51 protein-coding genes, 1 tRNA gene and 4 pseudogenes (1 of these 56 only partly in view) are annotated in these 57,448 nt (G+C 59.7%); 28 read left to right on the top strand and 28 right to left on the bottom strand.

What is annotated here, in order from left to right; all coding sequences use genetic code 11:
- Window positions 1-126, bottom strand: the 5' end (the start) of a protein-coding gene (edd, locus tag ACZ89E_RS30150) for a phosphogluconate dehydratase (RefSeq protein ID WP_123409258.1). The gene continues 1,701 nt to the left of window position 1, outside the view; 126 of the gene's 1,827 nt are visible here — the first part of the coding sequence; its start codon is at window positions 124-126; its stop codon lies off the left edge, out of view.
- Between the two features lie 220 nt (window positions 127-346).
- Between edd and gap the strand changes: the two genes are divergently transcribed.
- From gap to ACZ89E_RS30100, 10 genes and pseudogenes are all read left to right on the top strand, one after another.
- Window positions 347-1,348 (top strand): type I glyceraldehyde-3-phosphate dehydrogenase, encoded by a 1,002-nt coding sequence (gene gap, locus ACZ89E_RS30145; RefSeq protein WP_054044940.1) that lies wholly within the window; start codon window positions 347-349, stop codon window positions 1,346-1,348.
- Between the two features lie 185 nt (window positions 1,349-1,533).
- Window positions 1,534-2,061 (top strand): RNA polymerase sigma factor, encoded by a 528-nt coding sequence (locus ACZ89E_RS30140; protein WP_149657860.1) that lies wholly within the window; start codon window positions 1,534-1,536, stop codon window positions 2,059-2,061.
- A 105-nt stretch (window positions 2,062-2,166) separates the two neighbouring features.
- Window positions 2,167-3,139: pseudogene (locus tag ACZ89E_RS30135) on the top strand (FecR family protein).
- Between the two features lie 179 nt (window positions 3,140-3,318).
- A complete protein-coding gene (locus ACZ89E_RS30130; protein WP_476256951.1) occupies window positions 3,319-5,883 on the top strand; it encodes a TonB-dependent receptor in 2,565 nt (854 codons plus the stop codon).
- 116 nt (window positions 5,884-5,999) lie between these two features.
- Entirely contained in the window at window positions 6,000-6,602 is a 603-nt protein-coding gene (locus tag ACZ89E_RS30125; protein ID WP_463258275.1) for a biliverdin-producing heme oxygenase, read from the top strand.
- Window positions 6,603-6,755: 153 nt separating this feature from the next.
- Entirely contained in the window at window positions 6,756-7,157 is a 402-nt protein-coding gene (locus ACZ89E_RS30120) for a YbaN family protein (RefSeq protein ID WP_476256950.1), read from the top strand.
- Between the two features lie 394 nt (window positions 7,158-7,551).
- A pseudogene (locus ACZ89E_RS30115) lies at window positions 7,552-8,832 on the top strand (methyl-accepting chemotaxis protein); the annotation flags it as partial.
- Between the two features lie 333 nt (window positions 8,833-9,165).
- A pseudogene (locus tag ACZ89E_RS30110) lies at window positions 9,166-9,690 on the top strand (methyl-accepting chemotaxis protein); the annotation flags it as partial.
- A gap of 162 nt (window positions 9,691-9,852) precedes the next feature.
- Window positions 9,853-10,884: an IS110 family RNA-guided transposase gene (locus ACZ89E_RS30105; RefSeq protein ID WP_463259842.1), complete on the top strand. Its 1,032-nt coding sequence runs from the start codon at window positions 9,853-9,855 to the stop codon at window positions 10,882-10,884.
- Between the two features lie 377 nt (window positions 10,885-11,261).
- Complete coding sequence (locus tag ACZ89E_RS30100) at window positions 11,262-12,587, top strand: CoA transferase (protein WP_476256949.1); 1,326 nt, start codon at window positions 11,262-11,264, stop codon at window positions 12,585-12,587.
- Window positions 12,588-12,762: 175 nt separating this feature from the next.
- Here the strand turns inward: ACZ89E_RS30100 and ACZ89E_RS30095 are convergent, their stop codons facing one another.
- Window positions 12,763-13,626, bottom strand: a complete 864-nt coding sequence (locus ACZ89E_RS30095) for a DNA-3-methyladenine glycosylase family protein (RefSeq protein ID WP_476256948.1) — start codon at window positions 13,624-13,626, stop codon at window positions 12,763-12,765.
- Window positions 13,623-15,050 (bottom strand): arginine-ornithine antiporter, encoded by a 1,428-nt coding sequence (gene arcD, locus ACZ89E_RS30090; RefSeq protein WP_149657869.1) that lies wholly within the window; start codon window positions 15,048-15,050, stop codon window positions 13,623-13,625. Before arcD (ACZ89E_RS30090) ends, ACZ89E_RS30095 begins: the two co-directional genes overlap by 4 nt.
- A gap of 412 nt (window positions 15,051-15,462) precedes the next feature.
- Here arcD (ACZ89E_RS30090) and arcD (ACZ89E_RS30085) point away from each other — a divergent pair, with 412 nt between their 5' ends.
- The 13 genes from arcD (ACZ89E_RS30085) to ACZ89E_RS30025 all read left to right on the top strand — a co-directional run bounded on the left by arcD (ACZ89E_RS30085) (window position 15,463) and on the right by ACZ89E_RS30025 (window position 31,277).
- A complete protein-coding gene (arcD, locus tag ACZ89E_RS30085) occupies window positions 15,463-16,890 on the top strand; it encodes an arginine-ornithine antiporter (protein ID WP_476256947.1) in 1,428 nt (475 codons plus the stop codon).
- Between the two features lie 26 nt (window positions 16,891-16,916).
- On the top strand, window positions 16,917-18,173 hold the full coding sequence (arcA, locus tag ACZ89E_RS30080; protein WP_149657871.1) for an arginine deiminase: 1,257 nt from the start codon (window positions 16,917-16,919) through the stop codon (window positions 18,171-18,173).
- Between the two features lie 71 nt (window positions 18,174-18,244).
- The gene (locus tag ACZ89E_RS30075; RefSeq protein ID WP_476256946.1) at window positions 18,245-19,255 is read left to right on the top strand and encodes an ornithine carbamoyltransferase; all 1,011 of its coding nucleotides are present in this window, start codon (window positions 18,245-18,247) and stop codon (window positions 19,253-19,255) included.
- A 152-nt stretch (window positions 19,256-19,407) separates the two neighbouring features.
- On the top strand, window positions 19,408-20,337 hold the full coding sequence (arcC, locus tag ACZ89E_RS30070) for a carbamate kinase (RefSeq protein ID WP_149657872.1): 930 nt from the start codon (window positions 19,408-19,410) through the stop codon (window positions 20,335-20,337).
- Between the two features lie 63 nt (window positions 20,338-20,400).
- Window positions 20,401-20,757 (top strand): DUF5064 family protein, encoded by a 357-nt coding sequence (locus ACZ89E_RS30065; protein WP_149657873.1) that lies wholly within the window; start codon window positions 20,401-20,403, stop codon window positions 20,755-20,757.
- Between the two features lie 207 nt (window positions 20,758-20,964).
- Window positions 20,965-22,473, top strand: coding sequence for a sigma-54-dependent transcriptional regulator (locus ACZ89E_RS30060; protein ID WP_476256945.1), 1,509 nt, complete (start codon window positions 20,965-20,967; stop codon window positions 22,471-22,473).
- 124 nt (window positions 22,474-22,597) lie between these two features.
- On the top strand, window positions 22,598-23,767 hold the full coding sequence (locus ACZ89E_RS30055; RefSeq protein ID WP_476255020.1) for an IS4 family transposase: 1,170 nt from the start codon (window positions 22,598-22,600) through the stop codon (window positions 23,765-23,767).
- Between the two features lie 433 nt (window positions 23,768-24,200).
- Complete coding sequence (gene gcvH, locus ACZ89E_RS30050) at window positions 24,201-24,584, top strand: glycine cleavage system protein GcvH (RefSeq protein WP_476256944.1); 384 nt, start codon at window positions 24,201-24,203, stop codon at window positions 24,582-24,584.
- A 9-nt stretch (window positions 24,585-24,593) separates the two neighbouring features.
- A complete protein-coding gene (gene gcvP / locus ACZ89E_RS30045) occupies window positions 24,594-27,446 on the top strand; it encodes an aminomethyl-transferring glycine dehydrogenase (protein ID WP_476256943.1) in 2,853 nt (950 codons plus the stop codon).
- Window positions 27,447-27,552: 106 nt separating this feature from the next.
- Complete coding sequence (locus ACZ89E_RS30040) at window positions 27,553-28,929, top strand: L-serine ammonia-lyase (protein WP_149657878.1); 1,377 nt, start codon at window positions 27,553-27,555, stop codon at window positions 28,927-28,929.
- A 33-nt stretch (window positions 28,930-28,962) separates the two neighbouring features.
- Window positions 28,963-30,087, top strand: coding sequence for a glycine cleavage system aminomethyltransferase GcvT (gene gcvT, locus ACZ89E_RS30035; RefSeq protein ID WP_476256942.1), 1,125 nt, complete (start codon window positions 28,963-28,965; stop codon window positions 30,085-30,087).
- 392 nt (window positions 30,088-30,479) lie between these two features.
- Window positions 30,480-30,692 carry a cold-shock protein gene (locus ACZ89E_RS30030; RefSeq protein ID WP_003175786.1) on the top strand — a complete coding sequence of 71 codons (213 nt, stop codon included), beginning with the start codon at window positions 30,480-30,482 and terminating at the stop codon, window positions 30,690-30,692.
- A 96-nt stretch (window positions 30,693-30,788) separates the two neighbouring features.
- Window positions 30,789-31,277, top strand: a complete 489-nt coding sequence (locus ACZ89E_RS30025) for an RDD family protein (protein WP_476256941.1) — start codon at window positions 30,789-30,791, stop codon at window positions 31,275-31,277.
- An 85-nt stretch (window positions 31,278-31,362) separates the two neighbouring features.
- Here the strand turns inward: ACZ89E_RS30025 and nadA are convergent, their stop codons facing one another.
- The 19 genes from nadA to ACZ89E_RS29930 form a co-directional block, all read right to left on the bottom strand.
- On the bottom strand, window positions 31,363-32,421 hold the full coding sequence (nadA, locus tag ACZ89E_RS30020; protein WP_149657881.1) for a quinolinate synthase NadA: 1,059 nt from the start codon (window positions 32,419-32,421) through the stop codon (window positions 31,363-31,365).
- A gap of 271 nt (window positions 32,422-32,692) precedes the next feature.
- Window positions 32,693-32,768 (bottom strand) — tRNA-Lys (locus tag ACZ89E_RS30015).
- Between the two features lie 63 nt (window positions 32,769-32,831).
- Entirely contained in the window at window positions 32,832-33,524 is a 693-nt protein-coding gene (gene queC / locus ACZ89E_RS30010; RefSeq protein WP_149657882.1) for a 7-cyano-7-deazaguanine synthase QueC, read from the bottom strand.
- A 1-nt stretch (window position 33,525) separates the two neighbouring features.
- The gene (gene queE / locus ACZ89E_RS30005; protein WP_149657883.1) at window positions 33,526-34,173 is read right to left on the bottom strand and encodes a 7-carboxy-7-deazaguanine synthase QueE; all 648 of its coding nucleotides are present in this window, start codon (window positions 34,171-34,173) and stop codon (window positions 33,526-33,528) included.
- Between the two features lie 166 nt (window positions 34,174-34,339).
- Window positions 34,340-35,182 carry a tol-pal system protein YbgF gene (gene ybgF, locus ACZ89E_RS30000; protein WP_149657884.1) on the bottom strand — a complete coding sequence of 281 codons (843 nt, stop codon included), beginning with the start codon at window positions 35,180-35,182 and terminating at the stop codon, window positions 34,340-34,342.
- 6 nt (window positions 35,183-35,188) lie between these two features.
- Window positions 35,189-35,686, bottom strand: coding sequence for a peptidoglycan-associated lipoprotein Pal (gene pal / locus ACZ89E_RS29995; protein ID WP_003178634.1), 498 nt, complete (start codon window positions 35,684-35,686; stop codon window positions 35,189-35,191).
- A gap of 52 nt (window positions 35,687-35,738) precedes the next feature.
- The gene (tolB, locus tag ACZ89E_RS29990) at window positions 35,739-37,007 is read right to left on the bottom strand and encodes a Tol-Pal system beta propeller repeat protein TolB (protein WP_476256940.1); all 1,269 of its coding nucleotides are present in this window, start codon (window positions 37,005-37,007) and stop codon (window positions 35,739-35,741) included.
- Window positions 37,008-37,036: 29 nt separating this feature from the next.
- Window positions 37,037-38,116, bottom strand: coding sequence for a cell envelope integrity protein TolA (gene tolA, locus ACZ89E_RS29985; RefSeq protein WP_149657886.1), 1,080 nt, complete (start codon window positions 38,114-38,116; stop codon window positions 37,037-37,039).
- Window positions 38,116-38,568, bottom strand: a complete 453-nt coding sequence (gene tolR, locus ACZ89E_RS29980; RefSeq protein WP_166656030.1) for a protein TolR — start codon at window positions 38,566-38,568, stop codon at window positions 38,116-38,118. The genes tolA and tolR overlap by 1 nt, the downstream gene beginning before the upstream one ends.
- 23 nt (window positions 38,569-38,591) lie before the next feature.
- The gene (gene tolQ / locus ACZ89E_RS29975; protein WP_054044990.1) at window positions 38,592-39,287 is read right to left on the bottom strand and encodes a protein TolQ; all 696 of its coding nucleotides are present in this window, start codon (window positions 39,285-39,287) and stop codon (window positions 38,592-38,594) included.
- Window positions 39,277-39,744, bottom strand: coding sequence for a tol-pal system-associated acyl-CoA thioesterase (ybgC, locus tag ACZ89E_RS29970; RefSeq protein ID WP_149657887.1), 468 nt, complete (start codon window positions 39,742-39,744; stop codon window positions 39,277-39,279). Before ybgC ends, tolQ begins: the two co-directional genes overlap by 11 nt.
- A gap of 138 nt (window positions 39,745-39,882) precedes the next feature.
- Entirely contained in the window at window positions 39,883-40,944 is a 1,062-nt protein-coding gene (gene ruvB / locus ACZ89E_RS29965) for a Holliday junction branch migration DNA helicase RuvB (protein WP_133838095.1), read from the bottom strand.
- Entirely contained in the window at window positions 40,945-41,562 is a 618-nt protein-coding gene (gene ruvA / locus ACZ89E_RS29960; RefSeq protein ID WP_149657888.1) for a Holliday junction branch migration protein RuvA, read from the bottom strand. It abuts the gene before it with no gap.
- A 114-nt stretch (window positions 41,563-41,676) separates the two neighbouring features.
- Complete coding sequence (gene ruvC, locus ACZ89E_RS29955) at window positions 41,677-42,201, bottom strand: crossover junction endodeoxyribonuclease RuvC (RefSeq protein ID WP_008147379.1); 525 nt, start codon at window positions 42,199-42,201, stop codon at window positions 41,677-41,679.
- Between the two features lie 149 nt (window positions 42,202-42,350).
- A complete protein-coding gene (locus tag ACZ89E_RS29950) occupies window positions 42,351-43,097 on the bottom strand; it encodes a YebC/PmpR family DNA-binding transcriptional regulator (RefSeq protein ID WP_149657889.1) in 747 nt (248 codons plus the stop codon).
- 120 nt (window positions 43,098-43,217) lie between these two features.
- Window positions 43,218-44,993, bottom strand: a complete 1,776-nt coding sequence (gene aspS / locus ACZ89E_RS29945; protein ID WP_149657890.1) for an aspartate--tRNA ligase — start codon at window positions 44,991-44,993, stop codon at window positions 43,218-43,220.
- A gap of 94 nt (window positions 44,994-45,087) precedes the next feature.
- Window positions 45,088-45,309, bottom strand: a complete 222-nt coding sequence (locus ACZ89E_RS29940) for an FmdB family zinc ribbon protein (protein ID WP_010457489.1) — start codon at window positions 45,307-45,309, stop codon at window positions 45,088-45,090.
- Window positions 45,310-45,461: 152 nt separating this feature from the next.
- A complete protein-coding gene (locus tag ACZ89E_RS29935) occupies window positions 45,462-45,776 on the bottom strand; it encodes a ribbon-helix-helix domain-containing protein (RefSeq protein WP_149657891.1) in 315 nt (104 codons plus the stop codon).
- Window positions 45,777-46,042: 266 nt separating this feature from the next.
- Complete coding sequence (locus tag ACZ89E_RS29930; RefSeq protein ID WP_149657892.1) at window positions 46,043-46,513, bottom strand: Dps family protein; 471 nt, start codon at window positions 46,511-46,513, stop codon at window positions 46,043-46,045.
- Between the two features lie 310 nt (window positions 46,514-46,823).
- On the opposite strand from ACZ89E_RS29930, the gene ACZ89E_RS29925 reads away from it, so the two are divergent.
- Window positions 46,824-47,426, top strand: a complete 603-nt coding sequence (locus tag ACZ89E_RS29925; protein ID WP_133838099.1) for a cold-shock protein — start codon at window positions 46,824-46,826, stop codon at window positions 47,424-47,426.
- A 74-nt stretch (window positions 47,427-47,500) separates the two neighbouring features.
- Here the strand turns inward: ACZ89E_RS29925 and ACZ89E_RS29920 are convergent, their stop codons facing one another.
- A complete protein-coding gene (locus ACZ89E_RS29920) occupies window positions 47,501-47,707 on the bottom strand; it encodes a SlyX family protein (RefSeq protein ID WP_149657893.1) in 207 nt (68 codons plus the stop codon).
- Window positions 47,708-47,710: 3 nt separating this feature from the next.
- Window positions 47,711-48,138: pseudogene (locus ACZ89E_RS29915) on the bottom strand (HIT domain-containing protein).
- A gap of 908 nt (window positions 48,139-49,046) precedes the next feature.
- Here ACZ89E_RS29915 and ACZ89E_RS29910 point away from each other — a divergent pair.
- Window positions 49,047-50,384: an OprD family porin gene (locus tag ACZ89E_RS29910; protein ID WP_476256939.1), complete on the top strand. Its 1,338-nt coding sequence runs from the start codon at window positions 49,047-49,049 to the stop codon at window positions 50,382-50,384.
- Between the two features lie 240 nt (window positions 50,385-50,624).
- On the opposite strand, the gene ACZ89E_RS29905 is transcribed toward ACZ89E_RS29910, so the two are convergent.
- Both ACZ89E_RS29905 and ACZ89E_RS29900 read right to left on the bottom strand, forming a co-directional pair.
- Window positions 50,625-51,467, bottom strand: a complete 843-nt coding sequence (locus ACZ89E_RS29905) for a mechanosensitive ion channel family protein (protein ID WP_149657895.1) — start codon at window positions 51,465-51,467, stop codon at window positions 50,625-50,627.
- Between the two features lie 138 nt (window positions 51,468-51,605).
- The gene (locus ACZ89E_RS29900) at window positions 51,606-52,091 is read right to left on the bottom strand and encodes a YajQ family cyclic di-GMP-binding protein (protein WP_133838103.1); all 486 of its coding nucleotides are present in this window, start codon (window positions 52,089-52,091) and stop codon (window positions 51,606-51,608) included.
- Window positions 52,092-52,231: 140 nt separating this feature from the next.
- On the opposite strand from ACZ89E_RS29900, the gene ACZ89E_RS29895 reads away from it, so the two are divergent.
- Genes ACZ89E_RS29895 through ACZ89E_RS29885 form a run of 3 tightly spaced genes read left to right on the top strand, consistent with a single transcriptional unit; the run spans window position 52,232 to window position 55,816 of the window.
- Window positions 52,232-53,149 (top strand): putative 2-dehydropantoate 2-reductase, encoded by a 918-nt coding sequence (locus tag ACZ89E_RS29895; RefSeq protein WP_476256938.1) that lies wholly within the window; start codon window positions 52,232-52,234, stop codon window positions 53,147-53,149.
- Between the two features lie 45 nt (window positions 53,150-53,194).
- The gene (locus ACZ89E_RS29890; protein ID WP_476256937.1) at window positions 53,195-55,231 is read left to right on the top strand and encodes a sensor histidine kinase; all 2,037 of its coding nucleotides are present in this window, start codon (window positions 53,195-53,197) and stop codon (window positions 55,229-55,231) included.
- 3 nt (window positions 55,232-55,234) lie between these two features.
- Window positions 55,235-55,816: a cob(I)yrinic acid a,c-diamide adenosyltransferase gene (locus ACZ89E_RS29885; protein ID WP_149657899.1), complete on the top strand. Its 582-nt coding sequence runs from the start codon at window positions 55,235-55,237 to the stop codon at window positions 55,814-55,816.
- Window positions 55,817-55,853: 37 nt separating this feature from the next.
- On the opposite strand, the gene ACZ89E_RS29880 is transcribed toward ACZ89E_RS29885, so the two are convergent.
- Together ACZ89E_RS29880 and ACZ89E_RS29875 are read right to left on the bottom strand one after the other, a co-directional pair.
- Window positions 55,854-56,798 (bottom strand): Nudix family hydrolase, encoded by a 945-nt coding sequence (locus tag ACZ89E_RS29880; RefSeq protein WP_149657900.1) that lies wholly within the window; start codon window positions 56,796-56,798, stop codon window positions 55,854-55,856.
- Window positions 56,795-57,427: a glutathione S-transferase family protein gene (locus ACZ89E_RS29875; RefSeq protein WP_476256936.1), complete on the bottom strand. Its 633-nt coding sequence runs from the start codon at window positions 57,425-57,427 to the stop codon at window positions 56,795-56,797. The genes ACZ89E_RS29880 and ACZ89E_RS29875 overlap by 4 nt, the downstream gene beginning before the upstream one ends.
- Between the last annotated feature and the right edge of the window lie 21 nt (window positions 57,428-57,448).

Genomic DNA, 57,448 nt, shown 5'->3' with positions numbered 1-57,448 from the left:
GCATTGCAGCTTGCCGCGCATCGGACCGTCAGTGGCGGCGCCGCGAATCAGCGCAAGGTAAGCCTCACGAGTAGCTCGGCTACGGGCGATAAGTCGTTCGGTGACCTCAAGGACGCGGGGATGCATGTGTAGAACTCCAGGCTAACGGATGTGGCGACCTGATTGTCTATGCTGATCAAGGGCCGTTGTCGATGGGGTGACGGGCGGCTTTCTTGATCGATCGGACCAGTTGATTCAGGTCACTCGTTGTAGATTGAACAAAATATTGCCATTAAAAAGGCTTGTTTTCTATTTTTATGCGAATAATCTTGTAATTCCAACAACAAATCGACGGCGACCCAGTTAAATGACTCTTCGAATCGCAATCAATGGTTTTGGCCGTATTGGCCGTAATGTCCTGCGCGCACTGTATACCCAAGGCTACCGCCAGGATTTGCAGATCGTCGCGATCAATGACCTGGGTGACAGCTCGATCAACGCTCATCTGCTCAAGTACGACACCGTTCACGGCACTTTCGACGCCGATGTCCAGCACGATAACGAAAGCCTGACCGTCAACGGCGACCGCATTTCGGTCAGCGCGATTCGCAACCCGGCCGAACTGCCATGGGCGGCCGAAAAAATCGACGTGGTCTTCGAATGCACCGGTCTGTTCACCGACCGGGCCAAAGCCGCCGCGCATATTACGGCCGGCGCACGCAAGGTGATCATCTCGGCCCCGGCCAAAGGCGCCGACGCCACCGTCGTTTATGGTGTTAACCACGACATTCTGCGCCAGTCGCACCAGATTATTTCCAACGCCTCGTGCACCACCAACTGCCTGGCCCCGGTGGCCCAGGTGCTGCACCGCGAGTTGGGCATCGAAAGCGGTCTGATGACCACGATCCATGCCTACACCAACGACCAGAACCTGACCGACGTCTACCACACCGACCCGTACCGCGCCCGTTCGGCCACCCAGAACATGATCCCGAGCAAGACCGGCGCCGCTGAAGCGGTCGGTCTGGTACTGCCGGAACTGGCGGGCAAGCTGACTGGCATGGCGGTGCGGGTTCCGGTGATCAACGTGTCGCTGGTGGACCTGACCGTGCAGCTCAAGCGCGAAGCGTCGGCCGATGAAGTGAATGCGCTGCTCAAAGAAGCCGCGCAGCACTCCAAGATCCTCGGCTACAACACCCTGCCGCTGGTCTCCAGCGACTTCAACCACAACCCGCTGTCGTCGATCTTTGACGCCAACCACACCAAGTCCAGCGGCAAGCTGCTCAAGGTTCTGGCCTGGTACGACAACGAATGGGGCTTCTCCAACCGCATGCTGGATAACTGCCTGGCGCTCTGCAACGCCGAGTAACCCCGCAATACCTGTAGGCGCGAGGCTTGCCCGCGAAGGCGGTGTGTCAGTGATCAACGTGCCTGACACACCGCTTTCGCGGGCAAGCCTCGCTCCTACAGTTTCTCTACGCCTACAAATCAACACTTGACCACCCAGGTGGATGATAAGCATTATCATTCGCTCGAAATGGATCAGGTCCTCCCGTGAGTCAATCGCGTTTCAATCACGTCTTCATCGCCCAGCGGGTTTCCCTGCTGCGCACGCTGGAGCGGATGGTCAACAATCACAGCACCGCCGAAGACCTGCTGCAGGAAACCTACCTGCGCGTGACCCGGGCGCTCAGTGAGCGGGCCATCGATCACCTCGAACCCTTCGTCTTCCAGACCGCCCGCAACCTGGCGCTGGATCATTTGCGTGCGCGGCGCATCCAGTCGCGGACCATGCTCGATGACGTTCCGCTGGACGTGGTGGAAAGCATCGCCGCCCCCGCCAGCAGCGCCGAGGACGCCGCCCATGCCGAACAATTGCTGGAGCGTTTGAACGTGAGCCTCGGTGAACTCAGCAACCGTCAGCAACAGATCTTTATCCTCAGCCGCTTGCATGGGCACAGCTACCTGGAGATTTCCGAGAAGCTCGGCGTGTCGTTGAGCACCGTGCAAAAGGAGCTGAAACTGATCATGGCGATCTGCATCGGTGTTGCAGAAAGGCACAGCAACAGCAGCAAGCTATAAGCTGCAAGCTGCAAGCGACAAGCTAAACTCCAAACCGAGCTTGCAGCTTGCGGCTTGAAGCTTGAAGCTTGAAACTTCTCCACCCGCTGTTTCCGAGGAAACCCCGTGACGGACACCCACCGCTCCTCAGCGCCTTCCCCGGCGCGGGACCCTGCAAACGCGATGGACCAGGCTTTGGACTGGTTGATCGTCATGGGCAGTCCGAGCGAAGAACAAACCCGACAATTCCACGATTGGCTCGCAGCCGATCCGTTGCATGCCGAAGCGTTCGCCAAGGCCCAAGCGATCTGGGACGGGCCGTTAGTCACCCAATGCGCGCAAACCCTCGCCGCTCAACCACCGAAAATCACCGTGCTGTCGCGCCTGCGTCCGCACTGGAAACCCCTGGCCACGGCGGCGGTGTTGATTCTTGGTCTGTTCAGTTTCAGCAACCTGCCGATGCGCCTGCAGGCCGATCACCTGACCGTGGTCGGCGAGCGCCAGCGTCTGCAACTGGAGGACGGTTCCAAAGTCCTGCTCAATACCAACTCGGCGTTTTCCAGCACCATCAACGATCAGCAGCGAGTGGCCCGTTTGTATCAGGGAGAGGCGTTTTTCGAGGTGCCGGCCAATCGCGGCCAGGCCCTGGAAATCGACGTCGGCCCGGTCAAGGCCAGCGTGCGCGATACCGCGTTTGCCGTGCGTTACCTCGACGGCGTGGCGCAGGTTCGGGTGCAACGCGGCGATGTGGATTTGCGCGCCACCCGTGACGATGCACGGGTGCGGCTTACCGCTGGCGAAAGCATCCGCATCGGTCCCAACGGTTTCGACCGCCCGGCCAAACTCGATGCCGCCACCGACCTGGCGTGGATCCAGGGCCGCCTGGTGTTCGAGAACTGCCCGATGAGCCAGGTGCTGGCGGAGCTGCGCCGCTACTACCCGGGCTGGATCATCAACAACAACGAACAGTTGGCCGACGTTGCCGACTGCCGTCACTGGCAATTACCGGCTCGACCAACCGTTGGACGTGGTGCGTTCCCTTGCTCACATCACCTCGGCCCGGCTTCAGGAATTTCCCGCGCTGGTGATCTTGAACTAGGGGGCGTTCTCAATTAGTTTCCCCGCGGTGGGGAAACTAATTGAGAACGCCCCCTAGATGAGAATTATTTTTACTCGATAGCTGAAGCTCGTTCGTCTCGTTATAGCCAATGCAATTGATTCGCATCTAAAAATGCCAATCTGCACCTATAAAGATTCGTGCGACACGGAGCGCTATCGATGTCCTCTCGCCATACCCGCCAGTCCTCTTCACCTTCCCGCGTGCTGTCGCTGTTGACCGCCGCCATCCTCATGGCCGGCGCCGCGCCGCTGATGGCAGCCACTGCCGCCGAGCAGCCAAGCCGCAACATGGGTGATTATTCGTTCGCCATTGCACAGCAGTCGCTGGTCTCGGCCCTGAATGCCTTTACCAGCGTGACCGGCTGGCAGGTCGGTTTGCCGGCCGAACTGGCTGAAGGTGTGTCTTCGCCGGGTGTGCGCGGTTCCTTGCCGCCGGACAAAGCCCTGGATCGCCTGTTGGTGGGGACCAACCTGGGCTATCGCAAACTGGGCAATAACAACATCGTGCTGGAGAAACGCAGCAGCAGCGGCGCCCTCAACCTGCAACAGGTGACCATCAGCGCCACCCGCCAGGAACAGAGCATCGACAGCGTGCCAGCCACCGTCACCGTGCAGACCCGCGAAGAACTGGACCGCAACAACGTCAACACCATCAAGGATCTGGTGCGCTACGAACCGGGTGTTTCCGTAGGCGGTGCCGGCCAGCGCGCCGGGCTGACCGGCTACAACATCCGTGGCATCGACGGCGACCGCGTGCTGACGCAAGTCGACGGCGTGCAAGTGCCCGACAGTTTCTTCAACGGCCCGTACGCCCAGACCAACCGCAACTACGTCGACCCGGAGATCGTCAAACGCGTCGAAATCCTTCGAGGCCCGGCGTCGGTGCTCTACGGCAGCAACGCCATCGGCGGCGCCGTCAGCTACTACACCCTCGACCCGGACGACATCATCAAGCCCGGCAAGGATGTCGGTGCCCGTTTGAAAACCGGCTACAGCTCGGCCGATGACAGTTGGCTGACCTCCGGCACCGTCGCCGGCCGCACCGGCGACTTCGACGGCTTGCTGCACCTGAGCCAGCGCAATGGCCATGAAACCGAGTCCTACGGCGAACACGGCGGCACCGGCCTGAACCGCACCGAGGCCAACCCCGAAGACGTGCGCACCACCAACGTGCTGGCCAAGCTCGGTTGGAACTACGCCGACGACGCACGCCTGGGCCTGACCTACGAGAAATACAAAGATGACCGCGACACCAATCAGCTGAGCGCCGTCGGTGGTCCGTTCAACGCTGGACGCGGTTTTGGTTTCTACAAATCCCGCACCGGCAACGACACGGTCAGCCGCGAACGCTTCGGCCTGGAGCACAGCTTTGGCCTGGATAGCGCTTTGGTTGACAACATCAAGTGGTCGCTGAACTACCAGATCGCCAAGACCGACCAGAGCACCGAAGAAATCTACGCGCCATCGCGCACCGTGCTGCGTGAACGCAACACCAACTACAAGGATCGCCAATGGGTGTTCGATGCCCAGGCTGACAAGTCCTTCGCCATTGCCGACACCGATCACACCGTCACTTACGGCACCACCATCAAGCAGGACAAAGTCACCGGCCTGCGTACCGGCACCGGCACCTGCCTGACCGTGGCCGGCGCCTGCCGGGTGATCGGTGCGCCAAGCGCCGCCGATACCCTGAAACCGGCCAGCGACTTCCCGGACCCGACCATCAACAGCTACAGCCTGTTCGCCCAGGATCAGATCAGCTGGGGCAACTGGACCTTCCTGCCGGGCGCGCGTTACGACTACACGCAACTCAAACCGCACATCACCGACGAGTTCCTGGCCACCGCCGACCAGAGCGGCAACGGCGTGGTCAGCGACAAGACCAAAACCTGGCATCGTCTGTCGCCGAAATTCGGCACCACCTACAGCTTCAACGATAACTACACCTGGTACGGCCAGTACGCTGAAGGCTTCCGCACGCCGACTGCCAAGGCTCTCTATGGTCGCTTCGAAAACCTGGCCGGTGGTTATCAGGTCGCGCCGAATCCGGACCTCGACCCGGAAAAGAGCAAGAGCTATGAAACCGGCCTGCGTGGCCAGTTCGAAGCGGGCAGCTTCGATGTGGCGGTGTTCTACAACAAATACCGCGACTTCATCGACGAGAATGCGATCACTCCGGGCTACACCGAGACCACGTTCCAGAGCAACAACATCAAGCACGCCACCATCAAGGGCCTGGAGCTCAAGGGTCGCCTGAACCTCGACACCTTCGGCGCCCCGACCGGCCTCTACAGCCAAGGCTCGGCGTCATACCTGTATGGCCGCAACGATGACAACGGCCAGCCGCTGAACAGCATCAACCCGCTGACCGGCGTGTTTGGCCTCGGTTACGACCGGGACAACTACGGCGCGCTGTTGAGCTGGACGCTGGTCAAGCGCAAGGACCGCGTCGACAGCACCAGTTTCAAGACCCCGGACGGCACCAGCACCCAGTTCAAGACCCCGGGTTATGGCGTGCTCGACCTGGCCGGTTTCTACAAGGTCACGGACGACGTGACGGTCAACGCCGGCCTGTACAACCTGACCGACAAGAAATACTGGCAGTGGGATGACGTGCGCGGCTACGACAGCGTCGGCGAAGCCTCGGTCACGCAACCGGCCAACCTCGATCGCCTGACCCAGCCGGGTCGCAACTTCGCGATCAACCTGGTCTGGGATATCTGACCCTGAACACCTCGCTGCGACACATTTGTTAAAGCGTCGCGGTGAGGTTTTTTTACGCTCGGGCATCTTCTTGTTCGTCTCGTTACCAAGCGCCTCTTTTTTCTCAAGGACTCCTCATGACCTCCCCGGACACTGCTCAACGCCCCGCCCTGCGTTCGCAACGTTTGAACCAGATCACCCACGAGCCGCACACCAAGCTCGATGCCTTGGTCAAGGCCCACGCGCCGTTCGAAACCCAGGCCAACTTCGCCCGGTTCGTGGTGGCGCAGTATTTGTTCCAGTCGGAACTGGTGTCGCTATACAACGACGCCGAGCTGACCGCCATCGTCCCGGACCTGCCGGCACGCTGCCGTGCTGACGCAGCCAAGGCTGACCTGACGGATCTGGACACTGAAGTTCCGGCGCCGGTGGCTGGCGCGGTGAAAAACCCAAGCAAAGCTGCAGCCCTGGGTTGGTTGTTCGTTTCTGAAGGCTCGAAACTGGGCGCAGCGTTTTTGATCAAGCGCGCCGTTGGCCTGGGCTTGAGCGAAACCTTCGGCGCCCGTCACCTGGGTGAGCCGGCCGGTGGTCGCGCGCAGGGCTGGAAAAGCTTCGTCAAAACCCTCGACTCGCTGGAATTCAGTGCGCAGGAAGAAGTTGAAATCGAGCAAGCGGCGGTCGATGCGTTCAACCGCTTCACCGTGCTGCTGGAACAGGCCTACACCCCGGAACTCGCCTGATAACACACCCCTTGTAGGAGCGAGCGGTGCGGCGATCCGACTTGCCCGCGAAGGCGGTGTGTCAGTCGACATCAATAGCGCCTGATACACCGCTTTCGCGGGCAAGTCGGATCGCCGCACCGCTCGCTCCTAAAAGGTATAAACGTCGACCTTATGACCCGCAATCACCCCGCCTCCTCCAAACTCACCCGATTCCTGTTCGGCCTGCTGGCCTACGTCAGCCTGGGCATCGGCCTGATCGCGATTGTCGTGCCGGGCCTGCCGACCACCGAGTTCATCCTCCTCGCCGCCTGGGCCGCGACCAAAAGTTCGCCGCGCCTGAGTGCCTGGCTGGAAAACCATCGGCTGTTCGGGCCGATCCTGTGCAACTGGCGCAACGGCAAAATCATCGCCCGCCGGGCCAAGGTCAGCGCCACGGTCAGCATGTTGCTATGCGCGGTGTTGATGCTGGTGATGCTGGAGCATGGCTGGCCGATTTACCTGGCGATTGCCGGTATGAGTCTGGGCAATCTGTGGATCTGGTCGCGACCGGAATCCACACCGCAACCTTCCTGACCCACACCAAGCCCCTGTTGTGACACTTATTGTGGCGAGGGGGCTTGCCCCCGTTGGGCTGCGAAGCGGCCCCAAAACCCGCCAGCTCATTATTTCTGTTGTACCGAGTTGCCGGATTGGCGACTGCTTCGCAGTCGAGCGGGAGCAAGCTCCCTCGCCACAGTTAGCGCCCTCACCACCAAGCTCCCTCACCATAAATCACCGGAAATCTCCTGAATCCCAGCCCATTTCAGGGGATTGTCCTGCGCAAACGTTCACCTGATACCGTTCGTCTGCTTGTCCCTCATGCAAGCCCGGCCCACGCCGATGTGCATTAAATGGCGCTGAATGGACTTGGCAAGCGGGACCACTCCCGTCTCTTGGCCAACACCTCATCCATTTGCGAGTTCGCCCTATGTTCGACTCTCTGTCCATCCGCCTGAAAATCGTCCTGTTATCCGGTCTGTGCCTGCTCGGCGTCGTCGCGCTGATCGTCGGCATGAACTTCTACCAGACCAACCAGAACGACGAGCTGGTCAACGCCTCCAGCAGCAAAATGCTCACCGGCAGTGTGCAGAACCTGCTGCAGGCCAAAGCCGCCGAGCAAGCGGCGCGGGTACAGAAGACCTTCGGTGAAAGTCTGACGGTGGTCACGGCCCTGGCCGATCAGATCAAGGACATGCGCACCATGGCTGCCAGGCGTTCACTGGACGCCGGCGCCCTGCGCGAAGAGTTGAACCAGAGCCTGAAAACCGCTTTCGAGCGCAACAGCAAGGTGCTGGGGATCTGGCTGGCGTTCGAGCCTAATGGCCTGGACGGCAAGGACAGCGAGTTCGCCAATGACGCGGCGCGCCAGTCCAACGAATCCGGGCGTTTCGCCAGTTACTGGAGCCGCGCGGGCGGGGCCGGGCTCAATACGATCATGGTCGAAGACGACATGACCAAAACCACCCTGAGCCTCAGCGGCACGCCGTACAACAGCTGGTACACCTGCCCTCGCGACAACAAGCGCACGTGCTTGCTGGACCCGTATGCCGACACCGTCGGTGGCAAGGAAATGCTGATGACCACCATTTCCGTGCCGCTGCTGGTGGACGGCAAGGCCATCGGCGTGGTCGGCGTGGACATTGCCCTCGACGCGCTGCAAGCAGCAGCCGTGGATTCCCAGCGTGACCTGTTCAACGGCGCCGGCCATATGCTGATCGTCTCCGGCAGCGGTGTGCTCGCCGGTTACAGCGTCGACGCCGGCAAAGTCGGTAAAAGCATCGGCGACACCCTGGGCGCCGACGGCAAGGAAGTCCTGCAATTGCTCGGCAGCGGCACGCCGAAGATTCTCGAACAAGGTGAGCTGATCCGCGCGGTGTACCCGGTCAGCCCGATCAGCGATTCGAAAGCCTGGGGCGTGGTGATCGACTTGCCCAAACAAGTGCTGCTGGCCGACTCGGTGAAGCTGCAAGCGGTGCTCGATGACGCGCAACAAAGCGGCACCATCAAGGCCTTGCTGGTGGCCATCGCGGCCGGCCTGGTCGGTTTGCTGCTGATCTGGCTCACCGCGTCCGGCGTGACCCGGCCGATCAACAGCGTGGCCGAAATGCTCAAGGCCATTGCCAGCGGCGACGGCGACCTGACCCAACGCCTGCACTACAGCAAGAAAGACGAACTCGGTGAACTGGTGAGCTGGTTCAACCGTTTCCTCGACAAACTGCAACCGACCATCGCCCAGATCAAACAAAGCATTACCGACGCCCGTGGCACCGCCGACCAGTCTTCGGAAATCGCCCGCCAGACCAGCGAAGGCATGCAGGTGCAATTCCGCGAAATCGACCAGGTCGCCACCGCGTCCAACGAAATGAGCGCCACCGCCCACGACGTGGCCAACAGCGCGTCGAACGCCGCGAACGCGGCCAAGGGTGCCGACCAGTCGGCGCGCGATGGCATGCAGATCATCGAGCGCAGTACCCGGGACATCAATCTGCTGGCCGACGAAGTCAGCAAGGCAGTGACCGAAGTCGAAGCCCTCGCGGTGAACAGCGAGCAGATCGGTTCGGTGCTGGAAGTGATCCGCAGCATCGCCGAACAGACCAACCTGCTGGCCCTCAACGCCGCGATTGAAGCGGCCCGCGCCGGGGAAAGCGGCCGTGGTTTTGCGGTGGTGGCCGATGAGGTGCGCAACCTCGCCAAGCGCACTCAGGATTCGGTGGAAGAAATCCGCCTCGTCATTGAACGCATCCAGACCGCGACTCGCGGTGTGGTCGCGACCATGCATTCGAGCCAGACCCAGGCCCACAGCAACGCCGGGCAGATCCAGCAAGCCGTCCAGGCCCTGGGCAAGATCAGCGACGCGGTCACGGTGATCAGCGACATGAACCTGCAAATCGCCAGCGCCGCCGAACAGCAAAGCGCCGTGGCCGAAGAGGTCAACCGCAACGTCTCGGCGATTCGTACCGTCACTGAAACCCTGACCGGGCAGGCTACCGAATCGGCGCAGATCAGCAGCCAGCTCAATGCCCTGGCGACTCACCAGATGAAATTGATGGATCAGTTCCGGGTTTAAAACCCCCGCCCCCCTGCTTGATCGTTCCCACGCTCCGCGTGGGAATGCAGCCCGGGACGCTCCGCGTCCCAGAAGCAATGGGATGGACTCCTCCTCACTTCGGCATCTTGAGTGCCAGACTGAAAGTGCGAACCACAGTCAACGGTGAGAAGGAGTCCACACATGAAGCTTATGCGAATTGGGGTCGACCTGGCCAAGAACGTGTTTCAGATCCACGGCGTGGATTGTCATGAGCTACCCGTCTGGCGGCAGCGTTTATCGCGCGATCGCTGGCTGCAAACGGTGCTGGAAAAGATCGAACCCGGCTGTGAGATCGGCATGGAAAGTTGCGGTGGTGCGCACCATTGGGCGCGGCAACTACAAGCACGCGGATTTCGGGTGAAGCTGATCGCGCCGCAGTTCGTCAAACCGTACGTCAAGAGCAACAAGAACGACGCCAACGATGCCGAGGCGATCTGCGAAGCCATGAGCCGCCCCAGCATGCGCTTCGTCGCCGTCAAGACCATCGAACAACAGGATATTCAGGCGACGCATCGCATCCGGGCCGGCTTAATCGAACAGCGCACGGCCAAAGCCAATCAGATTCGTGGGCTGATCGCCGAGTACGGCCTCGTTGCGCCGAAGGAATTACTGATGCTGCGTCGCGCAATACCTTGCTGGCTGGAAGATGCAGATAACGGTTTGACGGCACGCTTTCGTCGTCTGCTGAATGGCTTGTGGGACGACCTACGCGCACTTGACGAGCGCGTGAGCGAACTCAATGGCGAGATATCTGCAATCGCGGCAAGTGAACCAACGGCCGTCCGCTTGCAGCAGTTACGCGGTGTAGGCCCAATGATCGCTACCGCGCTCATCGCCGCTATCGGTGATGCCCGCCAGTTTGCCAATGGCCGACAATTGGCGGCCTCACTAGGGCTGACACCCAGACAACACAGTTCTGGCGGAAAGGACCGATTACTTGGCATAAGCAAACGAGGAGATGCCTATTTGCGAACGTTGATGGTCCATGGTGCTCGATCAGCACTGCGCACGGCCAAATCCAAAGACGACCGGCTCAGCCAGTGGGCCGTCCGTTTGGCCGAGCGATCACATCCCAATGTGGCCGCTATCGCGCTGGCCAACAAAACTGCACGCATGGCTTGGGCAATGCTGCGCAATGACACTGATTACCAACCGGACAGGGCCGCAGCCTGACCCACAGACTTAAACGCCAACGAGTAAAAACTGCCTACCACGATTGCGAAGCAACCCTAACGATGGCAAACCGGTCGAACCGGCGTCGGCAAACCCCTCAAGCGTCCAAGTGCGCGAAGCACGTAGAAGCGATTGGGAGCCGGCGCGCGAATAGCCCATCATGGCCCTGCATCGAAACGATGCTGTATCCAGAGGCCGAATATACGTGTGCAGTCGGCACGGGCGCCAAAGCGAAGGAAGCTTCCCAACGAGGAGGAGTCCATATACGGACGCAGAGCGTCCATAGATGCATTCCCACGCAGAGCGTGGGAACGATCATCCTCTGGCCTGTCATCTAATTTGATCTATGATCGATCCCTCGTTCCGGAGGGCCTTCGATGACTGATTTACTCACGTCCATTCAAGCCGCACTCGGCTTGCCGCACACCCCGATCCCATTCACGTCGAGCGGCGCCCTGCCCTCGGCGTTTGCCGTCACCGACCTGGCTTGCGCCAGCATTGCCGCTGCCGGCCAGGCAGTCAGCGAATGGCTGCAGCAACACACCGGTCGCTTGCCCGGCCTTGAAGTCGACCGGCGTCTCGCCTCGTTCTGGTTCGCCACCTCGATCCGCCCCGTGGGCTGGAGCGTGCCGCCGCTGTGGGACCCGGTCGCCGGTGACTACGCGACGAAGGACGGCTGGATCCGCCTGCACACCAACGCCCCGCATCACCGCGCCGCCGCTGAAAACGTGCTCGGTACCTGTGCCGACCGCGCAGCGATGGCAAGTCAGGTGGCGAAGTGGGCCAAGACTGATCTGGAGCAGGCCGTGGTCGAGGCCGGTGGCTGCGCCGCCGAGATGCGCAGTTGGGCGCAATGGCAGGCTCATCCTCAGGGGATTGCGGTAAACGCCGAGCCGTTGATTCAGTTCAGCGCCAAGGGCAACGCCAAACCGTGGCAAGGCTCGGTGGCGCGACCGCTGGCCGGGATCAAGGTGCTGGATTTGACGCGTGTCCTCGCCGGCCCCGTCGCCAGCCGCTTCCTCGCCGGCCTCGGCGCCGACGTCTTGCGTATCGATCCGCCGACCTGGAATGAACCGGGCGTGGTGCCGGAAGTCACCCTCGGCAAACGCTGCGCGCGCCTGGATCTGCACGACAAGGCTGATCGCGCGGTGTTCGAAAGCCTGCTCAAGGACGCCGACATCCTGCTCCACGGCTACCGCGCCGATGCCCTGGAACGTCTGGGGTACGGGCTTGCCGAACGTCAACGCCTGGCCCCAGGCCTGATCGATGTCAGCCTCAACGCCTACGGCTGGAGCGGCCCGTGGCAGAACCGCCGGGGTTTCGACAGCCTGGTGCAGATGAGCAGCGGGATTGCCGAAGCCGGGATGCAGTGGAAGAAAGCGGACAAGCCGACGCCGTTGCCGGTGCAGGCGCTGGATCACGCGACCGGGTATTTGATGGCGGCAGCAGCGATCAAGTTGTTGGGACAGGGCGGATCGGCGCGGTTGTCGTTGGCGCGGACGGCGAAGTTGTTGATTGAGCAGGGCGCCGGGACGGATGAAGCGTTGCGGGCCGAGGATGAGCATGATCAGGGGCTGTTGGTCGAGCAGACACCTTGGGGGCCGGCGCATCGGTTGCATGTGCCACTGAAAATCACCGGGACGCCGTTGCAATGGGCCATTGCGGCCTCGGAATTGGGTTCCCATCGGGCGCAGTGGTGGTGACCTGATCGTTCCCACGCTCTGCGTGGGCATGCGGCCCGGGACGCTCCGCATCCCATTGGAACGCGGAGCGTCCCTTGAGGCATTCCCACGCAGGAGCGTGGGAACGATCATCACGCCGATCGCCTGTAGGAGCAAAGCTTGCTCGCGATGAGGCCCGTCCAGTCGCCACACCCCCTCAGTCAACCCGACTCAGCGATGTCCAAAGCACCTGCGCCGCATACCCCCGAAACGGCCGCCACACCTGCGCCCGCTGCAACAACTCCCGCGCCGTCACCGGCCCGCCTTCCAGCGCTGCCAACGCATTGATCAACCCCACATCGCCGCTTGGAAACCCATCCATATCCCGCAACTGCCGCAACGCAATGTACTGCGCCGTCCAGTCGCCAATCCCGTGCAACGCCAGTAACCGCGCCACGCCACCTTCGCGCCCCGGCTCAAACAACAACGGATCATCGAGCAACGCCTGGGCCACGCCAGACAGCGTCCGCCCACGGCTTTTCGGCAGGCCCAATCTCGCCAGGTCCGCCGCCGCCAACACCCCGGCCTCAGGAAACACATGGGTCAGTCCCGACAGCGGGGAACGCAACGGCGCGCCGTAGTGCGCCACCAGTTTCCCCGCCAACTTGATCGCTGCCACCACCGTAATCTGCTGCCCCAACACCGCGCGAATCGCCAACTCCAAGCCATCCCACGCCCCCGGCACCCGCAGCCCTGGACGCTCGGCCATCAAGCGCTTCATCAACGGATCTGTCGCCAAGTGCCGGTGAATCGAAGGCAGGTCCGCATCCAGATCAAACATCCGCCGCAACCGCGCCACGATCTCGGGCACGGCGGTGGAGTCAGGAAAATCCAGCGTCACCTCCAGCGCATCGGCGCCCGCCGGTTTGATCGAAAACGTGCCGTGCACACCGTTCAAACCGATGCTGCGCGAGTACACGCCATTGACCACCGTCTCCATCCCGGTAATCGCCCGCGCCGACAAAAACCCGAGCATCGCCGCCCAGTCATAGGGTGGCTGATACGCCAGCAACACCCTCACAACGCCAGCAACCCGCTGTACAACCCATACGCCGCCAGCCCCGCCACGCCGACAACACAGGTGAAGATCCCCTTCTCGACATGCGTAAACAAGGGCTGCCCCTGCTCACGTTTGGCCTTGGCAAACAGAATCACCCCTGGGGCATACAGCAGCGCTGACAACAGCAAATACTTGACCCCGCTGGCATACAACAACCACACCGCATAACTCAGGGCGATACCGCCGATCAGCAGGTCTTTGGTGCGCTCGGCCGAGGCGTGTTCGTAGGTTTCGCCGCGCCCGCTCAACAGCACCGCGTAGGCCGCCGACCACAGGTACGGCACCAGGATCATCGACGAGGCGAGGTAGATCAGGCTGGTGTAAGTCCCGGCAGAGACCAGCGTGATCAACAGGAAAATCTGGATCATCACGTTGGTCAGCCACAACGCATTGATCGGCACATGGTTGGCGTTTTCCTTGGTCAGGAACGCCGGCATGGTCTTGTCTTTCGCCGTGGCGAAGAGGATTTCGGCGCAGAGCAACGCCCACGACAACAAGGCCCCGAGCAGCGAAACCGCGAGGCCGATGCTGATCAGCAACGCGCCCCAGGGGCCGACGATATGTTCCAGCACCGCCGCCAGCGACGGGTTCTGCAGGGTGGCCAATTCGGGTTGGCTCATGATTCCCAGCGACAGCACATTCACCAGCACCAGCAGCGCCAGCACCCCGAGGAAGCCGATCACCGTGGCCCGGCCGACATCCGCACGCTTCTCGGCCCGGGCCGAGTAAACACTGGCGCCTTCGATGCCGATAAACACGAACACCGTCACCAGCATCATGTTGCGCACCTGGTCCATCACCCCGCCGAAGCTCGGGTTGCTCTGCCCCCAGATGTCCCGGGTGAAAATATCAGCCTTGAACGCTACGGCAGCAATGACGATGAACATGATCAGCGGCACGATTTTGGCCACGGCAGTCAGTTGATTGATGAACGCCGCCTCTTTGATACCGCGCATCACCAGAAAATGCACCGACCACAGCAACACCGAGGCGCAGCCAATGGCGATCGGCGTGTTGCCTTGGCCAAAGATCGGGAAAAAATAACCGAGGGTGCTGAACAGCAACACGAAGTAACCGACGCTGCCCATCCAGGCGCTGATCCAGTACCCCCACGCCGAGGAAAACCCCATGTAGTCGCCGAACCCGGCCTTGGCGTAGGCGTACACCCCGGAATCCAGTTCCGGTTTGCGATTGGCCAGGGTCTGGAACACGAACGCCAGGGTCAGCATGCCCACGGCGGTGATCGCCCAACCGATCAGGATCGCCCCGGCATCGGCCCGGGCTGCCATGTTTTGCGGCAGGGAAAAAATCCCGCCACCGATCATCGACCCCACCACCAGGGCGATCAACGCGCTCAGACGCAGCTTTTGTGTCGGTTGCGACATTCCTGAAACTCCGCTGGTCTCGATGTTTTAACTAAATAGATAAAGCGCAATAACGTTTAATAATTAACGCCCCTTGACGTCTTTTATTTATAACCGATCAATCTATGACATCGGCGTATAGCAGTTTTGTGCGTCAGTCGTAATAAATCAATTCTGTGCTGAAAACAGACGTCAAAAGTTGCTAATTCGTAAAAACGAACTAACTTCAAAAACTCAACGCGATACGCGTTATGCCTGCCCCGTCTCCGGAAGCCTCTGAACCGGGCTTTTCCAGCAATACAGTTATGCACGCGAAAAGTTCATAAGTCTTTCATTAACAATGGAATGTGCCCATGCACTGATCTATGTCAGCTGATTGAACAGTTAACAGATTTAATCTGTTGTCTCTCTTCTCCTGCATTGGAGTCATGCAATGTCTGCAACCCCCGGAAAACTAAGACTCGGCGCACTGGTCGCGCTGGTTGTCGGCTCAATGATTGGTGGCGGGATCTTCTCTTTGCCGCAAAACATGGCCGCCAGTGCCGACGTCGGCGCGGTGTTGATCGGTTGGGCGATTACGGCGGTGGGCATGCTGACCCTCGCGTTCGTCTTTCAAACCCTGGCCAATCGCAAGCCGAACCTGGACGGCGGGGTCTACGCCTACGCCAAGGCCGGTTTCGGCGACTACATGGGTTTCTCGTCGGCCTGGGGTTACTGGATCAGTGCCTGGCTGGGCAACGTCGGTTACTTCGTGTTGCTGTTCAGCACCCTCGGTTATTTCTTCCCGGTCTTCGGTGAAGGCAATACCGTTGCTGCGGTGATCGGCGCCTCGGCGCTGCTCTGGGCCGTGCACTTCCTGGTATTGCGCGGGATCAAAGAAGCGGCGTTCATCAACCTGGTGACCACCGTCGCCAAGGTCGTGCCGCTGCTGCTGTTTGTGCTGATTGCGGTCTTCGCCTTCAAACTGGACATCTTCACCGCCGACATCTGGGGCACGAAAAACACCAGCCTGGGCAGTGTGATGAACCAGGTGCGCAACATGATGCTGGTCACCGTCTGGGTGTTCATCGGCATCGAAGGCGCGAGCATCTTCTCGGCCCGGGCGGAAAAACGCAGCGACGTCGGCAAAGCCACCGTGATCGGCTTCATCACCGTGCTGTTGTTTCTGGTGCTGGTGAACGTGTTGTCGCTGGGGATCATGACCCAACCGGAACTGGCCAAGTTGCAGAACCCGTCGATGGCGGCGGTGCTGGAACACGTGGTCGGCCATTGGGGCGCGGTGCTGATCAGCGTCGGCCTGATTATCTCGTTGCTCGGTGCGCTGCTGTCGTGGGTGCTGCTGTGTGCGGAGATCATGTTCGCCGCCGCCAAAGACCACACCATGCCGGCGTTCCTGCGCAAGGAAAACGCCAACCACGTGCCGGTCAACGCGCTGTGGCTGACCAACGCGATGGTGCAGATATTCCTGATCATCACGCTGTTTTCGGCCAGCACTTACCTGTCGCTGATCTACCTCGCCACTTCGATGATCCTGGTGCCGTACCTGTGGTCGGCAGCCTATGCGCTGCTGCTGGCGGTGCGTGGCGAAACCTATGAAAAAGCCCTGGCCGAACGCAAGAAAGACCTGCTCATCGCGGGCATCGCGGTGATCTACGCGGTCTGGTTGCTGTACGCCGGCGGCATCAAATACCTGCTGCTCTCCGCGTTGCTCTACGCCCCCGGCGCGATCCTGTTCGCCAAGGCCAAGATCGAAGTGGGCAAACCGGTTTTCACCAACGTCGAGAAGCTGATTTTCGCCGCCGTCGTCATCGGCGCCCTGATCGCGGCTTACGGACTGTATGCCGGCTTCCTGACTCTGTAATCGTTCCAATCTGGAGGATCACTGTAATGACCACGGAAAAAGTGAAGTACGGCGTACATTCCGAAGCCGGCAAACTGCGCAAAGTCATGGTTTGCTCCCCAGGCCTGGCCCACCAGCGGCTGACCCCGAACAACTGCGACGAACTGCTGTTCGACGACGTGCTGTGGGTCGCCCAGGCCAAGCGTGACCATTTCGATTTCGTCACCAAGATGCGTGAACGCAATGTCGACGTGCTGGAAATGCACAACCTGCTGACCGACATCGTCGCGATCCCGGAAGCGCTGGACTGGATTCTGGAACGCAAGATCACCGCCAACTCGGTCGGCCTCGGTCTGGTTAATGAAGTGGGTTCGTGGCTGCGTAGCCTGGAGCCGCGCAAGATCGCCGAGTTCCTGATCGGCGGCGTGTCTGCCGATGATCTGCCGAACAGTTTCGGTGGCAAGACCATCGAAATGTTCCGCGACTTCCTCGGCCACTCCAGCTTCATTCTGCCGCCGCTGCCCAACACCCAGTTCACCCGCGACACCACCTGCTGGATCTTCGGTGGCGTGACCCTGAACCCGATGTACTGGCCGGCGCGCCGCCAGGAAACCCTGCTGGCCAGCGCCATCTACAAATTCCACCCCGAGTTCACCAACGCCGACTTCCAGGTCTGGTACGGCGACCCGGATCAGGAACACGGCAACGCCACGCTCGAAGGCGGCGACGTGATGCCGCTCGGCAACGGCGTGGTCTTGATCGGCATGGGCGAACGCTCGTCTCGCCAGGCCATCGGCCAACTGGCGCTGAACCTGTTCAAGCACAACGCCGTGGAGCGGGTGATCGTTGCCGGCCTGCCGAAGTCCCGCGCAGCGATGCACCTGGACACCGTGTTCAGCTTCTGCGACCGCGACCTCGTGACCATCTTCCCGGAAGTGGTCAACCAGATCGTCGCCTTCACCCTGCGCCCTGACGACAGCAAACCGGGCGGCATCGACATCCGCCGCGAAGAAACCAACTTCCTCGACACCGTGGCCGCTGCCCTCAATCTCAAGACACTGCGCGTGGTGGAAACCGGCGGCAACAGCTTCGCCGCCGAGCGCGAGCAATGGGATGACGGCAACAACGTGGTGGCCCTGGAGCCCGGCGTGGTGATCGGTTACGACCGCAACACCTACACCAACACCTTGCTGCGCAAGGCTGGCGTGGAAGTCATCACCATCAGCGCCGGCGAACTCGGACGCGGCCGTGGCGGCGGCCACTGCATGACCTGCCCGATCATTCGCGACCCTATCGACTATTAATTCGTATGGCCTGCTTCGCGCTTATAAAGCGTGGAGCCGGCGGATAACCGAAACCCAAGGAGATCCAAGTCATGGCTTTTAACATGCGCAACCGCAGCCTGCTGAGCTTGATGCACCACACCACTCGCGAGCTCAACTACCTGATCGACCTGTCCCGTGACCTCAAACGCGCCAAGTACACCGGCACCGAACGAGCGCACCTCAAAGGCAAGAACATCGCGCTGATCTTCGAAAAAACCTCGACCCGCACCCGTTGCGCGTTCGAAGTCGCGGCCCATGACCAAGGCGCCCACGTCACCTACATCGACCCGGTGTCGTCGCAGATCGGCCATAAAGAAAGCATGAGAGACACCGCCCGCGTGCTGGGGCGGATGTTCGACGCCATCGAGTACCGTGGTTTCGAACAGGAAATCGTCGAAGAGCTGGCCAAGTTTGCCGGCGTGCCGGTGTTCAACGGCCTGACCGCTGAATTCCACCCGACGCAAATGATCGCCGACACCCTGACCATGCGCGAGCACAGCGACAAGCCGCTGCATGAAATCAGCTACGCGTACCTTGGCGATGCGCGCTACAACATGGGCAACTCGTTGCTGATGATCGGCGCCAAACTGGGCATGGACGTGCGCATTGGTGCACCGAAAGCGCTGTGGCCGCATCAGGATTTCATCGACCAGTGCCAAGCCTTCGCTATCGAGAGCGGCGCACGCATCACCATCACCGAAGACCCGAAAGAAGCGGTCAAGGGCGTGGACTTCATCCACACCGACATCTGGGTGTCGATGGGTGAACCGGTGGAAGCGTGGGACGAGCGCATCGAGCAACTGCTGCCGTACCAGGTCAACACCGCGATGATGAAAGCCTCGGGCAACCCGCGCGTGAAGTTCATGCACTGCCTGCCGGCGTTCCACAACAGTGAAACCAAGGTCGGCAAGGACATCGCCGCACGTTATCCGCACCTGGCCAATGGCGTTGAGGTGACTGAAGAAGTCTTCGAATCGCCAGCCAACATCGCCTTCGAGCAAGCGGAAAACCGCATGCACACGATCAAGGCGATATTGGTGTCGGCGTTGGCGGATATCTAAGGACCGACGCGCTGCTCGTTCCCACGGTCCCCGTGGGAATGCAGCCCGGGACGCTCCGCGTCCCCTGTGACGCAGAGCGTCACCGGATGCATTCCCGCGCAGCGTGGGAACGATCATCGTGTTGCTCGCCCCCTCTTTGAAAGGACTGCATTATGCGTATCGTCGTTGCCCTGGGTGGTAACGCCCTGCTCCGCCGTGGTGAACCCATGACCGCGGACAATCAACGCGCCAACATCCGCGTCGCCACCGAACAGATCGCCAGAATCTACCCCGGCAACCAACTGGTCATCGCCCACGGCAATGGCCCGCAAGTCGGCCTGCTGTCGTTGCAAGCGGCGGCCTACACCTCGGTTTCGCCTTACCCGCTGGACGTGCTCGGTGCCGAAACCGAAGGCATGATCGGCTACATCATCGAACAGGAACTGGGCAACCTGCTGGACTTCGAAGTGCCGTTCGCCACCCTGCTGACCCAGGTTGAAGTCGACGCCAAGGACCCTGCGTTCCAGAACCCGACCAAACCCATCGGCCCGGTCTACGCGAAAGCCGAAGCGGAAAAACTCGCCGCCGAGAAAGGCTGGGCAATCGCCCCGGACGGCGACAAATATCGCCGTGTGGTGGCCAGCCCACGGCCGAAACGCATCTTCGAAATCCGCCCGATCAAGTGGTTGCTGGACAAGGGCAGCATCGTGATCTGCGCTGGCGGTGGCGGCATTCCGACGATGTACGGCGCCAGCGGCAAGCTTGAAGGCGTGGAAGCGGTGATCGACAAGGACCTGTGCTCGGCGCTGCTGGCCGAACAGCTGGAAAGTGATTTATTGGTGATCGCCACCGACGTCAACGCCGCGTTCATCGACTTCGGCAAACCGACCCAGAAAGCCATCGCCCAGGCCCACCCCGACGCCATGGAAAAACTCGGCTTCGCCGCCGGCTCCATGGGACCGAAGGTCCAGGCTGCCTGCGAGTTCGCCCGCCATACTGGCAAAGTCGCGGTCATCGGTTCACTCTCGGACATCGAAGCGATCGTCCAGGGCACAGCCGGCACCCGCATCAGCACGGCGACGCCCGGCATTACTTACCGCTGAAAAGAAACTCCGCGGCAGGCCCGGGGTCTGCCGTTCTCCAATGCCTTCGAAGGAGAGATGTTTATGGCTACGTTCGAACCCGGTCACTTGCATATCGAGCGCCACGCACTGAATGACGACGATGTCAGCTACAACCTGTGCATTGACTATGAAGTCACCCAGGATCCGGAAAAAGGCATGCAGTTCACCATGCACGGCAACATCCTGGGCAAGGACATGGAAGAGTCATTTTTCCTGCCCAAGGATCAGGCCTATAACTTTGCCAGCAACGTGACGAAAATCGCCGAGAAATACGGGGTTCCCAAGACCCACAGCGGCATTGGCTCGGTGCACAAGCATTACGATGCGATGTTTGAAGACGTGCGGGTGCAACTGGATATGAAATCCGGTGATCCGGTGAACCCCGAACACCTCGAATAACCCCCGAATCCTGTCGCTGATCGTTCCCACGCTCTGCGTGGGAATGCCGCAACGGACGCTCCGCGTTCGGCTCTGAAGGGACGCGGAGCGTCCCGGGCTGCATTCCTTTGCTGCGCGTGGGAACGATCATCCGCCCGGGATTTCACCTAACCCCCTCCGCCAAGGCATACTTGCCACCCTCCGCACGTCAGAACCAAAAACCGCCCCATGCGTATCCACGTCAGCTTCATCGACCGCGTCGGCATTACCCAGGAAGTCCTGGCCTTGCTCGGTGGGCGCAATCTCAATCTGGATGCGGTGGAAATGGTCCCGCCCAACGTCTACATCGACGCCCCGACCCTGAGTGCGGAAGTCCTCGACGAACTGCGCGATGCGTTGCTCAGCGTGCGCGGCGTGCAGGCGATGACGGTGGTCGACATCCTGCCCGGCCAACGCCGGCACTTGCAGCTCGACGCCTTGCTCGCGGCCATGACCGACCCGGTGCTGGCCCTCGACAGCGCCGGCAAGGTGCTGCTGGCCAACCCTGCGTTGATCGCCCTGTACGGTCGCGAACCGGCAGGAGAAAGCATCGCCGACTTGTTTGCCGATCCAGCCTTGCTCGATACCTTGCTGGAAAACGGCTTCCGCCTGCCGCTGCGGGAAATCACCGTCAACGGCCAGACCTTGCTGCTGGACGCCACGCCGATCACCGACGCCGGCGCCTTGCTGACCCTGTACCAACCGAACCGTATCGGCGAACGCCTGTCGGCCCTGCACCACGACCACGCCGAAGGTTTCGATGCGTTGCTCGGCGAATCCCCGGCCATCCGCACGCTCAAGGCTCGCGCTCAACGTGTGGCCGCCCTCGATGCGCCGCTGTTGATCCAGGGCGAAACCGGCACCGGCAAAGAACTGGTGGCCCGGGCCTGCCATGCCATCAGTGCGCGGCACAGTGCGCCGTTCCTGGCGTTGAACTGCGCGGCATTGCCGGAGAACCTCGCCGAAAGCGAACTGTTCGGCTACGCCCCCGGCGCTTTCACAGGCGCGCAACGGGGCGGTAAACCGGGGCTGATGGAACTGGCGAACCAGGGCACGGTGTTTCTCGATGAGATTGGCGAGATGTCGCCGTACTTGCAGGCGAAGTTGCTGCGATTCTTGAACGACGGCAGCTTCCGTCGGGTCGGCGGTGATCGCGAGGTGAAGGTCAACGTGCGCATCCTCAGCGCCACCCACCGCGACCTGGAAAAAATGGTCAGCGAAGGCACCTTCCGCGAAGACCTGTTCTACCGCCTCAACGTCCTCAACGTCGAAGTCCCGCCCCTGCGCGAACGCGGCCAGGACATTCTGCTGCTGGCCCGCTACTTCATGCAGCAGGCCTGCGCGCAGATCCAGCGCCCGGTCTGTCGCCTTGCGCCGGGCACCTATCCGGCGCTGCTGGGCAACCGCTGGCCGGGCAACGTGCGGCAATTGCAGAACGTGATCTTCCGCGCCGCGGCGATTTGCGAGAGCAGCCTGGTGGACATCGGCGACCTCGACATCGCCGGCACCTCGGTGGCGCGCCAAAGCGACAGCGAAGTGGATAGCCTCGAACAGGCCATGGAAGAGTTCGAGAAAACCCTGCTGGAAAAACTCTACGTCAGCTACCCCTCGACCCGGCAACTGGCGAGCAGACTGCAAACCTCCCACACCGCGATCGCCCACCGGTTGCGCAAGTACGGCATTCCCAACAAGCCCTGAGACTTGATCGTTCCCACGCTCTGCGTCACTAGTGTCCGGTAAAAAACGAAGGGGGAGCGTGCTCCCCCTGCTGTTGGCGGCTGTCAGTCATAATCGGAGTTTTCAGACTCGATTTTGACCACTCATGTTCACCAGTACCCGTTTAGCCCAGTTACTCAGTGCAATTCCGCGTCAGTTCTTCCGGCAATCTGCCGAAAGGCACCAGGCTGATCGCTACGTCAAACGCTGCACGTCCTGGCAATTGCTGGTAACGCTGATCAGCGGCCATGTAACCCAAGCCTTGAGCCTGCGGTCCTTGGCGACCTTCTCCGAAACTCTAGGCCCGCACAGCTACCATCTCAAAGCCGGCCCCATCGCTCGTTCGACCCTGTCAGACGCTTTGAACAAGCGCGACTACCGGCCATTTCAGGATCTTTGCGAGTTGTTGTTGCGCGGCATCAGCCGCCAGCAGCGTAAAGAAGTCGGTGCCATGGTCAGTCTGATTGATTCGACTTCAATCACCCTGCGCGGTCCTCACTTCGATGATTGGACGGCGGCGACGAAAACCCAAATTACCCAGGGCCTCAAAGTGCATGTGGGGTTGGATTTGGCGCAACTGGCCCCGGTGTACGTCAACATCACGCCGGCCAACGTCAACGACGTGAGCGACGCATTAAAAATGCCGATCGAGGCCGGTATGACGTATGTGTTCGACAAGGGTTACTGCGATTACAACTGGTGGCACCAGTTGCAAACCAAGGGGGCTTTTTTCGTCACTCGTTTGAAGAAAAACGCCAATACCAAAGTGCTGCGCGCGCACTCGCCCGCAACCGAGCAAAGCTCGGTCATGACCGACGAAGTCGTCCAATTTGGTAAAAAACGCTTGGCCGGAAAACGTCTGAATGACTACCGCGATACACCGCTAAGACGCGTCGTGGTTGAGCGCAAGAGCCATGCCACACCGTTAACGCTGGTGACCAACGACTTCACCAGAACAGCGGAGGAAATCGCCGCCCTGTACAAAGATCGCTGGAAGATCGAGCTGTTTTTCAAGTGGATCAAACAACATCTGAAACTCAAACGTTTCTATGCCTTTTCTGAAAACGCAGTGCGCCTGCAAATTTACAGCGCCTTGATCAGTTACTTGCTACTGCAAATTTTCCATCGGCGCTCGGGATTTACCGGTTCACTGTTCGAGTTCACAGTTCGCATAGCCCATGTCCTGCATGAGCGGCCCGCTGTCCCAGAGTTAAGAGATAGACGAAGGCAGGAGCGAGAAAAGCTGAAGGCTGCCCAAGGCAGCCTTCAGCTATGAAACGTGTTTACCGGACACTAGTGACGCTCTGCGTGGGAATGCAGCCCGGGACGCTCTGCGTCCCAAAGCGGACGCGGTGCGTCCATTGAGGCATTCCCACGCGGAGCATGGGAACGATCCAAGCTTCTAACCTGTTTAAAAGCGACCTTCATCTGTACTGAAAGCGCTACAGCGGAACGATATCGATACACCCTCCTTAGATCACCGCTGTGCAAGGCTTTGATCCCATTACGCTTTTTTCTTTGCTTTGAGCTGTAGCGATTTCGCTACAGACATTTCAATCACTCGTTCGTCAAAAACTCCCAACCCGTTGATATTTAAAGACTTAATAACCTTGGCCGCGTTCTTGCTTAGTAACCATCTATAAAGAAGGGCTTTAGCCCAAGCATTCAATCGCGTCCACCAGACGAGTCTGGCCCCCTTAGGAGTTTCCATGAGCGAGTTGCGTTTTACTGAAGATCACGAATGGCTGCGCACTGAAGCTGACGGCAGCGTCACAGTCGGCATCACCGCTTTCGCGCAGAACGCCTTGGGCGACGTGGTTTTCGTACAACTGCCTGAGCTGCAGTCCTACGACAAAGGCGCTGAAGCCGCCACCGTGGAATCGGTTAAAGCCGCCAGCGGCGTGTACATGCCCCTCAACGGTGAAGTGCTGGAAGTGAACCCGGCGCTCGACAGCAGCCCTGAACTGGTCAACGAAGATCCGCTGGGCGAAGGCTGGTTCTTCCGCTTCCGGCCAACCGACGCCTCGGCCGTTGCCAAATTGCTCGATCAGGACGCCTACGACCGTCTGATCAAAGCCAACGCCGAAGCCTGAGGAATCGACATGACTCAAGTAAATCTCAGCACCGCCAACGAATTCATCGCCCGCCACATCGGCCCGCGTGCCGGCGATGAGCAAGCCATGCTCAACAGCCTCGGTTTCAACTCTCTGGAAGCCCTGAGCGCCAGCGTCATCCCCGAAAGCATCAAAGGCACCAGCGTCCTCGGCCTGGACGATGGCCTGAGCGAAGCCGACGCCCTGGCGTTGATCAAAGGCATCGCCGCCAAGAACCAGCTGTTCAAGACCTACATCGGCCAGGGCTACTACGGCACCCACACGCCGTCGCCGATCCTGCGCAACCTGCTGGAAAACCCGGCCTGGTACACCGCTTACACCCCGTACCAACCGGAGATTTCCCAGGGCCGCCTCGAAGCGCTGCTGAACTTCCAGACCCTGATCAGCGACCTCACCGGCCTGCCGATCGCCAACGCTTCCCTGCTTGACGAAGCCACCGCCGCTGCCGAAGCCATGACCTTCTGCAAACGCCTGAGCAAGAACAAGGGCAGCCACGCGTTCTTCGCTTCCGTGCATTGCCACCCGCAAACCCTCGACGTGCTGCGCACCCGTGCCGAGCCGTTGGGCATCGACGTGGTGGTCGGCGACGAACTGGAACTGACCGACGTAACGCCGTTCTTCGGCGCGCTGCTGCAATACCCGGCGAGCAACGGTGATGTCTTCGACTACCGCGAACTGACCGAACGCTTCCATGCTGCCAACGCGTTGGTCGCCGTCGCGGCTGACCTGCTGGCCCTGACCGTACTGACGCCACCGGGCGAATTCGGTGCCGACGTGGCCATCGGCAGCGCCCAACGCTTCGGCGTGCCGCTGGGTTTTGGTGGCCCGCACGCGGCTTACTTCTCGACGAAAGATGCGTTCAAACGTGACATGCCGGGCCGTCTGGTCGGCGTCTCCGTGGACCGTTTCGGCAAGCCGGCCCTGCGCCTGGCCATGCAGACCCGCGAGCAACATATCCGTCGCGAGAAGGCTACGTCGAACATCTGCACCGCCCAGGTGCTGTTGGCCAACATCGCCAGCATGTACGCCGTTTACCACGGCCCCAAAGGCCTGACCCAGATTGCCAACCGCATTCATCACCTGACGGCGATTCTGGCCAAAGGCTTGAGCGCAATCGGTCTGACGGTTGAGCAAGCAAACTTCTTCGACACGCTGACTCTGAACACTGGCGCTAACACTGCCGCATTGCACGACAAGGCTCGCGCCCAGCAGATCAACCTGCGCGTCGTCGATGCTCAACGCCTGGGCCTGTCCCTCGACGAAACCACCTCGCAAGCCGACGTGGAAACCCTGTGGGCCCTGCTGTCCGACGGCAAAACCCTGCCGGACTTCGCCGCCCTCGCCGCCTCCGTTCAAAGCACCATCCCGGCCGCGCTGGTTCGCCAATCGCCGATCCTCAGCCACCCGGTGTTCAACCGTTACCACTCGGAAACCGAGCTGATGCGCTACCTGCGCAAACTCGCCGACAAGGACCTGGCCCTGGACCGCACCATGATCCCGCTGGGTTCGTGCACCATGAAACTCAACGCCGCCAGCGAAATGATCCCGGTGACCTGGGCTGAATTCGGGGCCCTGCACCCGTTCGCCCCAGCCGAACAAAGCGCCGGTTATCAGCAACTGACCGATGAACTGGAAGCGATGCTCTGCGCCGCCACCGGTTACGACTCGATCTCGCTGCAACCGAACGCCGGTTCACAAGGTGAATACGCTGGCCTGTTGGCGATCCGTGCCTATCACCAGAGCCGTGGCGAAGACCGTCGCGACATCTGCCTGATCCCGTCGTCCGCCCACGGCACCAACCCGGCCACCGCCAACATGGCCGGTATGCGCGTGGTTGTGACCGCGTGCGATGCCCGTGGCAACGTCGACATCGAAGACCTGCGCGCCAAGGCCATCGAGCACCGTGAACACCTCGCGGCATTGATGATCACCTACCCGTCGACCCACGGCGTGTTCGAAGAAGGCATCCGCGAAATCTGCGGCATCATTCATGACCACGGCGGCCAGGTGTACATCGACGGCGCGAACATGAACGCAATGGTCGGCCTCTGCGCGCCGGGCAAGTTCGGCGGCGACGTGTCGCACCTGAACCTGCACAAAACCTTCTGCATTCCCCACGGCGGTGGCGGCCCGGGTGTTGGTCCGATTGGCGTGAAATCGCACCTGACGCCGTTCCTGCCGGGTCACGGCACCATGGAGCGCAAGGAAGGCGCGGTCTGCGCGGCACCGTTCGGCAGCGCGAGCATTTTGCCGATCACCTGGATGTACATCCGGATGATGGGTGGCGCGGGTCTCAAGCGCGCTTCGCAACTGGCGATCCTGAATGCCAACTACATTTCCCGTCGCCTGGAAGAGCATTACCCAGTGCTGTACACCGGCAGCAACGGCCTGGTGGCGCACGAATGCATCCTCGACCTGCGTCCGCTGAAAGACAGCAGCGGCATCAGCGTCGATGACGTGGCCAAGCGCCTGATCGACTTCGGTTTCCACGCGCCGACCATGTCGTTCCCGGTGGCTGGCACGTTGATGATCGAGCCGACCGAAAGCGAATCCAAGGAAGAACTGGACCGCTTCTGCGACGCCATGATCCGCATCCGCGAAGAAATCCGCGCGGTGGAAAACGGCACGCTGGACAAGGAAGACAACCCGCTGAAAAACGCCCCGCACACCGCGGCGGAGATTGTTGGCGAGTGGACGCATCCGTACAGCCGTGAGCAAGCGGTGTACCCGGTTGCATCGTTGATCGACGGCAAATACTGGCCACCGGTCGGTCGCGTCGACAACGTGTTTGGCGATCGCAACCTGGTGTGCGCCTGCCCGTCGATCGAAAGCTACGCTTAAGAAAAGCAGCTTCAAGTCGCAAGCTTCAAGCTGCAAGAAAGAGCTGATCAGCTTCTAACTTGCCGCTTGTAGCTTGCTGCTTGCCGCTACTCCACTGGAGTTCACCATGTCATTAAGCGTGTTCGACCTGTTCAAGATTGGCATCGGCCCCTCCAGCTCCCACACCGTCGGCCCGATGCGTGCCGCTGCGCGTTTCGCCGAAGGTCTGCGCCGTGAAGGGCTGCTGGCCGCGACCACCTGCGTCAAAGTCGAGCTCTACGGCTCGCTCGGCGCCACGGGTAAAGGACACGGCAGCGACAAGGCTGTGCTGCTCGGCCTGGAAGGCGAACACCCGGACACCGTGAACACCGAAACCGTCGCTGCCCGCCTGCAAGAAATTCGCGGCAACGGTCGTTTGAACCTGCTCGGCGAACACAGCATTGCGTTCAACGAGAAAGAACACCTGGCGATGATCCGCAAACCATTGCCCTATCACCCCAATGGCATGATCTTTCGTGCCTTTGACGCCGCAGGCCTGCAAGTGCGCAGCCGCGAGTACTACTCGGTGGGTGGTGGATTCGTCGTCGATGAAGACGCCGCCGGCGCCGACCGTATCGTCGAAGACGCCACGCCCCTGACCTTCCCGTTCAAAAGCGCCAAGGATCTGCTCAGTCACTGCACCACCTACGGCTTGTCGATCAGCCAGGTGATGCTGACCAACGAAAGCGCCTGGCGCCCGGAAGCGGAAACCCGCGCCGGCCTGCTGAATATCTGGCAAGTGATGCAGGACTGCGTCGCTGCCGGTTGCCGCAACGAAGGCATCCTGCCCGGCGGCTTGAAGGTCAAGCGCCGGGCGGCGGCGTTGCATCGGCAATTGTGCAAGAACCCGGAATCGGCGCTGCGCGATCCGCTGTCGGTGCTGGACTGGGTCAACCTCTATGCGCTGGCGGTCAACGAAGAAAACGCCAATGGCGGGCGCGTGGTGACGGCGCCCACTAACGGTGCAGCGGGGATCGTCCCGGCGGTGTTGCATTACTACATGCGCTTCATCCCCGGCGCCAACGAAGACGGCGTGGTGCGGTTTCTGCTGACGGCTGCGGCCATTGGCATTCTCTATAAGGAAAACGCCTCGATCTCCGGCGCCGAAGTCGGCTGTCAGGGTGAAGTCGGCGTCGCTTGCTCGATGGCGGCCGGGGCGTTGTGCGAAGTCCTCGGCGGCAGCGTGCAACAAGTGGAAAACGCCGCTGAAATCGGCATGGAACACAACCTCGGCCTGACCTGCGACCCGATTGGCGGCCTCGTTCAGGTGCCGTGCATCGAGCGCAACGCCATGGGCTCGGTGAAAGCCATCAACGCGGTGCGCATGGCTTTGCGCGGTGACGGGCAACACTTCGTCTCGCTGGATAAGGTCATCCGCACCATGCGCCAGACCGGCGCCGACATGAAAAGCAAATACAAGGAAACCGCCCGTGGCGGTTTGGCGGTCAACATCATCGAGTGCTGATGCAGGCATCCGCACTATTTTCAGGAGCTGAATATGTCCACCGAACAATTGCTGAAAACCCCGCTGCACGCTTTGCACATCGAACTCGGCGCGCGCATGGTGCCGTTCGCCGGCTACGACATGCCGGTGCAATACCCGCTGGGCGTGATGAAAGAACACCAACACACCCGTGATCAGGCCGGGCTGTTCGATGTGTCGCACATGGGCCAGATCCGCCTGACCGGCGCCAATGCCGCCAAGGCCCTGGAAACCCTGGTGCCGGTGGACATCATCGACTTGCCGGTGGGCATGCAGCGTTACGCGATGTTCACCAACGAGACGGGCGGCATTCTTGACGACCTGATGGTTGCCAACCTGGGTAACGATGAACTGTTCCTGGTGGTCAACGCCGCTTGCAAGGATCAGGACCTGGCGCACTTGCGCAAGCATATTGGTGATCAGTGCACCATCGAGCCGTTGTTCGAAGAGCGCGCGTTGCTGGCCTTGCAAGGTCCGGCCGCCGTGACCGTACTTGCACGCTTGGCCCCTGAAGTGGCGAAGATGACCTTCATGCAGTTCGCCCGCGTGAAACTGCTGGGTGTGGATTGCTTTGTCAGCCGTTCGGGCTACACCGGCGAAGACGGTTTTGAAATCTCCGTGCCGGCCGCCAATGCCGAAGCCCTGGCTCGCGCCCTGCTGGCCGAATCAGAAGTCGCCGCCATCGGCCTCGGCGCGCGCGACTCGCTGCGCCTGGAAGCCGGCCTGTGCCTCTACGGCCATGACATGAACACCGAGACCACGCCGATCGAAGCCAGCCTGCTGTGGGCCATTTCCAAGCCACGGCGTGCCGATGGTGCGCGGGCCGGTGGCTTCCCGGGCGCTGAAACTGTATTCGCTCAACAGCAAGGCGGGGTCAGCCGCAAGCGCGTTGGTCTGCTGCCGCAGGAACGTACGCCAGTGCGCGAAGGCGCAGAGATCGTCAACGAAGCCGGCGAGATCATCGGCAGCGTCTGCAGCGGCGGCTTCGGACCGACCCTGGGTGGACCGCTGGCCATGGGTTACGTCGACAGCGCTTACATCGCGCTGGAAACACCGGTTTGGGCAATTGTTCGTGGGAAAAAGGTGCCTTTGCTTGTAAGCAAAATGCCATTTGTTCCACAACGCTACTACCGCGGTTGATTGACTGTTTCTATAAGTAACGCGGTTGCGTTAACAGTGCACTAATCTGTAACGCAACCGCCATAAAACAGTGCATGCTTTCGCTTATGAACTTGGCTTATAACGATCGAAAACAATTGAACACCTGTTTCGAATAAGCCGCACTAGTGGACCGACTAACAGCCACCAACCTGAGCAAAACCGGGCCCCTCACAGGGGCTTGTTTTTTATTGGCTAGTTGGCGTAGAGTTTGTTCACTGTGTTTGCATGGGTCGCTTGGAATCGTGACCTGGGCAGTAGCCTACAAGTTAGCTACATCCCGTTCGACGTCTTCTTACTCTCCTGCAACCAGCCCCAGTACTCTTTCATGAGAAAGAGACTGTCATTAATTTTTGCGTCAAAGGAAATAAGAAATGTCCCAACGTCAGAGCGGTACCGTCAAGTGGTTTAACGACGAGAAAGGTTTTGGTTTTATCACTCCTGAAAGCGGTCCGGATCTGTTCGTGCATTTCCGCGCCATCCAGGGCAACGGCTTCAAGAGCCTCAAAGAAGGCCAGAAAGTGACTTTCGTCGCTGTGCAAGGCCAGAAAGGCATGCAGGCTGACGAAGTACAAGCAGAAGCCTAACCTTCTGTAACGAAAAAGCCCCTGATGCTGACATCAGGGGCTTTTTTGTGCGCGTAAATCCGTAAAATGGCTTTCTTTTTTCACCCAGAGGCTGCCATGTCGAAACACCTGCTCAAACCCCAGGGCGACTTCCCCGCCGCCACGTTGGGTCGTCGCCTGGCAGCGATGTTCTATGACTTCCTGTTGTGCACCGCCCTGTTGATCGTCACCAGCGGCCTCTACAAGATGATCCAGATGGCGATCATCGGCGAAGACAAGATGCGCACCCTGACCGAAGCCGGCGCCCTGGACGGTGATCCCTTACTGTCGACGGTGCTGTTGTTCGTGCTGTTCGGCTTCTTTGCCAAGTTCTGGACCTGGTCCGGCCAGACCCTGGGCATGCAGGTGTGGTGCATCCGTGTGCAGAACGCCGATGGTTCATCCATCAGCTTGTGGCAGGCGTTGTTGCGGTTTGTGGTGTCGATTGCATCGTGGCTGTGTGTGGGCCTGGGGTTTCTCTGGCCGCTGTTTGATAAGCAGAAGCGCAGTTGGCATGACATGTATTCCGATACGCAGCTTGTACGCATTCCAAAGAAACAGAAGTAGCGCCCACAAAAAAGATCGCAGCCTTCGGCAACCCCTGTAGGAGCCGAAGGCTGCGATCTTTTGATCTTGCCCTTAGATATGACGCTTAAGCGTTCCCAGCCAACTTCATCCGCGCCGCCTGGGTAAAGTCCAGCATCCGCTTCAACGGCCGAATCGCCTGCGGAATCAACGCCGGATCGACAAAGATCTCGTTCGTCCCTTCCTTCAAGCTCTTGAGCGTGCGCTCAAGGGTGTTCATCGCCATCCACGGGCAATGCGCGCAACTGCGACACGCGGCACCGTTACCGGCCGTTGGGGCCTCGATGAAGACCTTGTCCGGGCACAGCTGCTGCATCTTGTAGAAAATGCCGCGGTCGGTGGCGACGATGAAGGTCTTGTTCGGCAGGCTCTGCGCCGCAGCGATCAGCTGACTGGTAGAACCGACCGCATCCGCCAGTTCGATTACCGCTGTCGGCGACTCTGGGTGCACCAGAATGGCCGCGTCCGGGTACAGCGCTTTCATGTCTTCGAGCTGCTTGGACTTGAACTCCTCGTGAACGATGCAGGCACCGTCCCACAGCAACATGTCCGCTCCGGTCTTACGCTGAATATAAGTGCCCAAATGTTTATCCGGGCCCCAGATGATGGTCTCGCCGTTATCCATCAGGCTTTCGACGATCTCCAGCGCGCAGCTTGAAGTCACCACCCAGTCCGCCCGGGCTTTGACCGCCGCCGAAGTGTTGGCATACACCACCACCGTGCGTTCCGGGTGCTGATCGCAGAACGCCGAGAACTCGTCCACCGGGCATCCCAGGTCCAGCGAGCAGGTCGCGTCCAGGGTCGGCATCAGCACGCGTTTTTCAGGGTTGAGGATCTTCGCGGTCTCGCCCATGAACTTCACCCCGGCGACCACCACGGTCTTGGCCGGGTGGGCATTGCCGAAGCGTGCCATTTCCAGGGAGTCGGAGACGCAGCCACCGGTTTCTTCGGCCAAGGCCTGAATCACCGGATCGCAATAGAAGTGAGCCACCAGCACCGCGTCCTGAGCCTTGAGCTCGGCAGCGATGGCAGAACGGTAATAGGCCTCTTCCTCGGCGGTCAGCGGCTTGGGCTGCTTGGCGTCGAGGTGAGCTTGAACCAGTAGGCGTTCGGAAATTTGCGTCATGATCGCAAGACCTGCGGGCGCTTTCGCGCGAAAGTCGAGTATACACCCGGCTCCGGACCCCTTACGGGTACCGCCGGGAGAGTGAGTATTCATCAGGCACAGCGTTGGAGCCGGGCAAGGCTACAGAATATCCCGTGGATGCAAAAGATGATTCTGACCTGCGTCACGCGGTGTAGCACCGCGTGGAGTCGAACTCAAATCGCAGGCAAAAAAAAATCCGGAAATCCTCACTTGCGTGGGCCTTCCAGACTTTTAAAACTGCTACAAAAAATGGTGGGTCGTGTGGGATTCGAACCTACGACCAATTGGTTAAAAGCCAACTGCTCTACCAACTGAGCTAACGACCCGCTGTGTGGTGGCGCGTATAATACTGATTTTTAAGGACTATTCAACACCTAATTTGAAATAAATCAAAAATAAGGTGTTGGGTCGCTGATTCCGGCTGCTGCGAAGCCTTCTGCACGCAGGCGGCAGCTGTCGCATTTGCCGCAGGCATAGCCTTTATCGTCGGCCTGATAGCAGGAAACCGTCAGCCCGTAATCGACGCCCAGCTTCACGCCGGCCTGGACGATCTGCGCCTTGCTCAGGTTTTGCAGCGGGGCCTGGATACGGAAACCGTTGCCTTCCACACCGGCCTTGGTCGCCAGATTGGCCATGCGCTCGAAGGACTCGATGAACTCGGGACGGCAGTCCGGGTAACCCGAATAGTCCACGGCGTTCACACCAATAAAGATGTCGCGCGCCCCGAGCACTTCAGCCCAGCCCAACGCCAGCGACAGAAAAACCGTGTTGCGCGCAGGCACGTACGTTACTGGGATACCTTCACCTGGCGTTTCTGGAATATCGATGCTGCTGTCGGTCAGTGCCGAGCCGCCCATACCGTTCAGGTTCAGACCGATCACCTTGTGCTCGATCACACCCAGGTCGCGAGCAACACGGGCAGCGGCGTGCAACTCAGCGTGGGAGCGTTGGCCGTAGTCGAAGCTCATGGTGTAGCAGGCGTAGCCTTCAGCCCGGGCCATGGCCACGACTGTTGCCGAGTCCAGGCCGCCGGACAGCAGGATCACCGCACGTTTCTCGGTAGTGTTCAGTTGTTCAGTCATATCAGCGCCCCGGCTCGTCATTCCAAAGATATTTATGCAGCTGCAATTGCAAACGCACTGGCAGATTGTCCGCCACCACCCAGTCAGCCAGGTCCCGCGCATTGAGGTCATGGTGACTTGGCGAGAACAGCACTTCGCCGGCTCGTCGGTCCAGACCGTACTGGATCAGCTTGGACACAGCCCAGTCGTAGTCCTCCCGCGAGCAGATGACAAACTTCACCTGGTCGTTGGGCGTCAGCAGTTCGATGTTCTCATAGCGGTTGCGGTGCGCTTCTTTCGAACCCGGAGTTTTCAGATCGACGACGCGACTGACCCGGGAATCTACCGCCGAGATGTCGAGCGCACCACTGGTTTCCAGAGACACTTCGTAACCGGCGTCGCACAACTGCTTGAGCAATGGGATGGCGTTGGGTTGCGCCAACGGCTCGCCGCCGGTGACACACACGTAACGCGGACGAAAACCGGCCACTTGCGCGAGGATGTCGTCGAGGGGGCGAATGGTCCCGCCGGTGAATGCGTAGGCGCTGTCGCAGTATTGGCAACGCAATGGGCAACCGGTCAGGCGCACAAAAACAGTGGGCAGCCCGGCAGTCCGCGTTTCACCCTGCAACGAGTAAAAAACTTCGGTAATTCTCAATGTGTCTTGCATAGTCGCCACGGGCGTAACAGCTAAACAGGCTGTCCGCCTCCGTCAGGCTCTTCAAGGAACCCCGCCAACGCGCGAATCCCAAAAAGCGTGTTTCAGAAAAAGGGCGTGAATTCTAACGAAAAAACCCGCAACGAGTGCGGGTTTCTTCAAAACGGCTCAAACAGGCTTACATGCGCTGCAGATCGCGTTGAGCCAGCTGTGCGGCGGAAGTGCCCGGATATTGCGACACCACCTGTTGCAAAATGCCTTTGACCTTGTCGGTATGACCCAGGCGGCGTTCTACATCAGCGAGCTTGTACAGCGAGTCAGGCACTTTGGCGTGCTTGGGGTACAGCTGCGAAACCTTGGCAAACGCCTGACCTGCACCTTGCAGATCGCCTTTGGCCAAATTGACTTCGCCCAACCAGTACTGGGCATTGCCCGCGTATTGGCTGTTCGGGTATTTGCGCAGGAAAGCGGCGAAAGCCTGGCTGGCCTTGTCGAAATCCTTGGCTTTGATCAGGTCGAAGGCCGCATCGTAATACAGTTTTTCCTTCGCCGGATCACCCGGTTCACTGCTGGCGGCAGGGGCTTGAGCGGCGGCCGCTCCTGCACCTGCGCCTGCAGCGGCTGCTGCGCCGGGGGCATTCAGAGTGCCACCGGTGGAAGAATTATCAGGAGTCGCGGCCGGTGCAGCGCCGGTTCCTATGCGCCGATCAAGATCCTGGTATCGCTCCAGGCTTTCTTGCTTCATGCGCGATACATCATTTTGCAGAACTTCGATCACACCCTGTTGGCGTGAGATCTGCTCCTGCATGGATTGCAGTTGGTTGAACAGCTCGCCCTGTGCCGAGACAGGGGCCGAAACCCCTCCCCCGGCATAGGCGCCGTTCGTACCGTAACCCGCAGGCGGATAACTGCTCCCGCTGTTAGAACCGGAGTTGTTATCGACCACAGGAACCGCAGCCCACACCGCAAGCGGTGCGAGACTGAGAGCCAAAACAGTTACAGCACGACGGCACGTTCGCATGACGAATTACTTACGCAGTTCGACGCGACGGTTTTGAGCCCAGGACTGCTCGTCGTTGCCGGTAGCAACTGGACGCTCTTCGCCGTAGGAAACCAGTTCCAGCTGAGCTGGGGAAACACCTTGCAGTACCAGGTAGCGCTGAACGGCTTTCGCACGACGCTCGCCCAGTGCCATGTTGTACTCACGAGTACCACGTTCGTCGGTGTTGCCTTCCAGAACAACGCGAGCGCCGTTTGCTTTCAGGTCTTTAGCGTGAACATCCAGAGCGCGCATGGCTTCTGGCTTCAGGTCCGAGCTGTCGTATTCGAAGTAGAAAGTGGTGATTGCGCGCAGAGCAGCTTCTTCGCTCAGGGAGCCGTCAACTGCACCAGTGTTAGCGCCGTAACCAGCGTTTGGATCAACAGCGCCTTCACCGGCATTGTCGCCGCCTTTGGACGAGCAACCTACAGCTACAGCCATGGCCAGAGCCAGCGCAGCAAATTTACCAAACTTCAGCATTTCCATCGTGAAACTCCTAATGAACCCCAGTGTGTTAAGTAAAACGTGTAGCGCCGCGTCAGTTCAGGTAAGGGGACCAGGAAGGTTCTCTGACTTCGCCTTGTGCGGTAGGAAGCGGGAGCCTTACGCGTCCATTAATGGACACGAGCATCAAGACTCCCCGGCCCTGCTGGCGGGTGGCGTAGATTACCATGGTGCCGTTGGGCGCAACAGTAGGCGACTCGTCCAGAGTGCTATCAGTGAGGATTTTTACGCTTCCGCGCTGCAAATCCTGGGCCGCCACCTTGAAATTAGTGAAGCCGTCCTGGCGGTGAATCATCACCAGGGTCTTTTCATCGGCCGAAAGTTTCGGGTTTGCGTTGTAGTTACCGATGAAAGTCACGCGTTCCGCACCGCCACCACCGATGCTGGTCTTGTAGATTTGCGGCTTGCCGCCACGGTCGGAGGTGAAGTAGATGGTCGAACCATCCTTGCCCCAGAACGGTTCGGTGTTGATGCCGGGACCGTTGGTGACACGAGTGATCTGACGCGAACCCAGGTTCATCACGTAGATGTCCGGGTTACCGTCTTTCGACAACACGAATGCCAGGCGATTGCCATCCGGCGACCAGGCTGGCGCGCCATTCAGGCCTTCGAAGTTGGTGATCTGCTCACGGCGGCCGGTGTCGATGTTCTGCATGAAGATGCGCGGACGCTTCTGCTCGAACGATACATAGGCGATGCGCTTGCCATCCGGTGCGAAACGCGGCGACAGGATTGGCTCGCGCGATTGCAGCAGGGTCACGGCGCGGGCACCGTCGTAGTCCGAACGTTGCAGTGTGTAGCGCGTGTTCTTCTCGGAGAAACGCTCGGCGGTCACGTACAACAGGCGAGTCGAGAACGCACCTTTAATACCGGTGAGCTTTTCGAACGACTGGTCAGCGATGTAGTGCGCCATGTCGCGCAGCTGATCAACCGTACCGGAGACACTGCCTTCCGATACTTTTTGCTCGGTCGCAACGTTGAACAGCGAGTATTGGACCTGCAAGCGACCGCCCGCCGGAACAATGTTGCCGACCATGATGAACTGGGCGTTTACCGCTTTCCAGTCACGGAAAATGATTTCGCTCGGCTGGGTCGGCTGGCTGATCATGTTCTGCTTTGGAATCGGCGAGTAGTAGCCCGAGTTGCGCAAGTCATTACCGATGATTTCGGCCATGTCATCCGGCAGCACGGTGCCGCCCTGGAAACCAAATGGCACTACGGCAATTGGAGTTGCCTGGGAGCTACCACTGCTGACCAGAATGTTTTTTTCATCTGCGCTCGCCAATCCTGCAAAGCAGAACATGACTACAAGCAGTCCTCGAAGAAGGTTTCTCACAAGGCTAGATCCTCAGGTGTGAATGTCATCTTGAATGAACGATAGGGTGCGAAATCACTTGCCTTCAGACCCTGCATTTCGGTCAAACGACCAATATTTTTTACTGCCGCTACCGCTGAACTGTCGAACGGCACATCACCACTGGAATGAGCTACCGAGACGCCGGAGATCGTTCCGTCAGGCAACATGTTGATCTGCAGGATCACCTTCATGCCCTTGCGGGCCGACGGCGGCTGCGCCCAACCTTCAGAAGCGCGTGAACGAATCAGGTCATCGAAGTTGCCGGCGACTTCGTCACCCTGCTCATCGGCCAACGCCTGCTGACGCTCCGGCTTGTCGGAAAGCAAATCTGCCAAGGCCTGAGCCTTTTTGTCTTCGACCGATTTACGTGCCGCATCCTGCGATTTCTTCTTCGCAGCATCGGCAGCAGCTTTCTTCTTGGCTTCGTCGGCGACTTTCTTCTTCGCCTCTTCAGCGTCAGCTTTCTTCTTGGCGTCGTCCGCGGCTTTCTTTTTCGCGTCTTCGACGATCTTTTTCTTCGCTTCTTCAGCGGCCGCTTTCTTGGCCTCTTCTTCCGCAGCCTTCTTGGCTTCTTCTTCAGATTTCTTCTTGGCTATATCAGCCAATTGTTTCTCTTCGGCCTTTTTGGCTTCGGCGGTCTTCTTGGCTTCGTCGGCTTTCTTGGCTTCATCAGCCTTTTTGGCTTCCTCAGACTTCTTGGACTCGTCGGCCTTCTTGGCTTCCTCGGCTTTTTGAGCCGCTTCTTCTTTCTTTTGTTCCGCAGCCTTCACCGCTTCCTGCTCGACCTTCTTCTGTTCCATCTGTTCGACTTCAGTCTGGCGCGCAGCAGATTTCTGCGCTTCACCCGCAATCTTCTGATTGGTCTGGGTGACAGCCCGACTTTTCGATTTCAGCTGGTACAAGGTCGCCTGGACAATCGGCTTGGCCGGCGGCAACTCAGGCGTCAGGGCAAAACTGACGAACAGCATGCCGAAAACCAGCACGTGCAAGCCAATCGCCCAGACACTAGGCCAGAAGTAGCTTTCCGAGGCTGTTGGCTCTCGTTGTTGCTGCATCAGGGCGCCTCGGTAATCAAGCCAACATTACCGACCCCGGCTTTCTGCAACCCGCCCATGGCACCCATAACGGACCCGTAGTCGACGGTCTTGTCACCACGGATGAACACCTGGGTACGCTTGCCACCTTCAGTGCCTACGCGAATGATCTTGGTCACGGCGTCGGTCATCTGCGGCAAGGTCATCGCCTTGTCCTGCTGCTTTTCGGTGTCGACTTCGCTGCCAAGGTTCCAGTAGTAGGTCTTGTCAGCCTTGATCGAAATGGTCAGGACCTGGGTGTTGTTGTCCTGCGGCAAGGCTTCGCTGGAAACCTTGGGCAGATCAACTTTCACGCCCTGATTGAGCATCGGCGCGGTCACCATGAAGATGACCAGCAGTACCAGCATCACGTCGATGTAAGGCACCACGTTCATCTCGGCGACCGGCTTGCGCTTTTTGCGAGCTCGAGCGATTAAAGCCATTGGAAATTACCTGCTTATTCTTCGCTGGTGTGCACTTTGCGGTGCAGGATCGCCTGGAATTCGTCGGCGAAGGTGTAGTAACGGCTCAGCAGGGTTTCGCTGCGGGCAGCAAAACGGTTGTAAGCGATAACGGCCGGGATGGCTGCGAACAGGCCGATGGCGGTAGCCACCAGTGCTTCGGCAATACCCGGGGCCACGGTGGCCAGGGTCGCTTGCTGGGCAGTTGCCAGGCCGCGGAAGGAGTTCATGATGCCCCAGACCGTACCAAACAGACCGATGTACGGGCTGACGGAACCGACAGTGGCGAGGAACGGCAAGCTCTGCTCGAGCTTTTCTTCTTCGCGGGAAATGGCGACCCGCATGGCACGGGCCACGCCTTCCATGACCGCTTCCGGGTCAACCCCTGGCTGCTGGCGCAGACGGGAGAATTCCTTGAAACCGGCACGGAAGATCTGCTCGACGCCCGAATCCGGGTCAGGGTTGCTGCCGGCCTGACGGTAGAGTTTGGACAGGTCGATACCCGACCAGAAGCGCTCTTCAAAGCTCTCCAGGGCACGTCGACCGGCGCGCAGCAAATTGCTGCGCTGAAAGATCATGATCCATGAGGTCACCGATGCGGCTACCAGAATCAGCATTACCAACTGCACCACGACGCTGGCATTGCTGACCAGGCTCCACATGGAGGAATGGTCGACGACGTTAGCTTCCACGCTTTATCTCCTGCTTTGAGTGTGTACCCGCGCCGCTCACGTCGGCAAAGGCCGCACGTAGAGCTTCGGGAATGGCCCGGGGTTTCAAACTGTTAGTGCGCACACAGGCCACCAAAAACTGCCCTTCGCAGAGCAGCACATTATCCGTAGCCCGCCTGACCTGCTGTTTAAAGCGCAGGCTGACACGGTTCAATTCGATTACTTCAGCGCTTACCAGCAGCTCGTCGTCCAGTCGCGCCGGCGCGTGGTAACGCGCTTCGCTGGAATGCACGACGAACAACAGGTCCTCCCCTGCCAGCTGGGATTGGGCAAAGCCCAGTTCCCGGAGCCGCTCGGTTCGAGCCCGTTCCATAAACTTGAGGTAATTAACGTAATACACGATGCCGCCCGCGTCGGTGTCCTCGTAATAAACGCGACAACGATGTGCGAACGGCTCAAGCCCGTTTTGCGCGCGCATACTCTAGTGCTTACTCCTCAGGTTGCCAATCCGGCGAGGCAACTGTTTTTGATTGTTTCTGCGGCTTTCCAGTGAAAGATTCGTCATGTGAGCCCCTAGGACCACACAAACCGTCAATCGATCAGCCCGCAAAGGTGATTAATCGTCTACTGCATCAAGGAACTCGTCTACCACGGGCATCTCGCCCAATCGTGACGGAATGTTTAAACCGAAGTGCAGGTACGCGTGCCGGGTGACTACCCGCCCCCGCGGGGTACGCATGATATAGCCCTGCTGAATCAGGTACGGCTCCAGCACGTCTTCAATGGTGTGGCGCTCTTCGCTGATAGCGGCGGCCAGGCTGTCCACCCCCACCGGGCCACCGTCGAACTTCTCGATCATGGTCAACAGCAAGCGTCGGTCCTGGTGATCGAAGCCACGCTCGTCGACATCCAGCAGGTTCAGGGCCAGGTCGGCGATCGGTTTGGTGATGTGGCCCTTGGCGCGGACTTCGGCGAAATCCCGCACCCGGCGCAACAGGCGGTTGGCGATCCGCGGCGTGCCACGGGCGCGGCGAGCGATTTCGAAGGCGCCCTCCGGGTCCAGCGGCAAGCCGAGGATGTTCGCCGAGCGCATGACAATCGTCGCCAAGTCGGCGGTGCTGTAGAACTCCAGGCGCTGCACAATCCCGAAACGGTCGCGCAACGGGTTGGTCAACATGCCGGCCCGGGTGGTGGCACCGACCAGGGTGAACGGCGGCAGATCCAGCTTGATCGACCGCGCAGCCGGGCCTTCGCCGATCATGATGTCGAGCTGGAAATCTTCCATGGCCGGGTACAGCACTTCTTCGACGATCGGCGACAGCCGATGGATTTCGTCGATGAACAGCACATCGTGCGGCTCAAGGTTGGTCAGCAATGCCGCCAAATCACCCGGACGCTCAAGGACCGGGCCCGAGGTGCTTTTGATCGACACGCCCATTTCCTGGGCGATGATGTTGGCCAGTGTGGTTTTACCCAGGCCCGGCGGACCGAAGATCAGCGTGTGATCCAGGGATTCGTTACGGCCACGGGCAGCCTGGATAAACAACTCCATTTGCTCGCGAACGGTCGGCTGGCCAATGTACTCGGCCAGGCTGAGGGGACGAATCGCGCGGTCCTGGACTTCCTCGCGGTCGCGAGGGCCAGGGGTGGCGGCAATCAGACGATCAGCTTCAATCACTTAAATCATTCCCTTCAGGGCACGGCGAATCAGGTCTTCACTGCTCAAGCCTTTCTCCTTGATCGAGGTAATCGCCTTGCTGGCTTCCTGCGGCTTGTAGCCCAGGGAGACGAGCGCGCTGATCGCATCACTCTCGGCGGTGACCGTCGAAGCTGGCGCATCCGGCCCACCCGGCTGGTTCGGCACCAGGGCGAACATCGCCGGCACGGTTTCCCAGGCCTTGAAGCGGTCCTTGAGTTCCACCAGCAGGCGTTCGGCAGTCTTCTTGCCCACGCCCGGCACCTTGGTCAGCGCCGAGGTGTCCTGGGACTGCACGCAACGCACCAGCTCATCGACTTCCAGGCTCGACATCAGGGCCAGGGCCAATTTCGGCCCGACACCATTGAGACGGATCAACTCGCGAAAAAAGTCTCGCTCACGCTTACTGGCGAAACCATAGAGTAACTGCGCGTCTTCGCGTACGACTAAATGGGTGTGCAAGGTCAGCGGTTCACCGACCGACGGCAAGCGGTACAGCGTGGTCATGGGCACTTCCAGCTCATACCCCAGGCCGTTTACATCCAGAATCAGGTGCGGCGGCTGCTTTTCAGCCAGGGTGCCGCGCAAGCGTCCAATCACGTTTCGAATCCTTGAGCGTTGGCCAGGCAGGTGCTGGCGACTGACAGGACAAGGGTTTTGCGCCGACGACACAGGCGCAAAACCCTCATCCCGTAAAAATGATTGCTGATGCTATCAGAGACGCAGGCGCCCGCCACGACTGCGTGCAGTTCCCAGGCCATGAGGCAGCAGGCTGGAACGGGTGTGCGCATGACAAATGGCGATGGCCAGGGCGTCCGAGGCATCGATTTGCGGCTTGCTGGTCAGTTTCAGCATGTGCATGACCATCATTTGCACCTGCTCTTTATTCGCCGCGCCGGTGCCAGTGACCGCTTGTTTGACCTGGGTCGCGGTGTACTCGGCGATTTCCAGGCTTTCTTCGGCGCCGGCGACAATGGCCGCGCCGCGAGCCTGGCCCAGCTTCAGCGCCGAGTCGGCGTTGCGGGCCATGAAGACTTTTTCGATGCCCATGGTGACAGGGCCGTAGGTCTGGATGACTTCGCGCACGCCGCGATAGACGATCTGCAGGCGTTCGTGCAACTCGCCGGAGCCGGTGCGGATGCACCCCGACGCCACGTACACGCAGCCGCGTCCGGTATCACGTACCACGCCATAACCGGTGATGCGCGAACCGGGGTCGATACCAAGAATTAAAGTCATAACGCCTGCGCAATGTGGTGCGATCGCTGAGGGGAACCGTAGGAGCTGCCGAAGGCTGCGATCTTTTGGCTCTTGAAAATCAAAAGATCGCAGCCTTCGGCAGCGCCTACAGTGTAGAGCGGGTGAAGGCCGCGATCTTGATAGATGCATCAACCCAGCTGTGCGGCAACCGACTCCGGAATGTCCGCGTTGGAGTAGACGTTCTGTACGTCATCCAGGTCTTCGAGCATGTCGATCAGCTTGAGGACCTTCTCGGCACCCTCCAGATCCAGTTCGGCACTGGTGGTCGGCAGCATAACGATTTCCGCGTCATCCCCTTTGAAACCAGCCGCTTCCAACGCGTTACGCACGGAGTAGAACCCGGCAAACGAAGTGAACACGTCAATCGAACCGTCTTCGTGGGCAACCACGTCATCGGCGTCGGCTTCCATGGCCGCTTCCATCAGCGCGTCTTCGTCAACGCCCGGCGCGAAGGAAATCTGGCCCTTGCGCTCGAACAGATACGCCACCGAACCGTCAGTACCGAGGTTGCCGCCGCATTTGCTGAACGCGTGGCGCACAGCGGCTGCGGTGCGGTTACGGTTGTCGGTCATGCACTCGACCATTACCGCCACGCCGCCCGGGCCGTAGCCTTCGTAGGTCAGTTCGACCATGTCGTCGGTGTCGGCAGCGCCAGCACCGCGAGCCACCGCGCGATCAATGATGTCGCGACTCATGTTCGCGCCAAGGGCCTTGTCCAGCGCCAGGCGCAGACGCGGGTTGGAACCTGGATCGCCACCACCCTGACGGGCCGCAACGGTCAGTTCACGAATCCACTTGGTGAAAATCTTGCCCTTCTTGGCATCCTGACGTTCTTTGCGGTGCTTGATGTTCGCCCACTTGGAATGACCCGCCATATCTCGCTCCGAATTCTCTTTGAAACATTGCCCGCTGCGCACGTTCGCGCCAGCCAGCAAGAAAAAATCTCGACCTATGAAAAAGGCGCATCCCATAAGGATGCGCCTTCAGGGTCAGCCTTACTCAGCCTTTGGCGTTTCGCGCAAACGAATGTGCAATTCGCGCAATGCCTTGGCATCTACAGCACCCGGAGCCTGCGTCATGACGTCAGCCGCGCTCTGGGTTTTCGGGAAAGCGATCACTTCACGGATCGACTGGGCGCCAGTCATCAGCATCACCAGACGGTCCAGGCCGAAGGCCAGACCACCGTGCGGCGGCGCGCCGTATTTCAGGGCGTCGAGCAGGAAGCCGAATTTCTCTTCCTGTTCCGCTTCATTGATACCCAGCAGGCGGAAAACGGTCTGCTGCATTTCCTTGCGGTGGATACGGATCGAACCGCCACCCAGTTCGGTGCCGTTCAGGACCATGTCGTAGGCACGGGACAGCGCGGTCGCCGGGTTGGCTTCCAGTTCTTCCGGGGTGCACTTCGGCGCGGTGAACGGGTGGTGCAAGGCGGTGAAGCTGCCGTCGTCGTTCTCTTCGAACATCGGGAAGTCGACGACCCACATTGGCGCCCACTTGCAGGTCAGCAGGTTCAGGTCGTTACCGACCTTGATCCGCAGCGCGCCCAGGGCTTCGCTGACGATCTTGGCTTTGTCGGCGCCGAAGAACACGATGTCGCCATCAACCGCGCCAACGCGATCGAGGATCACATTGAGGTTGGCTTCAGGGATGTTCTTGACGATTGGCGACTGCAGGCCTTCGACGCCTTTGGCGCGCTCGTTGACCTTGATGTACGCCAGCCCCTTGGCACCGTAGATGCCGACGAACTTGGTGTAGTCGTCGATCTGCTTGCGCGGCATGCTCGCAGCGCCTGGAACGCGCAGGGCGGCAATGCGGCATTTCGGGTCGTTGGCCGGGCCGCTGAACACCTTGAAGTCGACGTCTTTGAGTTGATCTTCAACGTCAACCAGTTCCAGCGGGTTACGCAGGTCCGGCTTGTCGGAACCGTAACGGCGCATGGCTTCTTCGAAGGTCATGTGCGGGAAGTCGCCGAATTCCAGATCCAGCACTTCCTTGAACAGGTTGCGGATCATTTGTTCGGTGATGGCCATGATCTCTTTTTCATCGAGGAAACTGGTCTCGATGTCGATCTGGGTGAATTCCGGCTGGCGGTCAGCCCGCAGGTCTTCGTCACGGAAGCACTTGGCGATCTGGTAGTAGCGGTCGAAGCCGGCAACCATCAGCAGTTGCTTGAACAGCTGTGGCGATTGCGGCAAGGCGAAGAAGGAACCGGCGTGGGTGCGGCTTGGCACCAGGTAGTCACGCGCGCCTTCCGGGGTGGCACGAGTCAGGATCGGCGTCTCGACGTCGAGGAAGCCGTTCTCGTCCAGGAAGCGACGGATGCTGGTGGTCATGCGCGAACGCAGGCGCAGCTTCTCGAGCATTTCCGGGCGACGCAGGTCGAGGAAGCGATAACGCAGGCGGGTTTCTTCGCCAACGTCGGAGAACTCGTTGAGCGGGAACGGCGGGGTTTCCGATTCGTTCAGCACTTCCAGCTCGTAGCCCAGCACTTCGATCATGCCCGACGCCATGTTGGCGTTGGTGGCACCGGCCGGACGCAGACGCACCTTGCCGGTGATCTTCACGACGTATTCACTGCGCACGCGATCGGCGGCAGCGAAGCTCTCGGCGCGGTCCGGATCGAATACCACCTGGGCCAGACCGTCACGATCACGGATATCGAGGAAAATCACCCCACCGTGGTCACGGCGACGGTGAACCCATCCGCAAAGGGTAATTTCCTGGCCTTCCAGGGCTTCGTTCAGTTGGCCGCAATAATGGCTGCGCATCATGGTAGTGGTTTCACTTCTCGTAATCGAAATTCGGTTGGAGGCCTTGCAGATGGTGCAAGAGCTCGCGCGTGTCGTTCAACTCAGGTCCAAGACCCTAGTCAGCTTTGTCGCCGCCGGCCAGATTCTTCTTGGAACCGGTCTTGAAGTCGGTTTCATACCAGCCGGTGCCACTGAGGCGGAAACCCGGCATGGACAGCATCTTCTTGAGCTCTGGCGCCTGGCACGCAGGGCAGTCGACCAGCGGTGCTGCGCTGATCTTTTGAATGGCTTCCAACTGATGACCACAGGAAGCACATTGATAGTCGTACATCGGCATGGGGGTTGTCTCGGCGATCAGATTGCTACCGCTTACACTGGGTTTTGCGGCAAAGAGCGGGATTATATCCATTAAATGCAGCCTGTGCAGCCGTAAGACTGCACAGGCCGACATACCACCCGCTGCGGCGTGAGCCACGGGAGGAACGTGCGTTACTTCAAGCTGTGTACAACGCAGACAACGCGCACCAGCCCGGTGAAATTCTTCACCCCGCCATGACGCAAATGCACCTCGCGATCCACGTGGGACAACAGTGCACTGACGGAGCAACCATTGAGCGTGGCCATCTCGCCCAGAATTTCCCAATAGACCTGCTCCAGCCGCAGGCAAGTCGCAAAACCGTTCAAGCGCACCGATCGGGATAACGGCCTGGCCAGCCCCATATCGAATTCCCTGACGAACGGATCAACCTTTATAGCCGGTTGCGCACCGGGCCTCCACTCGCTTCGACTTCCTCCATAAACCATACCGCTGACACTCCTTTGCCATCCTGGTTTCGATAAGAGCAACCTCCTGTGCCCTTATCAAAACGCAGGCGCAAAGTTATATCCAGATGACTTTTTGACCATCCACGTAGGATAAGCCAACAGCTGGGAGAGGATCATGGACACGGTCCTAGGCTGGACTGTTTCCTACAAAGCCCGGGGTATTTTCTTTGGCTGAAAGGGTATTTGGCTGAGAGAAAAAGCCGTGCACGAACAACGCTCCCCGGCGCCATCCGCGCACCTCGCGGTTACTGATCGAGCAATGAGCGCAACATCCACGCGGTTTTTTCGTGAACCTGCATGCGCTGGGTCAGCAAATCCGCGGTGGGTTCATCGCTGACCTTGTCCAGCAACGGGAAGATCCCGCGGGCCGTGCGGGTCACGGCTTCCTGGCCGTCGACCAATTGCCTGATCATGTCTTCGGCACTCGGCACACCCTCTTCTTCTTTAATAGAAGAAAGACGTGCATACACCGAATAGGCACCGGGTGCCGGGAAACCCAACGCACGAATGCGCTCGGCGATCAAATCGACCGCCAGGGCCAATTCGTTGTATTGCTCCTCGAACATCAAGTGCAGGGTGCGAAACATCGGCCCCGTGACGTTCCAGTGGAAGTTATGGGTTTTCAAATAAAGCACATAAGTGTCCGACAACAGACGCGACAGCCCGTCGACGATGGACTTGCGATCCTCTTCACTGATACCGATATCAATTGCCATGCTTATCCCCTAAAGGTGATGAAATTCATCCGACAAGTGCAGGACCACTGTAGCAAGGCTGTCCACACCCTGCAGTCCCGGATGGCCAGCCGAGCTGCGACAAATCGCCCACGGGGGCACCGCTGGCCTGCCTGATTTGAGTAGCCGCAGGCTTTGCTGTTAAATAGGCAGCGTGTCGCCACTCCCCTATTTTTCCGGGTGCGGCGCATAGGCTGGTAGCGGGTACGTGTCCACCGCCTCTTATTGTTCTGAAGCGGACCGTGCTCAATCAGCTCTTCCTTGTGATCCGTCTTAACGTGAGTCAATCAAAATGTTGAAAATCGTCCACCTGCTAATGGGCGCAGCTGCTTTGCTGCTGTCCTTCATCCCTAGCCTGCGATCCGAAGCGGTACCTTACCTGCAACAACCCGATGCGCTGTACCTGGCCTTTTTCGGCCTGCTCAACCTGACCCTCGCTCCGGTTATCCCTTACTGGAACAAAGGTCCTCGTCACCAACTGCAAAACCTGGTCAGCGCCCTGCTGGTCCTGGCTGTCGTGCTGCAAACCCTGACGCTGATCGCGCCGATGCCGGTGATTGCCGGTCAACCCGCGGTTCTGTTCAGTCTCGTTGTTACCCTGGTCGCCGTGCTCCTGCACCTGGCCATCAGCTTCTACAAATCGTCACCGGCCGCCGCCTCGCCAAGCTATGACATGAGCAACCGCGATACCGGCACCGTCAAGTGGTTCAACACGTCCAAAGGCTTCGGCTTTATCTCCCGGGATTCCGGCGATGATATTTTCGTGCACTTCCGGGCCATTCGTGGCGAAGGCCACCGCGTTCTGGTCGAAGGCCAGCGCGTGGAGTTCTCCGTGATGAATCGCGATAAAGGCCTGCAAGCCGAAGACGTGATTGCCGCACTGCCCCGTCGCTGATTCCGAGCGATAAAAAAACCGCGAACAGCCTGGCTGTTCGCGGTTTTTTATTGCCCGGCGTTTAGCCGCTCTACTTAATAATGCGGCGGTGGCGCCTCTTCTTCGGAGGACTCGAACTGGCCAGCCATTTCTTCCTGGCGCCGCAGCAGCGCGGCCATTTGCAGTTGCAGGCGTTCGACCACCCGCTGTTGCGTCACGAGAATATCGTTCAATGACTGAATGGTGTCGTCCTGGAACGCCAGTTGGCTTTCCAGATCGTTGACGCGTTCTTCCAGGCCCATGGCTCAACCCTCCAGAAACGTGAAGTGATCGGTCAAGACCAGGCGCAGCCGTTCGCGGATCACCGCGACCTGCTCGGCGCTGTAGGGCTTGGCCGGGTGCTTGCCCCAGACCGGGGCGGGCCAGGCGGCATCCTCGCGTTTGCGCACAATCACATGCATATGCAACTGACTGACAACGTTACCCAGCGCCGCAACATTCAACTTGTCGGCGTCGAACGAGTCCTTGAGCATTTCTGCCAGGGCGGTGGTTTCCTGCCAGAGCTGCTGCTGATCGGCGACATCTAACTGAAACAACTCGCTGATATCTTCGCGGCGCGCGGTACCAGGATGAACCAGGGGTAGTTCGAATCGTTGGACAAGAGCAACCGGCAGAGAGGGAAATCGCCGATGGGTAAGGTGTCTTGTTGAAGTCGTGGATCTAAAGCGAACACTGTGCGCACTCCCGCCTGTTTCATCATTTTCAGCTTAGCGCCGCCCACCGGAGGCTGCGCGCCAAGCGACAGAACCGCAGCATACCTGCGAATGCCCCGGGCTTCACGACGAACCCGGCCCGCAGGGTCAACTCAGCCATGCGGTCCCGCGCCCCGAGATGAGACATTTTTGTCCGGCGCGCACCATTACAGCACCGATGCCGCAGCGAAAACCGCCGAAATGACCGACAAACACTCCTCCGTTCGCGCCCTGCCACTGGCCACGCTGTATGAATACAGCACAGCGAATAAAATTTTTTGCACCAAAACCGCACATCGCGTCTACGCTGAGTCCGTCGGGGATCCGCCAATTACTCACTCACGGGGTGAACCGGTAACGTTTTTTGTGGTCGCGCAATTGTCATCAGCGTGCAACACACTGGAAAGGATGGCGTCAAGCGCAAACAAAACGCGCTTGAAACCCCCGGTTTTATGAGGTTTTTACAGGAACGAGCGTGCCGATAGAAAAAAACGGCAACAGAATTCAGGTTTGAGCACGCTTGTTGCATTCACACCCATATCGTCTACAAGTGCCCTGCTGGAAGTGGGAGCCTTGAGGCCAATAAAAACAGCGGCAGGGTTGCCCAATGGAGATTCAAACGTTTCACCAGGGACTCTTTTTATCGACGCTAAAGCTTTGGAAAACAGCGCCTAAGTTGTTAATCCGCTTGCATCGAGGTTGTAAATTTGCGACATCTATCAAGCTGTTTGCGACAGTGTCGTAAAGAAGCTGAAAGGTTAGATGCGCAAGTATCGCCAATATTGTCGGCGTGATATAAGTTTGCGCCGACACAAAAAGAAAGAGCCGCCCAGATAATAAAACAGGTGGGACGGCAGTACTCTTCTAAAAACCAAAGGAGCAAATCACGATGCGCGTGATGAAGTGGAGCATGATCGCACTGGCTGTTTCAGCAGGCACCTCGCAGTTCGCAATCGCGTCCTCCCAGGACGAGTCCAAGGGCTTTTTCGAAGACCAAAGTCTGAAAGCCAAAACCCGTATGGAGTACATGAACCGCGACTTCAAGAACGGCGGCGGTAACATCTCCAACGGTGATGGCACCTTTAAAAGCGGCTATCGCCAGGACACCGGTATCAGCGAACTGGTGACCTACGAGTCCGGCTTCACTAAAGGCACCATCGGTGTGGGCGCCGATGCCATGGCAATGGGCTCGGCCAAGCTGGACGGCGGTTCGGGCCGTCGCGGTAACGGTCTGTTCGCTAACGACAGCGACGGCAACCCGGAAAAAACCCAGTCCAAGATCGGCGGCGCAGTTAAATTCCGCCTCTCCGACACCACTCTGAAATACGGTCAGCAATTCGTTGCCAGCCCAGTATTCGCTACCGATGACAGCCGTCTGCTGCCAGAAGTCGCGACCGGTACCCTGATCACTTCCAAAGAGATCAAGGGCCTGGAACTGAGCGCAGGTCGCTTCACTTCCCTGAGCAAGCAAACCGGCATGGGTCGGGACAGCATCGGCGGCCTGCCTGATGAAAATGGTTTTGGCGGCAAAGGCCTGACCAACATCAACATCTTCGGCGCCAGCTACGCGTTCACCGACAACTTCACCGGTGCAGTGGCTGCTTCCGACGCAGATGACTACTTCAAGAAGCAGTACATCAACCTGAACTACACCCTGCCGATCAACGAAGATCAGTCCCTGAACTTCGACTTCAACGGCTATAAAACCGAAGGCGAGAAGCGCGGCGACCTGGTTGACGCAATCGGCGACGGCACCGCCGGCGTGGACAACAAACTGTGGTCCCTGGCAGCTGCCTACAGCATCGGTGCTCACAAGTTCACCGTTGCTCACCAGCGCTCCAGCGGCGACAACGCTTACTACTACGGCGTTGACGGTAACAGCACCATCTTCGTAGCCAACTCCATTCAGATCTCCGACTTCGTGGGCCGCGAAGAGCGCTCCTGGCAGGCTCGCTACGACCTGAACATGAAAACCTACGGCGTTCCAGGCCTGAGCTTCATGACCCGTTACGTAATGGGTGACAACATCAAGACCAACGGTCTGGGTGAAGGCAAGGAAAACGAGTGGAACCTGGAGTCCAAGTACGTTCTGCAAGAAGGTCCAGCAAAAGACCTGTCTTTCCGCGTGCGTTTCGCCAACTACCGCTCGAACGGCGCGTACAGTGGTTATGCGGGTGACAACTACGACACTCGTGTAATCGTTGAGTACCCGCTGACCATCCTGTAATCAGGATGTAAACCGGTCGTACTGTAGAGCTCTGCTCTAACAAAAACCGCTCACCTGTTTCAGGTGGGCGGTTTTTTTATGTCTGTTGCGCTGTAACTTCGCAAGCAAGCTAATTAACTCCAACCAATAACATTAGGAAGCTATCTTTTCTAAACGATAGCCATAAAAAAACCCAAGAGCCTTATCGACTCTTGGGTTGACGGCTTTAACTTGACCGAACAGCCAAGTTAAAAAACTCCGTTACTGTGGTGTTGCTTCCTGAACCACGCGAATAACCCGTTGCGGAAACGGGATATCGATACCGGCCGCTTTCAAACGATCACGGGATTGCTCATTGAACATGAACATCACATCCCAGTAATCGGCGGTCTTGACCCACACCCGCAGGGACACAGTGATCGAACTGTCACCCAGGGTCGAAATCACCGCCTGAGGCGCCGGCTCGGCCATGACGCGTTCATCCTTGGCCAGTTCCAGCAACACTTCACGGGCCTTCTGCAAGTCCGCTTCGTAGTCCACGCCTACATCGAACACGACTTTACGGGTCGGCTGACGATTCGTGTTGGTGATGATGCCGTTCGACAGGTTGCCGTTCGGGACGATGATGGTTTTGTTGTCACCGGTGCGCAGCACGGTGTGGAAGATCTGGATGCTGTCGACCGTACCGGCCACACCCTGTGCTTCGATCCAGTCACCAATGCGGAATGGACGGAACAGCAGAATCAGCACGCCGCCGGCGAAGTTCGCCAGGCTGCCCTGCAATGCCAGGCCGATGGCCAGGCCGGCCGCACCGATGGCCGCGACAAACGAAGTGGTTTCCACACCGATCATCGACGCGACGCTGACAATCAGCAGTACCTTGAGAATGATGTTGGCCAGGCTGCTGATAAAACCTTGCAGCGCCAGGTCGGCGTTACGCAGGGCCAGCAAACCGCCGAGCTTGTTCGTGACCTTGTTGATCAGCCACCAGCCGATGGCCAGGGTAATCACCGCCAGCAAGACGCGGCTGCCGTATTCCATGATCATCGGAATCCAGGCTTGCGATGCCTTGACCAGATTGTCCACTTCGCTATTCAAATCCATCTACTTTCTCCTGATTTCCGGCCATCCGGCACGCGAAAAGTAAGCGGCAGAAAAGACCAACCCCACCGGGATTTGATCGTTTCTGCCATTGCTGGGGCCTCGGACGCCGAAAACGCCAGGAGGTTCCCGCCTTGAAGGTCAGTCGCGGAAGTTGTTGAACTGCAGCGGCATGTCGAACGTCTTGGCGCGCAGGGCCGCAATGGCTTCCTGCAAATCGTCGCGCTTCTTGCCGGTGATTCGCACCTGCTCGCCCTGAATCGAGGCCTGGACCTTGAGTTTGGCGTCCTTGACGTGAGCAACGATTTTCTTCGCCAGCTCTTTGTCGATGCCTTCCTTGAGCACGGCTTCCTGCTTCATCAGCTTGCCCGACGCATAAGCGTCTTTGACTTCAAGGCACTGCACGTCGATTTTGCGCTTGACCAGGGACAGCTTGAGGATTTCGATCATCGCTTCGAGCTGGAAGTCGGCTTCAGCGGTCAGGTTGACGGCCAGGTCCTTTTCCTTGAACTCAAAGCTGCCCTTGCCTTTCAGGTCATAACGGCGATCGAGTTCCTTGACGGCGTTCTCGACCGCGTTGGTGACTTCGTGTTTGTCCAGTTCGGATACCACGTCGAACGACGGCATGTAGTTTCTCCAATAAAAAGGCGCGCTCGATCATGATGGAGCGCGCTTGGCTTGCGGTTAAAATCGGGCTCATTATAACGGGTCTTTTCCAACCGATACTGCGAGCCGCACATGCCTGCCTCAAACCGAGCAAAAAACTGATGTCCACCACCTGGCATGTTCTGGGCGCCGGCAGTCTCGGCACCTTGTGGGCCACCCGTCTGGCGCGGGCCGGCGTTCCGGTGCGGTTGATTGTGCGCGATGAGCAACGCCTGCAGGCGTACCAGTGCGCCGGCGGCCTGACCCTGGTGGAGCACGGCGAGGCAAAAATCTATGCGGTGCCCGGTGAAACACCTGACAACGAAGAGCCGATCAATCGCCTGCTGGTGGCTTGCAAGGCCTACGACGCCGAGAACGCCGTGGCCCGACTGGCGTCGCGCCTGGCCCCGGGCGCCGAGCTGATTCTTTTGCAGAATGGCCTCGGCAGTCAGGATGCGGTCGCGGCCAAGGTGCCCCAGGCTCGTTGCATCAGCGCGTCGAGCACCGAAGGTGCGTTTCGCGATGGCGACTGGCGCGTGGTGTTCGCGGGTCACGGTTACACCTGGCTCGGGGATGCCGGCCACCCGGTGGCGCCGATCTGGCTGGACGACCTGACGGCCGCCGGGATTCCCCATGAGTGGAGCACCGACATCCTCACCCGCCTATGGCGAAAACTCGCACTCAACTGCGCAATCAATCCCCTGACCGTGCTGCACGATTGTCGCAACGGCGGTTTGCAGCAGCACCATTGCGAGGTGGCCACGCTCTGCGCCGAACTCACCGAGCTGCTGGAACAATGTGGCCAGCCGGCCGCCGCTGAGGATCTTCAGCAGGAAGTGGAGCGAGTGATCCACGCCACCGCCGCCAATTATTCCTCGATGTACCAGGATGTTGCCAATCAACGCCGCACCGAAATCAGCTATCTATTGGGCCATGTCTGCAAAGTCGCGGCGCGACACCAGCTGCACCTGCCCCATCTGCATCAATTGCAGCAACGGCTGATCGCTCATCTGCACAGCCTTGGATTGCCCAGCGACTGAGCAGCGGCTACGCTGGCCACTTGTTCCTTTGCAGCGATAAACCTGATGCCACTGCGCCAGCGCCTCGAAAACCTTCCCGTCGGCCAGAAACTGCTGGCCGCCCTGCTGGTGCTGTTGATCACTGTCCTGCTGGTCGCCAACCTGACGTTCATCAGCGCCGCGTACTACATTTCCCAGGAAAGCATGGCGCCCCAAGCCCTGCAGACCATCGGCCGACTGGTGTCCAACCCGAGCCTGGTGGCCGAGGCGTTGAAGTCGCCGCAAAGCGCCGAACGCCTGCTCAATGAACTCAATAGCTACTCACCGTTGCGCGCGGCAGCGCTGTATGACGGTGACGGCGTGCGCCTGGCGCAGTTGCAGCACGGCGAAAAGCTCAAGCTGCCGGAGCGCTACCGGCATATCGAAGCCTGGCAAGCCACGGAATTTCGCAGCAATCAAATCATCACCCTGCCCCGCCCCGGCACCGAGCCGGGTCATCTGCTGCTGGTGGCGAGCAGCGAACTGCCGGTGGCGTTCTATACCGGCACCCTGACCGCGAGCTTGGGGATCCTGATCTTCAGTGTGCTGCTGTGGCTGGTGATCGCCCGGCAGATCAAACGCCTGATCACCCGACCGATCCATCAGCTCGAAGAACTGTCCCGACAAGTGACCCGTGAAGAGAACTACGCCCTGCGCGCCTCTCGCGGCAACCACGATGAAATCGGCAGCCTGGCCGAGGCGTTCAACACCATGCTTTCGCGCATTGAAGCCCGGGAGCAGCAACTCAAGCGCGCCCGGGACGATTCCCAGGCCGCTTACGATCAGGCCCAGGGGCTGGCGGAAGAAACCCGTCACACCAACCGCAAGCTGGAACTGGAAGTCCAGGTGCGGAGCAAGATCGAAAAGAAACTCACCGGTTTCCAGAACTACCTCAACAGCATCATCGACTCCATGCCGTCGGCGTTGATCGCCCTCGATGAGCAGCTCTACGTCACTCAGTGGAATCAGGAGGCCAGTGCCCTGTCCGGCACGCGCCTGGATGAAGCGCTGAACCAGCCGATCTTCCTCGCCTTCGAACCGCTCAAGCCATTCCTGCCGCAACTCAAGCAAACCGTCGAGCAGCACACTGTGGCCAAGATCGAACGGGTGACCTGGGTCAAGGACGATGAAGCCAAACACTACGCCCTGACGTTCTACCCGCTCATGGGCGGCGCCGGGCGTGGGGTGGTGATCCGTATCGACGACATCACCCAGCGCCTGTCCCTGGAAGAAATGATGGTGCAGTCGGAAAAAATGCTCTCGGTGGGCGGCCTCGCTGCCGGTATGGCCCACGAAATCAACAACCCGCTGGGGGCGATCCTGCACAACGTGCAAAACATCCGCCGACGGCTGTCCCCGGACCTGCCGAAGAACCTCGAACAGGCCGAACACGTCGGCATCGAGCTGGAAACGGTCAATCAATACCTGCAAGCGCGGGAAGTCCCGCAGTTGCTCGATGGCATCCAGCAGGCCGGGGCACGGGCGGCGAAGATCGTCACGCACATGCTCAGCTTCAGCCGGCGCAGCACCCGGCAAATGGCCCCGTGCGACCTGCCGGCGCTGATCGATCAAGCGGTGGAAATTGCCGGCAATGACTTCGACCTGGCCATCGGCTTCGACTTCAAGGGCCAGGCGATCATTCGTCAGTTCGACCCGGCGCTGGGCCCGGTGCCGGGCACGGCCAACGAGCTGGAGCAGGTGCTGCTCAATTTGCTGAAAAACGCCGCCCAGGCGATTCACCAACGGGAAGACGACCGCGAACCAGGGCGGATCATCCTGCGTACCAAACTCAACCCGCCGTGGGCGGAAATCCAGGTCGAAGACAACGGCATCGGCATGAGCGAGAACGTGCGCAAACGCACCTTCGAGCCGTTCTTCACCACCAAGGAAATCGGCCAGGGCACTGGCCTAGGGCTGTCGGTGTCGTATTTCATCATCACCAACAACCACAAGGGCCAGATGGAAGTGCAATCGACCCTCGGCCAAGGCACCTGCTTCACCTTGCGCCTGCCGTTGGCGGGCACCCCGCTCGTCTCCCAAGAACTCAATCAGCTACCGAGGTAACCCATGGGCTTTCGCTTGTCGAAGATTTACACCCGCACCGGCGACAAAGGCGAAACCGGCCTGGGCGATGGCCGCCGCGTGCCCAAGGATCACCCGCGGATCGAGGCCATTGGCGAAGTCGATACGCTGAACAGTCAGGTCGGTGTGTTACTCGCCGGATTGGCGGCAGAAAGCGCGACTTATCCAGGCTTGAAGGAGGTGATCGACGTGTTGGCCCCGTGTCAGCATCGACTGTTCGACCTCGGCGGTGAACTGGCGATGCCGGTGTATCAGGCCTTGAATGAAGCGGAAATCGAACGGCTGGAAGCGGCCATCGATGTGTGGAATGAAGAGTTGGGGCCGCTGGAGAATTTCATTCTGCCGGGCGGTTCGGCGTTGATTGCCCAGGCCCATGTGTGCCGCAGCCTGGCCCGCAGTGCGGAGCGCCGGTGTCAGCATTTGAACGCGGTTGAGCCGTTGGCCGGGGTGGGCCTGGCGTACATCAATCGGTTGTCGGATTTGTTGTTTGTGGTGGCGCGAGTGATTGCCAAGCGTCAGGGGATTGCCGAGATTTTGTGGCAGGCGGCGGCGAAGCCTCAGGCGTAATGATCATTCCCACGCCGAGCGTGGGAATGATCAGGTGTTACGCCTCAGGCCAAAACGCCCGAATCCCCGCCACACCCTGCGCCCCGGCTTCCCAAGCCTTCTGCCGATCCGACGGGCCAACGCCACCCAACAAGAACACCGGTTTGCTGAAGCCTTCGATCAGGGCCGCGGCCTGTTCCCAACCCAACGGCTGGCCATCCGGGTGGGTCTGGGTCAGCTGCACTGGCGACAGGGTGACGAAGTCCACGTCCATCTGCTCGGCCAACGCCAATTCTTCCGCGTTATGGCAGGACGCCGCCAACCAGCGCGATGCCGGCAGCGGCCGGCCCTTCTCCGCATACTTGCGCAGTTGCGCGGCGGTGATGTGCCAACCGGCGGACGGGAAGTCACCCAGCCATTCGAACGGGCCCTTGATCATCAACTGCGCCTTGCCGGCACACAGCCCCGCCGCGTCCACCGCCAGGTCGCGGTATTTCGGGTCGTAACCGTTGGGTGCGCGCAACACAATCAACTTGATGCCACCGGCAATGGCTTTCTGGATACCACGCAGCAGGGCCGGGGTTTCCAGATCTTCCGGGGTAATCAGGTACTCCGCCGGCAGCCGTGCGGCCGCGACAATTGGCTGGTTGGCCGCCGGGAACTCATAGTTCAGCAGATCCCGGGGCGCGACCCATTCCAGCGGCTGGCCTTCGGCACCGTGGGGTTCGCCGGTAAATGCCGAGACTTCCCAGACATCCAGCAACACTTGCTTGTCCGGGTAGTCGTGGCGAACCTTGATGAGCGGGCGCGCAGCACCGACGACAATCCCCAACTCTTCATGAAGTTCGCGGGCCAGGGCCGTCTCGACCGACTCGTCAGCCTCGACCTTGCCACCGGGAAACTCCCACAGGCCACCCTGATGCTGGGTATCGGCACGACGGGCAATCAGAATCCTGCCTGCGTTGTCACGGATAACCGCGGCGGCGACGTGTACTCGTTTCACTGTGCTACCTCCTCCAGACCAGCCTTCTGCCAGGCCTTGAAAAACGGCCATTGGTAAATTGTTTCAACGTAAGCCTCATCGGCCGCCGGCAACTTCACCCGGTAAGTGCGCAGACGCACGGCAATCGGCGCGAAGAACGCATCGGCCAGCGTTGCAGCGCCGAACAGGAACGGGCCGGTTTCGGTCGCGACCGCGCGGCATTCTGCCCACAGCGCCAGCATGCGCTCTATGTCCGCCTGAACCTCAGGTGGTGTCGAGGGCAGTGCTTCGTCGCGGCTCAGGTCGAAGGGCATGTTGCTGCGCATCGCGACAAAGCCGCTGTGCATCTGCGCGCAGGCCGAACGCGCCTGGGCGCGAGCGGCGGTGTCTTTGGGCCAGAGCTGGGCGTCGGGAAACTGCTCGGCCAGGTATTCGGCTATCGCCAACGAGTCGGCGATGACACCGTGCTCGGTCTTCAGCAACGGGACTTTGCCGGTGGGCGAATGCTTGAGCAGGCGTTCTCGGGTGTCGGGCTGGCCGAGTTTGATCAGCTCTTCGGTGTAGGGCGCGCCGGTCAGGTCGAGGGCCAGGGCACCGCGCAGGGACCAGGAGGAAAGCAGCTTGTCGCCGATGATCAAGTGGAGGCTCATGTTCGGGACCTTTTGGTGAAG

It is taken from the genome of Pseudomonas sp. TE3899 (assembly GCF_056279105.1).
The sequence above is the reverse complement of the archived record's forward strand: the minus strand, read 5'-3'. Positions and strand labels throughout refer to the sequence as shown.

Excerpts from the sequence above, each read along its gene's own strand:
- gap (WP_054044940.1), top strand. The coding sequence starts at position 347 with ATGACTCTTCGAATCGCAATCAATGGTTTTGGCCGTATTGGCCGTAAT.
- ACZ89E_RS30130 (WP_476256951.1), top strand. The coding sequence starts at position 3,319 with ATGTCCTCTCGCCATACCCGCCAGTCCTCTTCACCTTCCCGCGTGCTG.
- ACZ89E_RS30125 (WP_463258275.1), top strand. The coding sequence starts at position 6,000 with ATGACCTCCCCGGACACTGCTCAACGCCCCGCCCTGCGTTCGCAACGT.
- ACZ89E_RS30120 (WP_476256950.1), top strand. The coding sequence starts at position 6,756 with ATGACCCGCAATCACCCCGCCTCCTCCAAACTCACCCGATTCCTGTTC.
- ACZ89E_RS30105 (WP_463259842.1), top strand. The coding sequence starts at position 9,853 with ATGAAGCTTATGCGAATTGGGGTCGACCTGGCCAAGAACGTGTTTCAG.
- ACZ89E_RS30100 (WP_476256949.1), top strand. The coding sequence starts at position 11,262 with ATGACTGATTTACTCACGTCCATTCAAGCCGCACTCGGCTTGCCGCAC.
- arcD (WP_149657869.1), bottom strand. The coding sequence starts at position 15,050 with ATGTCGCAACCGACACAAAAGCTGCGTCTGAGCGCGTTGATCGCCCTG.
- arcD (WP_476256947.1), top strand. The coding sequence starts at position 15,463 with ATGTCTGCAACCCCCGGAAAACTAAGACTCGGCGCACTGGTCGCGCTG.
- arcA (WP_149657871.1), top strand. The coding sequence starts at position 16,917 with ATGACCACGGAAAAAGTGAAGTACGGCGTACATTCCGAAGCCGGCAAA.
- ACZ89E_RS30075 (WP_476256946.1), top strand. The coding sequence starts at position 18,245 with ATGGCTTTTAACATGCGCAACCGCAGCCTGCTGAGCTTGATGCACCAC.
- arcC (WP_149657872.1), top strand. The coding sequence starts at position 19,408 with ATGCGTATCGTCGTTGCCCTGGGTGGTAACGCCCTGCTCCGCCGTGGT.
- ACZ89E_RS30065 (WP_149657873.1), top strand. The coding sequence starts at position 20,401 with ATGGCTACGTTCGAACCCGGTCACTTGCATATCGAGCGCCACGCACTG.
- ACZ89E_RS30060 (WP_476256945.1), top strand. The coding sequence starts at position 20,965 with ATGCGTATCCACGTCAGCTTCATCGACCGCGTCGGCATTACCCAGGAA.
- ACZ89E_RS30055 (WP_476255020.1), top strand. The coding sequence starts at position 22,598 with ATGTTCACCAGTACCCGTTTAGCCCAGTTACTCAGTGCAATTCCGCGT.
- gcvH (WP_476256944.1), top strand. The coding sequence starts at position 24,201 with ATGAGCGAGTTGCGTTTTACTGAAGATCACGAATGGCTGCGCACTGAA.
- gcvP (WP_476256943.1), top strand. The coding sequence starts at position 24,594 with ATGACTCAAGTAAATCTCAGCACCGCCAACGAATTCATCGCCCGCCAC.
- ACZ89E_RS30040 (WP_149657878.1), top strand. The coding sequence starts at position 27,553 with ATGTCATTAAGCGTGTTCGACCTGTTCAAGATTGGCATCGGCCCCTCC.
- gcvT (WP_476256942.1), top strand. The coding sequence starts at position 28,963 with ATGTCCACCGAACAATTGCTGAAAACCCCGCTGCACGCTTTGCACATC.
- ACZ89E_RS30030 (WP_003175786.1), top strand. The coding sequence starts at position 30,480 with ATGTCCCAACGTCAGAGCGGTACCGTCAAGTGGTTTAACGACGAGAAA.
- ACZ89E_RS30025 (WP_476256941.1), top strand. The coding sequence starts at position 30,789 with ATGTCGAAACACCTGCTCAAACCCCAGGGCGACTTCCCCGCCGCCACG.
- nadA (WP_149657881.1), bottom strand. The coding sequence starts at position 32,421 with ATGACGCAAATTTCCGAACGCCTACTGGTTCAAGCTCACCTCGACGCC.
- queC (WP_149657882.1), bottom strand. The coding sequence starts at position 33,524 with ATGACTGAACAACTGAACACTACCGAGAAACGTGCGGTGATCCTGCTG.
- queE (WP_149657883.1), bottom strand. The coding sequence starts at position 34,173 with ATGCAAGACACATTGAGAATTACCGAAGTTTTTTACTCGTTGCAGGGT.
- ybgF (WP_149657884.1), bottom strand. The coding sequence starts at position 35,182 with ATGCGAACGTGCCGTCGTGCTGTAACTGTTTTGGCTCTCAGTCTCGCA.
- pal (WP_003178634.1), bottom strand. The coding sequence starts at position 35,686 with ATGGAAATGCTGAAGTTTGGTAAATTTGCTGCGCTGGCTCTGGCCATG.
- tolB (WP_476256940.1), bottom strand. The coding sequence starts at position 37,007 with ATGTTCTGCTTTGCAGGATTGGCGAGCGCAGATGAAAAAAACATTCTG.
- tolA (WP_149657886.1), bottom strand. The coding sequence starts at position 38,116 with ATGCAGCAACAACGAGAGCCAACAGCCTCGGAAAGCTACTTCTGGCCT.
- ybgC (WP_149657887.1), bottom strand. The coding sequence starts at position 39,744 with ATGCGCGCGCAAAACGGGCTTGAGCCGTTCGCACATCGTTGTCGCGTT.
- ruvC (WP_008147379.1), bottom strand. The coding sequence starts at position 42,201 with ATGACTTTAATTCTTGGTATCGACCCCGGTTCGCGCATCACCGGTTAT.
- ACZ89E_RS29950 (WP_149657889.1), bottom strand. The coding sequence starts at position 43,097 with ATGGCGGGTCATTCCAAGTGGGCGAACATCAAGCACCGCAAAGAACGT.
- aspS (WP_149657890.1), bottom strand. The coding sequence starts at position 44,993 with ATGATGCGCAGCCATTATTGCGGCCAACTGAACGAAGCCCTGGAAGGC.
- ACZ89E_RS29940 (WP_010457489.1), bottom strand. The coding sequence starts at position 45,309 with ATGCCGATGTACGACTATCAATGTGCTTCCTGTGGTCATCAGTTGGAA.
- ACZ89E_RS29935 (WP_149657891.1), bottom strand. The coding sequence starts at position 45,776 with ATGGTTTATGGAGGAAGTCGAAGCGAGTGGAGGCCCGGTGCGCAACCG.
- ACZ89E_RS29930 (WP_149657892.1), bottom strand. The coding sequence starts at position 46,513 with ATGGCAATTGATATCGGTATCAGTGAAGAGGATCGCAAGTCCATCGTC.
- ACZ89E_RS29925 (WP_133838099.1), top strand. The coding sequence starts at position 46,824 with ATGTTGAAAATCGTCCACCTGCTAATGGGCGCAGCTGCTTTGCTGCTG.
- ACZ89E_RS29920 (WP_149657893.1), bottom strand. The coding sequence starts at position 47,707 with ATGGGCCTGGAAGAACGCGTCAACGATCTGGAAAGCCAACTGGCGTTC.
- ACZ89E_RS29910 (WP_476256939.1), top strand. The coding sequence starts at position 49,047 with ATGCGCGTGATGAAGTGGAGCATGATCGCACTGGCTGTTTCAGCAGGC.
- ACZ89E_RS29905 (WP_149657895.1), bottom strand. The coding sequence starts at position 51,467 with ATGGATTTGAATAGCGAAGTGGACAATCTGGTCAAGGCATCGCAAGCC.
- ACZ89E_RS29900 (WP_133838103.1), bottom strand. The coding sequence starts at position 52,091 with ATGCCGTCGTTCGACGTGGTATCCGAACTGGACAAACACGAAGTCACC.
- ACZ89E_RS29895 (WP_476256938.1), top strand. The coding sequence starts at position 52,232 with ATGTCCACCACCTGGCATGTTCTGGGCGCCGGCAGTCTCGGCACCTTG.
- ACZ89E_RS29890 (WP_476256937.1), top strand. The coding sequence starts at position 53,195 with ATGCCACTGCGCCAGCGCCTCGAAAACCTTCCCGTCGGCCAGAAACTG.
- ACZ89E_RS29885 (WP_149657899.1), top strand. The coding sequence starts at position 55,235 with ATGGGCTTTCGCTTGTCGAAGATTTACACCCGCACCGGCGACAAAGGC.
- ACZ89E_RS29875 (WP_476256936.1), bottom strand. The coding sequence starts at position 57,427 with ATGAGCCTCCACTTGATCATCGGCGACAAGCTGCTTTCCTCCTGGTCC.